Here is a 56,292-nt window from a genome sequence, read left to right as displayed (position 1 = left end):
CAGAACGAATAAAAGGTTTACTCGGTGCTCAGGTTTTTCTGTAAAAGAACAGCCCTCTTTTATTCTGAGAAAACTCATTCCTACTTTGTTTACTCCATCTTCCGGGCGTGCGTGCGGCAAAGCGATTTTTGGAGCAATGACTATATAAGGTCCGAGTTTTTCTACATTGGTGATCATTGCCTCGATATAGCTTTCCTTAATCGACTTATTTGCTAAAAGAGGCTTTGCACCAAGCTTTATCGCTTCCTTCCAGCTGTCAATCCGATCTGCAAACTGAATGGTGTCTTTGGTTAAGATGTCATTTAACATTGGTTTCTTCCTCCCCTCATTATCTGATGATCGATTTGCTATAAAGTATTGGGAGAGTTCTTGCTGCAGTCCTTTTTCATCCGTAATCACACCATGTTTTTTCATTATGGTCATTAATGCTTCAATTTCCCCCGGCAGTGAAGAATTAGGAGAAGCTTCTATTTGTGAAAGCAGATTGGCCTTTTCAGTATGGGTTAAAATGGGATGAACAATGAAAACAGGAACATCTCGTTTCTGAATAGGAGTTGTCGAGATGACATAATCAATCTGTCCGAGCTCGCTTTCATGATATTCTCGTTTTGTCATTACCTTAACCACATCTAATGTTGGAATTAAATCTTCCAGCTGTTTTTGCACAATTCGAGAGGTTCCAATCCCGCTTCCGCATACAACTGCCGCTTTCTTCCGGGCTTTTACTGAAACTCCTTCTTTCTCGATCCAGCCCCCAAAATGCAGGGCTACATAGGCAATTTCATCTTTAGAAACCTTTTTTCCAAGCACATCTTCAAAATGATAAATCACTTTTTCTGTTAACAAGTAAATATCCTGATATTTATCTTTTACAGATGAAGTCAGTGGGTTTTCCAGGTCAATTCCATATTTAATTCGATAGTATGCAGGCCTTAAATGCAAAAATAGGTTTTTCTCCAGAGCCTGTCTTTCTGTAAATACTACGCATGCATACGTTTGAAAGGAATCTACCATCCTGGTGATGATTTTCTTCATGTTTAAAGCATCTTGATCATCAATCGGTTCCCGTTTATATTCGCTGATTTTGGCTCCCAGAAGATAGGTTGTTAGATAATAAACTTCATCTTCCGGAACAGAAATATGGTAAACGTTTTCAATTTTTAAGCAAATGGATGTAGCTGCCTGAAATTCTTTTGTTTGTTTAATAACCTGTTTTTCTACATCATTCATTGTTACAAATTTTGATTGAGCAAAACGTTTAATGAATGAAGCAAGGTGGACACTCATTTGATTGATAATGTCATCAGTAAACCTGACACCTATTACCTGCTCCGCCTCATTTAATAGAGTATGAATCTCATGGATTGTGAGTCTATTAAAGTCTTGTAGAGGAGTTGGTCCGCATGCTGTTAAGCTGTGCTGGACTTCAGCTAAAAGCTGATCTAATCCATGTCCGTCAATCAGCTCTGTGATATATGAAACCAATGCACTTCGTTTGTCTTGCTCAGATCCTGATAGATAGTACCCTTTTTCTTTTTTGAAATGAAGAATTAGGTTGTAGCTGCTTAGCTCTTGTTTTATCTGTTTAATATCCATAAGCATGGTGCTTCGGCTAACAAGAAAACGGTCAAGAAACGTTTTAAGAAAAACAGGTTTTTCCCTTGTAAGAATCATCATCACGGCCCAGGCTTTTCTTTCCCTGGGAGAATCTTCATACACATGAGCTTGCCGGGTTTGTGCGATTTTTTGTTTGATTTGTTCACGTGTCACATCGGATACATAAAAACCGGCAGAGCGGATATAATTTAATGCTTCAAGCCCGTGATTCTTCAGCCAATCATTTATCTTATCGACATCATAATAGACAGTCCGCTTCGAAATGTTCATCTCTTCCATAATCTCTGAAGTCGGCACATAACGGGGAGTTTGCACAATTTTGTTTAATATCCCCACACATCGCTGATCTAATGTCACAGGAATCCTCCTTCCTTAATAGTGAAAAGAGATTTTGTTTTCATTCTATGTGAAGTTTGCAAATATCAAACTTCAATAAGTATTTCTTACTTTCATTATACTGCACTGACACTGGATGATAAGTCCAAATGTTTACTGTGGAAGTTTGCAAAGATTGAACTTTTATTAAGCAACATCTCAGCAGGCTTGCAGATAAAGAGTATGAAGTATTGAAATTGAAACAAAGGGATAAAGGCCTCACGCAAAGAATACATACCAATAGAAACAAATCTGAGGCAGCAGCAAACTGTCTCATTTTGGAGTGTGAAAAAATGAGTGCTCAGGAACAGATTATCAGTGTGAATGGCTTGGTCAAAACATATGGGGATTTTACAGCGGTTAATGGCATCGCTTTTGACGTATTTAAAGGCGAAGTGTTTGGAGTGCTTGGTCCGAATGGTGCGGGGAAGACGACCACTTTGGAGATGCTGGTGGGACTGCGGAAGCCGGATGGCGGTTCGGCTGATATTGGCGGGTTTGATGTGGTGAGGGATTTAAAGAAGGTGAAGGAAGTCATTGGTGTCCAGCTGCAGTCGACAACTCTTTTTGAGCTTTTGACGGTGGAGGAGATCCTCCATTTGTATGCGAGTTTTTACAAGAAGCAGATTCCGATTCATCCGCTGATCGAGGATATGCTGCTCACGGATAAAACGAAGAGCCGGATCAAAAGCCTGTCAGGCGGACAGAAGCAGAGACTTGCAATTGCGCTCGCTCTTGTGCATGATCCGCTGATTATTTTTCTGGATGAGCCGACAACAGGACTTGATCCCCAGGCCAGAAGAACACTGTGGGATATTATTTTTAATCTGAAGGAAAAGGGAGTTACGGTTGTTTTGACTACTCATTACATGGATGAGGCCCATGTTCTTTGCGACAGAATTGCCATTATGGATCAGGGGAATCTTATTGCACTCGATACCCCGGCCGAGCTTGTGCGCAGTCTTCACTCTGAAAATGCGGTGGAATTCCGGTTTGAGGAAGAAGCAGCTGAGATGGATCTCACTCAAATTGAGGGCGTCAAGCAGGTTGGAAAGCAGAAGGATGCAACCATTCTGTATACGGATAATCTTCAGGCAACCTTAACGAGCCTCATTCAAACGGCTGCAGACCTGGGCTTGAAATTGGCAGATTTACAAATTCGAACGGCAACACTTGAGGACGTCTTTATCCATATGACGGGAAGGAGGCTGCGGGAAGCATGAAGGCATATTGGCAATTAACGTTAACCCAGCTGCGTATTTTCCTCCGCAATCGCCAGGTATTATTTTGGACGCTTGCGTTTCCGATTTTTCTTATGATCATGCTCGGGTCGTTTCTCGGGAATGGCAGCAGCATGTCGGTTACGGTTGGAGTCGTCGATCAAGATCAATCAGGTGAATCGAATGCTTTTGTTGCGGCATTAAAGAAAAACAAGGCGATGGAGCTTGAAATGGAGCCGAAGGAGGACAAAGCCTTCAATGAGGTGAAAAAGGGAAATCTGCAAATCTTGATTGTGATTCCAAAAGGGTATAGTGAAGAGCTTGGTCAAGAGTCTCCTTTCAAACTCCCCGTCTATTATGACGAAACAGATACGGCGGTCTCGCAGGTTGGTCTGCAGCTTGTAAACGGAGCGGTTGATCAGATCAGCAAAGAAAAAGCAGATTACAAGCCTGTGGTCGTCACTGAGGCAAAAGGAATAGAAACGCTGAACCTGCAGTATATTGACTTTTTGGTACCCGGAATTGTGGCGATGATGATTATGAGCAACAACATGAACGGGGTAGCCGGGCAAATTGCTGCGTGGAGAGAGCGGGGCATTTTGAGAAGAATGCAGGGAACGACGCTTAAGGCATCCACCTTCATTGCGGCGCAGATAACGGCTCGTCTAATGCTTAATGGCTTGCAGGCACTGCTTGTGCTCATCATTGCCCAGCTGATTTTCGGAGTGGATGTGCGCGGATCCTGGCTGACACTGATCGCATTCGTGATTTTAGGTACTCTTGCCTTTATGGCGACCGGATTTATCATTGCCGGAATTGCAAAAACACCGGAAAGCGCTGCGCCGATCGCAGGATTCCTTTCCTTCCCTATGCTCTTCTTAGGAGGCGTCTTTTTCCCGATTAAAAATATGCCCGACTTTTTGCAGCCGATTGTCTATGTGCTCCCGATTTCCCACTTAAGCCATGCATTAAGGGAAGTCATGAACGTCGGAGCATCCTTTTTGGAACTTGGAACTGAAACCTTAATTTTAGGATGCTGGGTTGTGGGAGCATTTATCGTGGCGAGCTTTACGTTTAAGTGGGAATAAAATTGAGAGCAAGGCTTGAGATTGGGATCTTGCTCTTTTGTTTTTTCCTGCTCTTACATTTAGTCTTTAAGATGAGTATTTAGCAGTTGATTTCATCCTTGAAACTGCATCATTACTTGGTGGTTCCCCCATGTACTATTCATTTGTATCGCCAGTCCAGCCATTCAATTCAGAGTGATGCTCCTCCGCATTAAAAATCCTGCTTTTTTTAAACCAGCCGAGAACAGGTCCGTTGCCATCCAAACTTTTGTATAATAGATAAATAGCGAGGATCACCGAGGTGAATCAAATGAAAAAAGGAAAATGGAGCCTGCAAGTTACAATCACCATTTTTGTCTGTACCGTTGTGGCTTTTTCGCTTTTGGTCACCAATTTGCTGATTAGCGATACGGTAACGCAAAGTGTGGAAGACAGTCAGGCTGAAAAAGCAGGAAATGTGGCGCGCATGATGGCGCATTCTCCCCTTGTAATTGCTGCTTTAAGTGGAAGGGGAAGTAAACAAGAAGTACAAAGATTTGCAAATGAGATTAAATCGTCTACAAATGTTCAATTCGTTGTCATCATGGATATGGAAGGAATAAGGCTGTCTCATCCGGATTCTGAGATGGTAGGGAAGAAGTTTGTAGGCGGAGATGAACGAGCTGTTCTGCAGGGAAAAGAGTATGTAAGCATTTCCGAGGGCACACTGGGCCGTTCTTTGCGCTCCTTTACTCCAATCTTTGATTCCAACGGAAAGGAAGTAGGAGCAGCAGCAGTTGGTATATCCCTTGATAATGTAAACGAAGCCGTCGGAAAAAGCCGGTCCAATCTATACATAGGAACAATCTTTGGCGTGCTGGCAGGAATTGCGGGAGCGGTATTTTTGGCCAGATACATTAAAAAGATCTTATTTGGGCTTGAACCCTTTGCTATTGCAAAGCTCCTTCAAGAGAGAAGTGCCGTCCTGCAATCTGTCCGTGAAGGAGTAATTGCTGTTGACCAGGATGCTAGAATTACGCTTGTCAATAAAGCGGCGGAAAAGCTTGTTCATAAAGCCGGGCTTGGAAGCGAGTATCCGATTGGCAAAGATATTAATGAATACATGCCCACTTCGACTTTGCGCAGAGTGCTAGAGACCGGAGAGGCAGAGCTTGATGAAGTACAGGAATTAAAAGGAATCACGTTGTTAATCAATCGTGTGCCGGTGATTGTGGATCAAAACATAGTGGGGGCCGTAGCTACTTTTCGGGATAAAACGGAAATCAGCAAGCTTGCAGAGCAGCTGACAGGCGTTCGTTTATATGCCGAAGCGCTGCGGGCTCAATCCCATGAATTCATGAATAAGCTGCATGTTATTCTTGGCATGATTCATATGCGACACTATGATGAACTTGCTGCTTATATAAGCGAAATTGTCGGTCACAGCAAAGATGAGATCGGTTTTATCTCGAGAAAAGTAAAGGACCCAGTATTGGCCGGTTTTTTAATTGGAAAGTTAAGCCATGCAAGAGAAGAAGGGGCAGAGCTTTTCTTTACTTCCGACCTGTATGTGCCTGAACCGGAAGATGCAGATATTACACATAATCTTATTACGATTATCGGAAATTTAATTGATAACTCTCTTGCAGCCATTGAAAGAAGTTCCTCTAAGCAAATCAGCATTGATTTTGATTATGGTGATGAAATTCTGACGGTTGAAGTGAAAGATTCTGGTGCAGGAATGAGTGATGTCGTGCAAAGTCGTATTTTCAAAAAAGGATTTTCAACCAAAGGAGAGAATCGTGGAATTGGTCTCTTTTTAGTAAAGGAAAGTCTAGAAAAGCTAAGCGGCGAAATGGAAATATCTTCAGAAGAAGGACGTGGAACAAAAGTAGTCGTTTATATTCCATATAAAAGCAAAGGTGGCATATCATGACCCGGGTAATGATTGTAGAAGATGATCCGATGGTTGCCGAATTCAACAAACGCTATTTGGAGCAGGTAGGCGGTTTTATATTGGCGGCTGTATGTTCAACTGTGGATCAGGCAATGGAGGAATTGGAAAAGAACGAAGTCGAACTCATGCTCCTCGACATTTTTATGCCAGGGAAAAATGGCCTGGATTTATTATCGTATATAAGAGAGAAGAAAAAAGAGATCGATGTTATTGTCATTTCGGCTGCATCCGATATGGAACGAGTCCAAAAAGCATTAAGGCTTGGTGCAGTGGATTATTTAATCAAGCCTTTCGAATATGAGCGATTTAATAATGCGCTGTCTGCCTATCAAGAAAAAGCGGCCTTTATTCAAAAGCAGCATACACTCAATCAAAAAGATTTGGATCAGCAGCTGCTGCGCAAAGAAGAGAAGCATCTTCCAGAGGAACTTCCAAAAGGATTGACACAGGAGACGCTAAAAATCATCTGGAATGCCATTCTCCAATTAAAAACAGGAACCTTTTCCATTGAAGATGTCGTAATCCATGTCGGGATATCCAGGGTTTCTGTCCGAAAGTACCTGAAGTTCTTAATAGACATCGGTGTCCTGGATGTAAAAGTGAGCTATGGAACGATAGGAAGACCGGTATACCAGCATGAATTGAATCATTTTAAAAGGCATGTTATCAGCCAATACTTGTAAGCGGACCGCCATCCGCTTACTTTTTTTAATTTATTTAACGCTTTCATAAGTTTCATAAACTATGATTTTCCTCACAAGCCCACTATCCTAAAGGCAGAAGAGATAGGAGGTCATATCTGTGAAACAAGCTCAAAAATTGCAAACGCTTCCTTTTCCTGAGAGAAAGGAAGAGAAGAAAAGTTTATGGTTTAAGATCAATCAAATAAAGATCGGGGTTATCCCGTTACCTATTTACGTAGTGTTAGCCCTTATCATTTATGCAGCTTCTGTTAATCATCAGCTGCCGCCGGATATGATTGGAGGATTTGCAGTCATTATGGTTATGGGCATACTTCTTGGCGACTTGGGCATGAAAATTCCAATTTTAAAAAGCATCGGAGGGCCAGCTATTCTCTCACTGTTAGTGCCTTCGGTTCTCGTTTTTTATAATGTACTCAATCCTGCTTCAATGGAAGCTGTCACGACGTTAATGAAAACGTCGAACTTCCTATATCTCTATATCTCTATTTTAGTAGCTGGGAGTATTCTTGGAATGACCCGCAGTTTATTAATACAAGGCTTTATGAGGATGTTCATTCCTCTTACACTCGGAACGATTGCTGCGGTTGCAGCAGCGTTATTAACAGGATCTCTGTTTGGATATGATATGAAACATACTTTCTTTTATATTGTTGTTCCGATTATTGGAGGCGGAATCGGAGAGGGAATTTTGCCGCTCTCCCTCGGCTATTCGCAAATTCTCGGAGGATCACCTGAATCCTATGTATCACAAATGATTCCAGCAGCCGTAATCGGAAATATTATCGCCATCGTTTGTGCAGGATTAATGAAAAATTTAGGGGAGCGAAGACCGGAGCTTACGGGGAATGGAGTATTGGTTAAAACAAAGGGCGGAGATCAAATCAAGGAAGAATCGAACTTTTCAAAGACGATTGACTTTCCTCTTATGGGAGCGGGTCTTCTGGTTGCATGCAGTTTCTTTATCTTCGGAGGACTTGCGCATGAATTTCTAGGAATCCCGGGCCCTGTACTGATGATTGTTGCCGCAACCCTGGTTAAATGCTTTCAGCTGCTCCCGGCTAAAATGGAGCAGGGATCATTCCATCTATATAAATTCATTTCGACCAGTTTAACATGGCCTCTTATGGTTGGATTAGGGATTCTTTTCATCCCGCTTGAAGATGTAGTGAAAATTGTAACACCTGGTTATATTGCGGTTTGCGCAAGCGTTGTCATTGCCATGGTAGGAACCGGCTACATCACCGGAAAATTCATGAAGATGTACCCTGTTGACTCAGCGATCGTGACAGGCTGTCACAGCGGCTTAGGCGGAACAGGGGATGTAGCCATCCTTTCTGCTTCCAACCGGATGTCACTAATGCCATTTGCTCAAGTAGCGACAAGACTAGGCGGCGCATCAACGGTTATATTGGCAACGATTTTAATGAAGCTGCTGAGTTAACGATGAAGTAAAGGAGTAATGGATAAATGAATGAATTAAAAATAAGAGAAAAAGCACTGAAGCTCCACCAAGAGCTTACTGGAAAAATTGAAATTACCGGAAAAGTAGAAATCAAATCGGCTTATGATTTAAGTCTTGCTTATACACCCGGAGTGGCAGAGTCATGCAGAGTCATTGCAGAAGACCGGGAAGAAGGCTACAACCTGACAGCTCGAAGCAACATGGTGGCGATCGTGACGGATGGAACGGCTGTATTAGGAATGGGCGACATTGGTCCGGCTGCTGCGATGCCTGTTATGGAAGGAAAGTCTGTGCTGTTTAAGCAGTTTGGCGGAGTTGATGCATTTCCCCTATGCCTCGCTGAAAAAGACCCGGATGAAATCGTGAAGATTGTTAAGGCGCTAGAACCAACCTTTGGCGGAATAAACCTGGAAGATATTGCTGCACCACGCTGCTTTGAAATTGAAGAACGGCTTAAAAAGGAATTGAATATACCGGTCTTTCACGATGATCAGCATGGAACGGCGATTGTAGTATTTGCAGCACTCATAAACGCTTTACGATTGGTGAAAAAGGAGAAACAGGATATCAAGCTTGTTCTCAACGGAGCGGGTTCAGCTGGAATCGCGATAGCCAAGCTGCTTCTTGAAGCTGGTGTAAAGGACATCACGCTTGTCAGCTTGGAAGGGATCCTTTGCCCAGGTGAACAATGGATGAATAACATTCAAGCAAAAATCGCGGAAGTCACCAATTTGGAAAGAAAGCGCGGAACCCTGAACGATGCCATCAAAGACGCAGATGTGTTCATTGGCGTGTCTGGTCCGGCAGCATTAACCGGGAGCATGGTTAAAAAGATGAACAGCGATGCCATCGTACTGGCACTTGCGAACCCTACTCCGGAAATTTACCCGGAAGAAGCTCTTGCAGCAGGAGCCGCAGTCGTAGGAACTGGCCGCTCAGATTTCCCTAACCAGGTAAATAACGTACTCGCATTCCCGGGGATTTTCCGCGGAGCCCTTGATGTCCGGGCTGCGGATATCACAATGGATATGAATCTGGCTGCTGCGTATGCTATAGCTGAACTTGTCTCCGATCCCGAATTGAACCCAAATTACATCATTCCACATGTCTTGGATATGAGGGTCGCATCAAGCGTTGCGAATGCTGTGGGAAGAGCAGCTGTTGCAGCGGGAGCAGCAAAAGCTAAGAAACTTCAGATTGTGAAATGAAAGTAAGCCAGCTCTGGTAATTGCTGGAGATGGCTTTTTTGTTTATGGAATAGGTGGCTGATTCCCCGTTAATAAAGCTGGGATCAGGCACCTTTACTTCGGTTCTTAGAAGAAGCGGGGCTGCCTGAGATTGATGTGGCACCTAATCAAGGCAAGCACCTTTACTTGCTGGCGAAGCTGATTGGTGCGAAAAAGATTCTTGAAATAGGAACGCTTGGCGGCTACAGCAGTATTTGGCAGGCACGGGTTTTGCCGGAAGACGATGACGGATTTGTTCTTGGTGTTGTAAAATGAATGAGGCGGAGCTGCTGAACATCTGCAGCTTTTTTGATTGTTTCGCTGAAAAAAAGCGTAAAGAAAAAGGAACTGGCATCTTTAAAAAGAATTATTAAGTAACATAAAAATTAGACAGGGAGACAGCATATGAAATACTGCATTATAAAAGAAGATAATCCGTACAGCAAAAATATCGTCAATCAGAAGCTCTATGAGTACAATTCCTTGCACTTTCCGGAGGATTTAAACGGCAGATATGAAGAAATCAATTTGTACCTCAAAGATGAAAACGGCATGGTCCGCGGAGGCATTTTAGGAGAAATCTGCTGGAACTGGCTTGAGATCCATACCCTTATGATCGATGAGGACCTGCGCCATTCGGGGCATGGATCAAAGCTTCTGGCAGAAGCGGAGAACCTTGCCGCGCTCAAAAAATGCGACTTTGTTAAAGTAGACACCCTCAGCTTTCAGGCAGTTGATTTTTACAAAAAGCATGGGTACGAGGTATATGGCACTCTTGATGGAGTTGGGAGAGACTTTAAGCATCACTACTTGAAAAAAGACCTGTAAAGGAGCAATTCTTTGGCGTACGAATTGAAAACGAAGCAGACTGACAACAGTGTGATTGAATTTATTGAAGCCGTTGATTCACCGAAGAAGCGGGAGGATGCTTACCAGCTGCTTGATATTTTTACAGAAACGGCCGGCTATGAAGCTAAGATGTGGGGGCCAAGCATTATTGGATTCGGTTCTTATCATTATAAATATGCGTCAGGTCATGAAGGGGATGCTCCGCTTGTCGGCTTTTCACCCCGGAAGGCAAAAATCAGTTTATACTTTGCGCCTGGTGAAACGAAGCGGGAAGAGCTTTTAAAGGAGTTTGGAAAGCATACGAACGGGAAGGCATGCGTCTACATAAACAAAGTGGCTGATATTGATGTTGAGGTGCTTAAGAAGCTGATTCAGGAGTCAATTACGTTTTTGCAGAAAACGTATCCGGCTGAATAAAAGGAGGTTCTTTATGGCAGATTCTATGTTTGTAAATGAAGAGATCCTTATCGACGCCAGCACAGAAACAATTTGGAGGGTGCTGACAGAAACAAAATATGTAGCACAATGGGATGAACTCCCTGAGGGTTATCCTGAAGGAGCCATGAGGAAGGGAAGCAAGGTGGTCTGGGAGCTTCCTGACGGAGGGCAATCTATCACCACGATCATAAATGCAGAGCCTCAAAAGGAGTTAAAGATTTCACTTTTCGTCTCAAAGTGGGAAGAAAAGGTAAAAGAAGGGGATATAGCTTATCTATATCAGCTTGAGGAGCGGGGCAGGAGCACTCGGCTAAAAATCAGGATCGGTGATTTTTCTTTGATTAAAAACGGCCGGAACTATCATGAGGCTTCTGTTGAATTTGCAGGTAAAGCTAAAACGGTGATTAAGGAATTGGCAGAGAGCCAATCAGAGAGGCCCAATATAAGGTTCTCTCCAAATGAATAAAAGAAATAAAGGTGTGAATGAAAAGTAGTACTTCATCCATTCACTATTTTAAAAAATTTGAGGAAAGCGGACAAAGAGTCCCTTTCCTTTTTTTTGTTTACAAAGAAATTTAAGAGAGTCATTTTCTAATAAACATTATAACGTTATATATTTTTATTTTAAACATTATAACGTTATATTTACTTTATTGGTTTTCTATGATATCCTTCAGGTGTGAAAAGAAATACTAGTTATAAATGTAAGCGCGTTCCGAAAGGATCATGGAAAAGGGTGACAGGTATGAGGGAACGGTTTGTATTGCGTAATGTAAAGCTTGTGAATGAAGAGGAAATGGATATTGTGGTTGAAGACGGTAAAATTGCCGAGCTGACAAAGGCTGGGAGCGGATGTGGAGAGGAAGTATTCGATTACTCAGGTGTCTATGTTTCAAGCGGCTGGATTGATTTACATGTCCATGCCTTTCCTGAATTTGATCCGTACGGCGATGAAATCGATGAAATAGGAGTAAAACAAGGTGTTACCACCATCGTAGATGCGGGAAGCTGCGGGGCGGACCGGATTGCGGATCTTGCTGCGAGCAGGGCACGGGCCAAAACGAATTTGTTTGCTTTTTTAAACATTTCCCGGATTGGTTTAAAACGAGTGGATGAATTATCTAAGTTAGAATGGATCGATACAGAGAAAGCTGTACAGGCGGTACAAGAGCATAAAGATTTCATTGTTGGATTAAAGGCGCGAATTAGTAAAAGTGTCGTTCGTGACAGCGGCATTGATCCTTTGCGTATTGCCCGGGCCCTTTCAAGGGAAACATCTCTGCCCTTAATGGTGCACATCGGCTCCGGACCGCCAAACATTGAAGAGGTCATTCCGCTCTTGGAAAAAAGAGATGTGATTACTCATTATCTCAACGGGAAAGAAAATAACCTTTTTGATGATAAAAATAAACCGCTTCAAGTGTTTACGGATGCGATTAATCGCGGCGTGCATTTGGATGTCGGTCACGGAACGGCAAGTTTTTCATTTAAGGCTGCGGAAGCAGCAAAGGCTAATCTCATAGGTTTAAATACAATCAGCACAGATATCTACCGCGGGAACCGAGAAAACGGTCCCGTCTATAGCATGGCAAATGTTTTAACGAAATTCCTTTATTTAGGATACGCACTTGAAGAGGTGATCGCAGCTGTCACAACCCATGCTGCAGGCTGGCTTGAAAAACCGGAACTTGGACGAATCAAGGTTGGTGACTCTGCGAACTTAACCCTATTTACCGTTCAAAGCAATCCAATTACTCTCATCGATTCCGAAGGGGATGAACGGGTAGCGGAAAAAAGGATTGAAACAAAAGGAGTGGTAGCAAATGGCGAATTCATTAAATGCTAAATATGGACTGAAGCGAGTGATTAATGCAAGCGGCCGAATGAGTATCCTGGGAGTATCAGCTCCGGCGGATACCGTGATGGATGCGATGAAACAAGGCGGTCAAAGGTATGTAGAGATCGCAGATTTAGTGGATAAAGCCGGTGATTATGCAGCGGATATCCTTGGTTCAGAGGCAGCCGTTATCGTAAACTCTGCATCAAGCGGGATTGCGCTTTCGGTTGCGGCGCTGGTAACAAAAGGGAATCGCCGGAAGAGCGAGCGCCTTCATCAAGAACTCATTCCTCAAAATGAAATCATCATGCTGAAGGGCCACAATGTCCAATACGGAGCACCGGTTGAAACGATGATCTATTTAGGCGGAGGAAAGCTCGTTGAAGTTGGCTATGCCAATGAAGGGAAGGCAGAACATGTTGAAGAGGCCATTTCAGAAAACACAGCAGCCATTCTTTATGTCAAATCGCATCATGCTGTTCAAAAAAACATGATTTCTGTTGAGGAAGCATGGGAGGTTGCCAAGCAAAACGGCGTACCGCTTATTGTGGATGCTGCTGCGGAAGAAGATCTTCAGAAATATGTGAAATACTCGGATCTTGCGATTTACAGCGGTTCAAAGGCGATTGAAGGACCGACTTCCGGAATCGTTGGCGGGAAGAGAACCTACATTGAATGGCTGAAAGTGCAGCTTCATTGTATTGGAAGAAGCATGAAAGTCGGCAAAGAAACGACGTTTGGCCTCCTTCAGGCACTTGATGAGTACGGCGTAAAGGAAGATAAAAGCGAACAAGAAAAAGATGCCTTGCAAGTGTTAATGCCGTTGAAGGAGATTCAAGGAGTCAATGTAACGATTGTACAGGATGAAGCGGGCCGGGCCATTTTCCGAGCACGCATTCAAATAGATCCAGAGAAGTTAAATACTACTGCAAAAGATGTCGCAGCGGGACTGCGTGAAGGGGACATTGCCATCTACACACGTGATTATGGTGTGAGACAAGGCTATTTCGATATCGATCCGCGTCCGCTGCAAGGCGATGATATCCATGTCATTGAAGCAAAAATACGCGAATTAGCAGAAGGGGGAAAATAAAATGTCAACTATAACAAAACGGTTTTACAAAGATCGTGTTGCATTAAATGTTCTGGCCAGCAGCATAGAAAATGCAAAAGAAGTATTTGAAGCGGCAGAAGGGCATGTTTTAGTCGGTGTTCTTTCAAAAGATTATCCAACAGCTGAAGAAGCGGTTGAGGCGATGAAAGAATACGGAAAAGCAATTGAGGAGGCCGTATCGATTGGACTGGGTGCAGGTGACAATCGCCAGGCTGCTGTAGTGGCGGAGATTGCGAAACACTACCCTGGCAGTCATATTAACCAAGTTTTCCCTTCTGTAGGAGCAACACGTGCCAACCTTGGGGAGAAAGACAGCTGGATCAACAGCCTGGTATCTCCGACAGGACGCCCAGGTTATGTGAATATCTCAACAGGACCAGTTAGCGCTGCACAGGACGAGCATGCGATTGTGCCGGTAAAAACGGCTATTGCCCTTGTGCGCGATATGGGAGGCAATGCATTGAAATACTTCCCAATGCAAGGATTAAGCCGTGAAGACGAGTTCCGTGCTGTTGCAGAAGCATGCGGCGAAGAAGGATTTGCGCTTGAGCCGACTGGCGGAATCGACAAAGAGAATTTTGAAGCCATCTTGCGCATTGCCCTGGAAGCGAACGTACCGCAAGTTATTCCTCATGTGTATTCATCGATCATTGATAAAGAAACCGGAAAAACAAATGTCAGCGATGTGCGGGAATTACTTGAAACGATGAAGAACTTGGCTGATCAAAATGGCTAAAAAAATTGCGGCTTTTGGTGAGATCATGATGCGCTTGCAAGTACCGGGATATGAACTCTTGTCACAAGCCGGCACATTAAACTATTCCTTCTCAGGGACAGGCGTGAATGTCGCATCAGCGCTTGCACGTTTTGGGCATACTGGGTATCTTGTATCCGCATTGCCGGATAATACAATTGGTGAAGCTGCCCTTTCGTACCTTCGAAAACTGGGAGTTGCTCAATCATTCATTGTCCGGGATGGGAAATATGTTGGCATGTACTTTTTAGAAAATGGATTCGGAGCGCGGCCGAGCCGCGTAACCTATTCAAATCGTCAGGAAAGCAGCTTCAATACAGCCCCTGAAGGAACGTATGAGTTTGAGGAGATAGCCAGAAAAATCGATATTGTTCATTTTTGCGGTATAACACTTGCGATGAATGATTTGGTCCGCCTTCATATGAAAACGTTCGCAGCAGCGGTCAAAGAAAATGGCGGCACAGTTGTCTTCGATTGCAACTACCGCCCGTCTCTTTGGGGGAATGACGGGTATGAAAAAGCGAAGCCGGAATATGAAGAAATGCTGCATCTGTCAGATCTTGTCATGATGAATGAAAAAGATGCGATGTTGGTTCTTGGTATGGAAACAGAGAAGGAAGAACGGACTGAACAGCTTATGGATCTGATTCCAGCGGTTGCAAAAAAGTACAATATCTCCGTCATAGCGGGTACGCATCGTTCAATCAATGGCGACAATACTCATTCCTTGCAGGGCTTTATGTTTAAGAATCAAGCATTCACCTTTTCAAAAGAACTCACGTTTTCCGTCTATGATAGAATAGGTGCTGGAGATGCCTATACGAGCGGTATCGTACATGGTGAGGCAGAAGGGTTTTCACCGGAAAAAACGGTCGCGTTTGCGGCAGCAGCAGCAATGCTTGCGCATACGGTTGCCGGCGATACCCCGATGTCACCTGAGAGTGATATCCTCCGCGCGATGACGGAATCAGTGGGCGATGTAGAAAGGTAGTGGATGTAACAGTGAACGTATCTCGAAAAAAAGGACCCTTATATTTACAAATAAAGAAAATCTTAAAAGATCGGATTTTGCATGGTGTGTATCCTCTTGAAGCAAATATCCCTTCAGAACCGCAATTGGAAAATGAATTCGCGGTCAGCAAAATTACTGTCCGCAATGCGATAAATGAGCTTGTTCTAGAAGGATATCTTGAAAAGAAGAGCGGCAAAGGCACGAAGGTTATCCGAAATACTTCTGCGTCAAAGCTTTCCAAAGGGAAACGTTTTACGGAGGTATTAGTAGAAGAAGGGCATAAAATTCAAAAACAATTGCTTCAAGCTGAAATTATAAGCAATCAAGAGGGATCAGAACCATATCGATTATTCGGGGAGCATTGTTTTAGAATCGAACGGCTTTATCGTCTTGATGGGGTACCCTATATTCATTTCACGCATTATTTAGATAAAAGGTGTATAAAAGGGACTGATCCATCAGATTTAAGCGTGCAATCCTTATATGATTTGATTGAAGAACAAGATATTTCTTTAGAAAAGTTTCGGGATGGGTTTGCTGTTGCCATTGCACCTTCGTCTGTGGCGGAAATATTGCGTGTGAAAGAGAAAACATCTTTATTAAAGAGGTCGCGTTATTCCTATGATGAAATGGGCGATGTGATCGAATACAGTGAAGGTTACTATAACACGGACATGCAGCATTATATAGTTAATTTTGATAGATAGGAAACGCGGGAAAAAAGGGATGCAGCACCTTTTCCTGACGGGCTTTTGAAAGCGTTTTCTGTATAGGGGAGGGGGAATTTAATATGGAAATGTATCTATTAATGGTTACTTTTTTATCTATTGTGATTGTTATTTTAGGAGTAGCATGGTGGAAATGGCATGCGTTTATTAGTTTAACGGTTGCAAGCTTGTTCTTGGCCATTATGTCTGGATTATCAATGGATAAAATCATTGGAGCTTATGAAACTGGTGTTGGAAGCGTTTTAGGTCACCTAGTTGGGATTTTGGCGCTAGGCACAATTCTAGGAAAGCTGATGTCAGATTCAGGTGCCGGAATGCAAGTAGCAGATTTTTTCATTCGGTTCTTTGGTGTAAAGAGATTGCCGTGGGCAATGCTTTTCTCAGGCTTTATTATTGGAATCCCGGTATTTTTTGAAGTGGGAATTGTGATCTTATTGCCTCTGGTCATTTCAATTTATAAAACTACGAAACAAAACATTTTATTAATCGCACTGCCTGTTATTGCAGGATTATCCATTGTACATGGTCTTGTTCCGCCGCATCCGGGGGCAATGACCGCAATCGGCATCTATGATGCGGATATGGGAAAAGTCCTGATTTATTCTCTTGTTATAGCGCTGCCTGCAGCCATCATTGCAGGACCATTATTTGCGAAATGGGTGCACAAACGCGTGATTCCTGAAGGAGAGCCGGAGCTGATCCGTATTAATACGGCATCAAAAAAATTACCGGGTACAGGAATTTCATTCGTTATCATCTTATTACCTGTAATCTTAATGATTCTGTCGGTTGTTGCGCCTTATATGGCACTGCCTGATGGCGCCGTGAAATTCTGCCTATTCATCGGCAGTCCAGTAATGGCCCTTCTAATTGCTTGTTTTGCAGCCTACTACTTCCTTGGATTTCGCCAAGGTTTCGATAAAAACTTATTGAAGAAGTTAACGGACGAATGCCTGCTTCCGGTTGGTTCAATCATTCTGATCATCGGTGCAGGAGGCGGGTTTAAGCAAATTCTTATTGATAGCGGTGTAGGCACTTCAATTGCTCAAATGTCTGAGCAGGCATCCTTATCTCCCATTGTTTTAGCATTTATGGTAGCAGGATTAATTCGAATTGCGACAGGTTCTGCAACGGTTGCATTAACAACCGCTGCCGGCATCGTTTCACCAATTATTGAGCACATGTCCGGTGTGAACTTGGAATTATTGGTCATTGCGACTGGAGCAGGTTCGCTTATGTTCTCCCATGTAAACGATGCCGGTTTCTGGCTGGTAAAAGAATACCTGGGGTTAACTGTAAAAGAAACCTTTAAAACATGGACTGTATTAGAAACATTGCTGTCATTTATCGCTTTTGGAACGGTATTGCTGTTTGATCTGTTCGTATAAAACCAATGCTCCCTCTGCATGCCTGCAGAGGGAGTTTTTATTTAAAAGGAATATTTTTTAAGAAGGTATGAGAGCAAAAGTATAAAGTACAATCAAATCCTGAAGAAACAAGTAAGCATGGTCTATATGATGATCGTGCTCTTATTGTTGTTATTTATCAGTTTTCAATAGAGAGATTCTTCTAAATCTGTGTTTTATCCGCATATAGCAAAATAGCAATCTGACTGATTGAAGGTAATAGAATCAAAAAATACGCATTCAGTTGAAAGGGTTAATAATCTTTGAATGTTAATCATGTTAGGATTTATTTACATAAAATTAATAAAAATTGCTTATTGAATTAATATAGTATTCTTAAAATGCAATTAAACACACATAAATAAAACTAAAACAATATTTTTTGTGTGTTTTTATATGGTATAAAAGGAGGGTATCATTTTGGCATACAGGAAGCCTTGCAGGTGATCAAACCGTCCTCTCAAATAAAAACTGAGCAGCGGCGGAAATCAAGGATGGTATATTGGACCAGCCGTTACAAACAGCATGACACTTAATGTAAGTGACGGCATAAACAGATCTGATATTCGGGCAACTTCGGTTGGAAACGAGTGGCATTTGTTCACAATCACTGCAGACAGGACGAATCATGCTGGAAAAGTGTATGTTGACGGTGTCCGAAAAAGCTGCTCTGGATCTCTCTAAGCTAGGGGAAAACAGCTTAGATACCGCCTTTAATATCATAATTGGCGCAGACGGCAATAAAGGGTATGGCGGAGCGACTGTAACGATCGATGATCTTAAAATATGGAAAAGATCACTTTCGAACACTGAAGTTAGGGCACTTTCAGATTCATATAAATAAATTATTAGAAAACTGGAGAGGCGGCCCTTATATGAGGTGCCGCCTTCTTTCATTCATGCCCTCCATAGATGGTCTGAGGGCAGCCGCCGCATGTTTCATAAGGGACATCGCTCCTTATTTATGGCATGATAAAAATAGCTTCAATAACATTTTGAAACTTTCCGCTGTGATCTTTCGTAAATAGTAATATAAAGGAGCGGATGAAAATGAGTCCTGAAAAAAAGAACCGAACAGGTTTGGCCATTGGGATCGCACTTGGAGCCGGAATTGGCATTGCCCTTGATAACCTTGCTATGGGAATTGCAATCGGGATTGTTTTTGGAATAGCATTCGGATCTTCAAAAAATAAATCGTAAGGCGGGATCGCATGAAAAATTGGACGGTTGTGTTTCTTTGTCTCTTTTCAGCCTCTATTGCAGGAGGTATGGCGCTGAATTCCATCATTGATTACGCCATGCTTGCAGGTACGGGGCTTGGGATTTTCTTTTTGCTGACGGCTTCTTTTTTTCAGGGCGGAAAAATGCAAGCTGAAATGGAGGGGAAGCAATGAAGGAAAACATGAAAAAGGAAATTTGGAGCTGGACGAAATCGCTCCTGCTTGCCGTCGTTCTTGCTTTTATTTGCAGGGAATTCCTTTTCGCGCCGGTCTTGGTGGAAGGAAAGTCCATGCAGCCGACGTTTGAAGATCAAAACCGGCTGATTATCTCCAAAACGAGCGAAATCGGGCGTTTTGACAAGGTAGTCTTTCACTCGCCGGAGCCAGGAAAAGATTACATCAAGCGTGTCATCGGACTTCCAGGTGATACGGTAGAAATGAATCAGGATACTTTATACATTAACGGAAAGAAATACGATGAACCTTATCTGGCTGCATCCAAGCAGAAACTCCCTGAGGGTGAACTGCTGACTGAAGACTTTCAGGAAATCGTTCCTGAAGACGCCTACTTTGTCATGGGAGATAACCGGAGACAAAGCAGGGACAGCCGTGAGATAGGCGCGGTTTCTGCGAAGGAAATGATTGGTGAAGTAAAGCTGCGGTTTTTCCCATTAAATAAAGCAGGCATACCTGAATAAGTGTTAACTTGCACCGCTATGGTGATAACTTGTCTGCAGGGTGTAGGCGGCGAGGGTCAACTGATTGATGAAGGTGCTGTCTTTAATTGATGACAGCATCTTTTTTATGATGCTTTTTCTTTTTCCACGGCTTCCAGACTGAAATGATCATGATAAAAATGGTAATGGCAATCTGAAGAATGACGGCGTACTGTCTGATGGAATGATTCTGAATGAAACCGGCATTGCTTAAAGCTGCGCTGCCTTTAGCCTCAAGAAGAACCATGTTTGTCATCATCAGTTTGTCGATGATAAAAATTCCAATGAGAGTCTGCAGGATGAAAAGAACCCATTTCACTGTAAGCCAGCGGTGCCTGAAAAATCCCCAATTTGTAAAAAAACCATAAATAAATGCAAGAAGCATCGTTCCAATGGCACCGGTCCGAACAATCAAATCGCTGATTTCAACAAGGTGCTTGTACGTTGAAAGCGTATCTGTATAAACGGCCAGTGACATGCCATAATTCAGCGCTAATGAGCTCATGATTCCGCCAAAGAATAGGGAGATGAGCAGAATGTGAGCAATTTTGAGCCATTTCAATCCGGCGGGTCCAGCTTTTTTCATAAAGATCCTCCTTTCACTATTTTTATGAAGCCTATTCAGTCTATCAATCGAAAAGAAAGGCTGGGATGGCCCGCAGATGCATTTGCAGATAGGGCGGAGGGCTGATTTTATAAAAGGATACATGCATCAGAGAGGATTTCAGTTTTGTGCTTTTATATGATATCTCAGTCCATTTCAATATAGATGTTTATGTCCGATATTTAATGGGGAATTTTAGTAGTAAACATTTGGAATGGAGGCACCTCGTTATGGATCCTGCACAATCGGCTCAAAGGGAGGCATATTCTTCCCGGAATCTGCTTTCAGGCATTTTGTTTGGCCTGGGTCTTGTGGCATTTATTGATGAAACCATTTTTCATCAGCTGCTGCACTGGCATCATTTTTATGATAAATCCACAACGGATATCGGATTAGTCTCGGATGGTCTGTTTCATGCGTTCAGCTGGCTTGCGACAATTGGCGGTTTATTTCTGTTTGCGGATCTAAGACGCCGGAATGCCTTGTGGATCAAGAGGTGGTGGGGCGGTGTCTTGTCTGGGGCCGGGGCTTTTCAATTGTATGACGGCACAGTTCAGCATAAGCTGATGGGGCTTCATCAGATTCGGTACGTGGATCATGTGTACATATATGATTGGATCTGGAATATCATCGCAGCGTTGATGCTGATTGCCGGGATCATTTTCATCGTCCGGACAAAAAAGCGGAAAGCTGATTAGTATGCATCATTCACATCATTTGATCGGAATCGGACCTCAATTACTATTGGCCCTGCCGTTTGTCGCTGCTTTGGTTTTGTACGGTATGGCTGTATCGATCTCTAACCGCAGCCGAAGAAAATGGCCTGTTTCCCGGTCCGTTTTTTGGTTTATTGGGATTTTTTGCGCTTTTTCTGCGGTGAGCGGTCCTTTAGCCAACCGTGCCCACATGGATTTTACCGCGCACATGCTCGGACATTTGCTCCTCGGCATGCTGGCGCCGCTTCTCATGGTGCTTGCCGCACCAATGACTCTCTTCCTGCGAACCTTGAAGGTGAATCAGGCAAGAAGGCTCACTAGTGTTCTGAAAAGCTTGCCAATACGGATATTAAGTGATCCTCTCACTGCTTCCTTGCTGAATGTGGGAGGACTTTGGCTCCTTTATACGACGGATTTATACCCGGCCATGCATCAGCATTCCATTCTCCATATCGTTATACATCTTCATGTTTTCTTAGCGGGGTATTTGTTCACCGTCTCTATGATTTATATTGATCCTGCACCGCATAGGACGAGCTTTGCTTATCGTATGATTGTGCTGGTGCTGGCGTTCGGAGGCCACGGAATTTTGTCTAAGTTCATTTATGCTTATCCGCCAAATGAAGTGTCCCTTGAGCAGGCCGAGGCTTCTGGAATGCTAATGTACTACGGCGGAGACGTCATAGATATTGTGATTATTTTCATTCTCTGCCTTCAATGGTACCGTGCTGCCCGTCCGCGTGTTGGGGAGCTATCCGCAAATTAGAAATGAGGTAACCTAAATGACAGCTCATCCATTTTGGACAGAGGAAAACGTAAGAACGACCCTTCCGAAAAGAGAGGCTTCAGGTCACAAAGGAACCTACGGAACTGGTCTTCTTTTAGCGGGAAGCAGAGATATGCCAGGAGCAGCGCTGCTTTCAGGACTTGGAGCGATGCGCAGCGGGATTGGCAAACTGGAAATTGGGTAAGGAATCTTGCAGTCGCCATTACAGAAACAGCAACTCCTGAATTGAGAGCTGCCTTAAGACAACAATTAAAAGCTGCTGTAGAAACACATGAAAGAATCTCTCACTATATGGTTTCAAAGGGGTATTATCATCCTTATGATTTAAGCGAACAAATAAAGGTTGACCTTGAAACCTCAAAGACAGCAAGAAACCTTGAATAGTCCTAAAATATGTGGATAGAAATAACTATTATTCATGTTCATTTAATGAGAGCGTTAATCCAAGAAGGATTTACGCTCTTCTTGTTGAATTCTTCCTAATGCGCAGAATAGTTCAACAAAAAGTATGACTGATTGAAAAAGGGTGGATGAAATGATATTGGAAGCTGTTATGCTGCAAGTTAAGGATGGAATGGAAGCTGAATATGAAGAAGCTTTTCTTAGAGCATCAGAAATTATTTCTTCAATGAAAGGTTACGTATCTCACGAATTACAGCGTTGTATGGAAGCCAAGGGGAAATATTTATTACTGGTGCAATGGGAAACATTAGAAGATCATACAGTTGGATTTAGACAATCAAACGAGTATCAAGAATGGAAAAAGCAATTACATCATTTTTATGATCCCTTCCCGACAGTTGAACATTTTGAGAAGGTTAATCTTTAATTGGCTGTTATTGAACGAACAGGGGCGAATCCTTAATCGGATAGCTCCCTTTTTAATGATATTAAGGTATTTGCTATTCCTTCAACAATCGGGCCATTTAATTGAACAAGGCTTATTGAACTGATATGAACAAAAAGCAATGTAGCTCTAATATGGAACGACTTTAAGCCCAAAACATTATATATCCCTAATAGCTACACCTGATTTTATAAGGTGTTGTTATTTTTCGTCATATATATTTTAAAAAAATAAATCGGGCCAGATTGTGTAGTAAAAGGATAGAGTAATTGTTTAAGTTACCTGAACCGTTAAAAATGTAAGCACATAGTTTTTATTTTTATGAAGCGTAAAGTATAACTCAATGTCTTTGAACGCTTCTTTTTTCTGACAAAAATTTGATTTATGAATTGATAAAGTAATCAGACTCAATCAAGACATGAGGCGGTTTTCTTAAAAGTGAAATAACATTGATTGTACTATTTCTTTGTTATAGTGATAAAAAAATTGATCTTTATATATTAAGTGTTTTGAAATATAACAAAATACTCCGCTTTGAATGGGGGATATCCTATGGCTAAAGTCTAGTTAACGTTTTACAGCAAGCAACCAGCAACAATTCATATTTTCGTTTTTCAACAAAGGGGCGCGATTGCTGAACAATGAGCAGTCGCTTTTTTACAAAACCGATCATGATTGTTCTATAAATGAATGGATGTAAATAATTAAGAGACCCAGCTACCTTCACAAGAGAAGATTAGCTGGGTTTTTAAAGTTGGATGTGCAAAATAACACTTAATATAAGCGCAAATTATCAAACAAAGTGACATTATTTGGTGATAAAAGATCATGAACTGATTAAAGGGAAATTTGATTTTGACTATCTAGAGTGCTAAATGAATCCTTAGTTCTTTAATAGCATTAATAGATAATTTAGACTAAAAAAGTAAAATTATAAGGTATTGAATTAAAGATTATAGCTAATGATTTAAAACTACAACAAAAATCGAAGAAAGGGGTAAAACGGGATTACAGTTATATAACTTTAAAGTAATTTTACTTTATTGTTCTAAAAAAAATTTTTCAATATCATCTAACATTAAGTTAGCTGCTTTTACTCCACCAGCAGTATTCCAAATCGTATCACTTACTTTATGCGCATTGTCTGCTTTAACGACTTCTAAGTTTTGCCATAGTGGATCTTTTTTCCAATCTTCTGCCCACTTTTCAGCATCTGCTTTCGCTGCTTCGTCTGCATAAGTGAAATAGAACATAATGTCTCCATCCATTTCAGGGATAATTTCTTTGTTCTCAGACATAAAAGCAAATTGATCGTCAGGTTGTGTGGAAAATAATTCCTCTAAGTGTGAAGGGCGTTTAAATCCTAATTCTCCTAGGATTACTCCAGAAAAGGAGTCAGTGTAGTAAATACGTGTTTGACCTGCCAAGAAACGAACGACAGACACTTCTTGATTTGTTTTATCACCGAGTTTTTCTTTTAACAGAGCTACACGGTTATTATACTCTTCAATGACTTTTTGCCCATCTTCTTCTTTATTTAATGCTTTTGCGTAGAATTCGAAGTTCTCTTTCCATTCACCTTTAAGTGTTTCAGAATAAACAGTTGGTGCAATGGCTTCTAATTTGTTATAGATTTTTTCGTGGCGCAGTTTATTACCGATGATAAGATCGGGCTCTAGGGAAGCGATTTTTTCTAAGCTTGGTTCAGTTTCAAGTCCTACATTTTCTACGCCTTTCATATCAGCTGAAATGTGCTCGTACCATGGATCTCCCAACCAAGACTGAACAGCTCCAACAGGCTTCACATCGATTGCTAATAGAGCTTCAGTTCCTTCATTAGTTAAGATGACAACTTTCTCAGGATTTTCTGGAACTTCCGTAGTACCCATAGCATGTTCAACAGTATAGGATGATTCTTTATTGCCTTCCGCAGACTCTGTATTTTTTTCACCATTATTATTACCGCATGCAACGAAACCAGCAAACGTTAACAGTAAAACGAAATATAAAAGCCAACTCTTAGCTTTCACTTGTGTAACCCCCATATGATAATAATTTTTATTAATAAAAGGATTCATATTATTAAAACGCTCCATATGTTGTTTCTCTCGCATTATTTATAAACCCTTGATGATTCCCATTTTTATATAATCTATGAGATTAGTAAAAAGGAGGAAACTGACACTCGCTGATAAAGCAAAAATTGGATGAGTCCCTTTTTTCAGCTAATATAAACGAAAGCTTTAAAAGACTCTCAAATCCCAAACCTATTTTATTAGAATCCAACATGTGACCTATTACATTCTCTCTTTCCATTCATAATATAAAGTATTGCAAGGTAATTGAGGTTATAGAAGTGAGTTTCAGTAACGTAAGTCATGATAGAAAAGCTTTGCATGTATTTGTGTTTCAGAACATCATAAACAACTTGATAACTGCAAATAAGAGTATTTTTACAGTTGGGAACCTGGTGTTAGTTGGTGTTTTTAAATGCATTTTATTATGCTGTAACTGCTAGACTATATTGGGATTTACTTACAGATAAAATAGAACACTTATTTACCAAATAAGATCTGGGCGAATATGATAGGTTTTGAGATTATAGTTGTTAAAGGCTTGAAAGGTGGGTATGGATCCTATACATGGAAATTGAGAAGTTATGAACAAATAAAGTTAATTGAAAATGATTTTCAGAGTATTTGATATTTAGTTCAATGAACTTAGTTTAGTTGAAAAGTAGTTATAAGGAGCAGGAATTATATTGTTGAAATCAAGCATTGCTAAGATTTTTACATTATTTTTAAGTGTCCTACTATTATTGTTTGGGGTCTGTGCAAGCATTGTTTATGGATATACAGATACCTCGTGGCAGATGGCCTATGAAGCATTTACATCTTTTGATGGTACAAATGAACATGTTATTTTGCAAAGTGTCCGATTGCCCAGAGCAGTCATTGCGGCAGTTGTAGGAGCATGTCTTGCAGTGGCGGGAGCACTCATGCAAGCGTTAACGAAAAACCCATTAGCTTCACCAAGTGTTTTCGGTATTAATGCGGGTGCTGGTTTTTTTGTTGTCGCGGCAGTTGCTATCTTTAAAAATAATTCATTGCAATCATTTACTTGGATTGCTTTTCTGGGAGCTGCGGTGGCGGCCTTTACCGTCTATTTTGTAGGGGCAGTCGGAAGGGAAGGATTGACACCCGTAAAACTAACATTAGCAGGTGCTGCAATGGCCGCGTTATTTTCATCACTGACACAAGGATTATTAGCAGTGAATGAAGCAGCGCTTGAACAAGTCTTATTCTGGTTAGCAGGATCTGTTCAAGGAAGAAAGATGGAGATGCTGTATGCCGTTCTACCATACGTTACTGTTGGTCTTATCGGGAGCTTGTTATTGGCTCCAAAGATTAACGTATTAACTATGGGAGAGGATATTGCCAAAGGTCTTGGTCAACGAACGGGCAGTGTGAAGATTTTGGCAGCACTAATGATCATTCTTCTTGCAGGAAGTGCCGTTTCTATTGCTGGACCAATCGGTTTTATTGGAATTGTGGTTCCTCACTTTGCCAGATATTTAGTAGGAACAGATCATAGATGGATTTTACCTTATAGTGCCGTTTTAGGCGGAATTTTATTGTTATCTGGAGATATTGGAGCCCGTTATATCATCATGCCTAATGAAGTCCCTGTTGGAGTGATGACAGCCTTTATCGGAACACCATTCTTTATTTACCTCGCACGCAGGGGGTTTCAAAAGTCATGAAAAAATATCAGTCTTTTAGACTCGGAAAAAACTTTGTTTCTTTGCTGCTTAATAAAAAGGCAGCAATTGTTATTACTACCCTTGCCGTTTTGACAGTGATCGTTTTACTCACGAGTGTCTGTATTGGTGAAGTGATGCTAAATCCTTTTCAAGTGTTTAGGGCCTTATTAGGTTATGGGGAGAAAATGGATTTACTTGTAGTTCAATCGTTTAGGATGCCAAGGATATTAATTGCCCTATTAGCAGGAATTTGTCTAGCCAGTGCTGGAGGAATCCTCCAAGGTTTAATTAGAAATCCTCTGGCCTCACCTGATATTATCGGATTTACAAGCGGAGCATCTACCGCGATTGTTGGATTCTTTGCTTTATTCAGTGATAAAAGCAACTCACTGACTATTAGTATTCATTGGCTTCCTGTAGCTGCTTTTGCGGGCGCTACGTTAATTGGTTTAATTGTTTATTTTCTTTCATGGAAAAAGGGTGCATCTTCGTTTCGGCTTGTTTTAATTGGAATCGGAATGAGTATGCTGGCCCAATCTGTAACGACTCTTCTTATGATTCAAGGGCCGATCTATCGCGCTTCTGAAGCAAATGTATGGATTACGGGATCTGTTTATGGAGCGACTTGGGAACAAGTTCGCATTTTAGCACCAATTACGCTGGTTTTTGTTTTAATCAGTATTGTATCCTCACGAAGTATTAACATTCTGGAACTTGGTGACGAGATAGCAACAGGTGTAGGAAGTAATGTTCAAAAAAACCGTTTTTTATTACTTCTTCTTAGTACAGCTTTAACAGGCAGTGCTGTTGCTTTTGCAGGGGGCATAGGATTTGTAGGTTTAATAGCTCCTCACATTGCAAGAAGGTTGGTCGGTTCATCTTTTGGAGCGTTGCTGCCTGTAGCAGCATTTATCGGCGGGTTACTTGTCATGTTGGCAGATTTGATAGGCAGAACGTTATTCGCACCATTGGAAGTTCCAGCTGGTGTATTTACAGCGGCGATTGGAGCACCATACTTTATTTACCTATTGTATAAAACTAGAAGTTTTTAAAAGGGGCGACATCCTATGAGCGCAATCGAAACTCAAGCATTAACATTGTCATATGGGGAAACGATTATCATAGATGAACTTGATTTAGAGATACCTAACGGGGAAATAAGTGTTTTTATCGGCAGTAACGGTTGTGGGAAATCTACACTACTTAAATCATTAGCTCGATTATTAAAGCCGGAAAAAGGATCTGTATTGCTTGAAGGGAAATCTATCGCCAAACAGTCGACGAAAGATGTTGCAAAACAGCTGGCGATTTTACCTCAAGGTCCAGCCGCACCGGAAGGCTTGACTGTTTTACAGCTTATAAAGCAAGGCAGATACCCTCATCAAAATTGGTTGAAACAATGGTCTCCTGCCGATGAAAAAGCCGTACAGGATGCTCTTGATGCAACAGATATGATTGAATTTAAAGAAAGACCAGTCGATTCTCTTTCTGGTGGTCAACGTCAAAGAGCGTGGATTGCGATGACTTTAGCTCAGGAGACAGAGATTATTTTACTCGATGAGCCAACGACTTATCTTGACATGGCTCACCAAATTGAAATTCTTGACCTGCTTTTTGATTTGAATAAAAGAAAAAACCGGACAATTGTAATGGTTCTCCATGATTTAAATCTAACTTGTCGATATGCTCATCATATAGTCGCCATTAAAGATAAAAAAGTATTCGCTCAAGGTCCCCCTGAAGAAGTCATTAACTGCTCACTAGTACAAAATGTATTTCATATGAACTGTGAAATAATAACAGACCCACTGTTTGGAACGCCACTTTGTATCCCGCACGGTAATGGCAGATGTATATTAAAGCAGCAGGGATAAATCATGCATAGACTTACAACAGAAGAAGTGTCAGACCTATTAAATTTATCGACTTTAATTGTGATTAGACAAAATCCAATAAAAAAACCAGCATCTCTAAAGGGAGTCCGGAAACGATTCGCAGATTGAGAGGTCAAATATGTAATAATTTTCAATTGTTATGAATTATCTTTTTCCATTTCCTTTGGCTTGCGATAAAACGCAGCCTGACTAACTCCTGTAATCGTGCATATCTCCTTTACGGTTTTATCGGTAGTTTTACGTATCAGTAATCAATGTTTCTATTCAAACAGTTGATTTAGTAAACAATCTGCCTCTTTTTAGAAATCATAGAATAAAAATCAGAAAGCTTGATGACGGTTTAACCGTTTATCAAGCTTTTTCTTTTTCTATCATCTCTTTTTTAATAGAAAAATCGTATTCCGTGCAAGACCGACTTCTCGGTGAATATCCATCGCGGACTTGCCTTTCTGAAGTAATTCGACGGCACGGTCATAGATGATTTTATCCTTCCTTTTAGCTTCGAAAGAAACCGTATTCAATTAGGAACGTGTTTCTTGATTAATTTTTTATGTAATAAAAGTTAGACTCTATAGACACATCTATCTATCAAAAACCAAGGTTTTTGGGGACCTGAATGTCACTTTTCATTTGTTTTGTCGTATGTTTTTTCAACAAAATTGGCATTAAAATTTAAAACAAAGTTTAACAGTTTGTAATTAGATGTACCGTTTAAAAAAAGATAAACCGTTTATTATGTAGGATTTTATCTTATTAAACAAACGGGCCATTTTCTTGAATAAGAAGTTGCATAAAAAAAGTGGGATTTTATGCATTTGACCTAACGTTACCCATTTCCTTTTCTTCTCGTTCGAAAAAGAACCTTTACAAATTTAACTGCTAATATTAAAATTATACTTAATATTCGGAATATTCAGTATAAACTTTGCGATCTTTCAAATGCTTTCAGGAAAATTTAAGTTTGCTGAAACGGTAAAGACTGACAGTAAAGCGAAATATCAACAGAGTGAGAGTATACTGAAGCGTTTCTAAATAGTGGCGGATATAGGATTACACTCAACAACCCTACATAAAAAGATGGCTTCATTATCCGTGAAATTGAAAAAAAGGAGGAACGTTCATGGCAAAAATTTCGAATTGACCATAGCCAGAAACGGGAGGATTAGCATTTTACTTTTTTAGGGGGAGTGTTAAGCAATGAAGAACAGAGTAAAGGGTTCAGTCATGACCATGATTTTAAGTTTGCTTCTCTTTTCAACAATTAGTACAGCATCTGCTGGACAAGCAATGCCTGTTAAAAAAGCAGAAAATAATAGACACAAATATGTTCAAGTGCTGGATGAAGGAAAATGGGCGCCACATACGTACAAAGCTGTTCAGAGTTTAATAGATAAGTACGGTAAAAACAATCCAAAATATAACCCGAAAAAGAAACCTTATGCTGTCTTTGATTGGGATAACACAAACATTATGAATGACACAGAAGAAGCTCTTTTTGTTTATCTAATTGATCATTTGGCATATAAGTTAACCCCAGAAGAGTTTTCAAAAATTATTCGAAAGGACGTTCCACCAGGCGAATTTTTAGAGGATTATAAAAACTTGGAAGGCAATCCTGTTACGATAGAGGAGATCGCTGCAGATGTAGATAGGGATTATCAATTCCTGTATCAAGAGCTGCAGAGGGGAAAATCATTAGAAGAAGTGACAGCAACAGACGATTTTAAGGATTTTAAAACAAAGCTGTTGTACATGTATGAAGCCATTAATGATACACATGGAGCAAATATTGGTTGGAAATGGATTCTCTACTTTTTTACAAATATGACGCGTGAGGAGCTTCAAAGCTTGGGGGAAGCGTCCAATGATGCCAATCTTGGAAGAGAATTATCTAAAGTGACATTGAAAAGTCCAGAATCTTTAAAAGGAGAAGCTGGCGTTGTTAGCAGTTCTTATTATACTGGAATCCGGCTGACACCTGAAATGTCAAACTTAATGCATACATTGCAAGCGAACGGTATTGATGTGTATGTTGTTACCGCGTCATTAGGAGACCTCGTCGAAGTGTTCGCCAATAATCCAAAATACGGCTACAATGTGCCAAAGAATAATATCCTTGGCATGCGATTAGAAATGAAAGACGGCAAGTATGAACCTTACTATAAAGAGGATTGGCCGTTTACTGGAATGCATGGTAAAACGGAAGTGATCCAAAAAGAGATCGCAAGTAAAAAAAGGGGACGTGGTCCAATATTGGTGGCAGGCGACAGCAATGGGGATTATGAAATGATGACAGAGTTCTCGGATACGGAGCTTGTGTTGATTGTAAACCGTGTCAGTGGTGGAAATATAGGAAAGCTATCAGCCATTGCCGCTTCTCAAATCGGAGAAAAGAATCCAAACTATGTGCTTCAAGGCAGGGACGAAAATACGGGTTTATGGATACCGACAGAGTACACCATTAAATTAGGAACAAATGAAAAGGTTTTATTGACTGATGTGGCTTTGAAATAAAGTCACGATGTTTATAAAAAAGACGCGCTGTTTATAATAAAGTTGCACCGTTTTACCCCTTTGGATAATATCCTCTAAAGGGGTGTTTTTATGTCCAAAAGAAAAAGTACATCTAAATTAAAAATTGGATCAAGGGAGTTGTTGAGTGGTAATAGAGTTGTTCCGTTAAGGGGCGCATTTCTCTAACAAGAGATGCGTCCATTTAATTAAAGGATCAATCCTAATAAAAAAGCTGTTGTCATAAATAATCTATCATTTATTATACAAATTAAAGCCCCCCTGATTATCGGGAGGCATATGCTCACTGCTACATTCTTTATTTACCTTTCCTCACGAATAGTGAACAGCACCCCACTTGTCCAGAGTGTATGTGGCAACACTAAAAAGATGCTGGTAAGTTTATTTTTTCTCTACTGGAAGTTCAACAGTAAATGGTTGTAAGTCCTTAGCTGGGACAAAGCTTGAAAAATCAAATTGCAAAATTGTATTTTTCAGCTTAAAGTTCATGATTTTTTCTTCCCCGTTTAAATCGAATGTAGATTGGAAGTGTGCTGTCTTTTTATCGATAGTTTTCACTTTATTCAGGCGGATGCTATGATTTTTAGGAGGCACTGGATGTTCAGGATTATTTTGCCTATAAATTCCTCATCCACTAATAATAATTCATATTTCAAATTATTTTTAAACAACTCAAGTTGGTGTTTACTCAAAGCGTAAACCTGTTGAATTTATGTAACTATCTGCATATTGACTTTCAGCAGCTTGAGAGAGATTTTCTTTCATAATAAAGACAGCATCATAGCGTTGTAATTGCGTTCTTCCTGATCGTACCTATTCGACTAGTCTTCTTACTATAATGGATAAACGGCGCAGACCATCTTCTAAACTTGAAAGAGATGCAAAGGAATAGGAAATACGCAGATACTGGTCAGCCTGATTGTCATAGACGTTTCCCGGGTTTAGTAATATGCCTTCTGCAAGTGCATGTTCAAATAGTTTTCTTATAGAGATTGACGGTAATAAACGTACCCAAACATAAAATCCTCCACTTGGCTTTTCCCATGTTGCAATACTGGAAAAATACTGATTTAAAGTATTTAGTGTAAAATCTCTTCGTATTTTAAGCTGTTTTCTTATTTCTTTAAGATGCTGATCATAAAGTCCGCTGGAAAACCATTCTGCTGCTGCCCACTGTGATAAAGAACTTGAACCATAATCGGTTTGCATTTTAATATCTGCTAAGTGCTCAATAACTGGTTCTGGACCAACGATCCAGCCAATTCGAAGACCTGGACTTAAAGATTTAGATAAACTTCCTATATATAGGTCAAGTCCATTTTTGTCAAAAGCCTTAAGCGGTTTTGGCGGTTTTTCATCAAACCATAATTCCCGGTAAACATCATCCTCAATTATAGGTAATTGTTCTTGTTGACAGATGTTTAACAATTGATCACGTCTTTCAGCAGTCATTAAAGTTCCAGTCGGGTTGTGAAAAGAAGGAATTGTATAAAGTAAAGCAGCTTTATGCTGTTTTTTATATTGTGGAATATGATTGGCTTTAATTCCTTCTTTATCTAACGGGATGCCAACTAATTGCATACCTGCTGACTGGAAGACATGCAGTGAATTTAGATACGATGGCTTTTCCGTTAATACAGTAGATCCTTTATGTAATAAACCAACACTAATAAGCTGCAGGGCTTGTAAAGCACCTGAAACGATTAAAATGGAAGAGGGTGAAGCTTGAATTCCAATTGTTTTTAAATAGCTGCTTATTTGCTCTCTGAGTGCCAACAGCCCCTTCGGTTCTTCATAGCCATAAGATATTTCTCCAGTAGACAATTTTTCGAAAACTTGTTTCATTGAAGAGCAAGGCATGAGTTCTGGTGATAATTCTCCGGTTCCTAAACGGATTATGTCAGGAATAAATTCAGCTTGATTTATTTCTTGAATCGTTGGCAAGTTGGGCTCGTGAATGCCAGAATTTACGTAGGAACTCCAATCCGGGGGAGGGGCGGTTGCTAAAAGGTTCCATGTATTATTAACCACTCTTGTTCCACTGCCGGTTTTTCCTTCAATAAGTCCTTCCGCTGTTAATTCATCATAAGCCGTTACAACTGTACTTCTATTTACTTCAAAAGCTTTTGCTAACGTGCGTTGAGGAGGGAGCTTATATCCTATCGTCCATTCACCATTGGCTATTTTTTCTTTCATAAGTTCAGTTATTTGTTTATGTAATGGTACAGGTGAAGACTTATTCGGCTTCCAATCGATTGAAGACATCCAAAGGTTCTCCTTTTTATTTACTTTACTATATATTATATGATTTGGTTGGAATGAAATCCATCCAATTGGTTGGAGACATGGTGAATCTCTTCAACTAAACTAAGACTAGTTTCATAAATTGGAAGAAAGGGAGAACATTGAATGTTAGAACCATTTATTCATGGATTTATTCTTGCACTGGGATTGATTCTGCCTCTTGGTGTCCAAAATATTTTTGTTTTTAATCAAGGGGCACTGCAGCCACGATTTATTAAAGCATTACCAGTTGTGATTACAGCCTCTTTGTGTGATACGCTTTTGATTTTAGTGTCTGTTTTAGGGGTTTCATTACTAATTCTAGGTTCATTTTGGATTAAAACGATCCTTATTGGGGGAGGTTTTATCTTTTTAATTTATATGGGATGGACCACTTGGAATAGTAAACCGAGTAATGAAAGAGAAGAAATGGCAAAGAAATTTTCTTTGAAGAAACAAGTGTTGTTTGCGGCATCTGTTTCCTTACTTAACCCTCATGCAATAATGGACACGATGGGTGTAATAGGACCAGGTTCGTTAAGATACCAGGGGGAAGAAAAAATAATATTTGTTTTTTCATGTATGCTGGTTTCGTGGAGTTGGTTTTTAGGACTTGCGCTAATTGGGCGTATGAGTGGAAAACTCGATAAATCAGGAAACTTTATGCTTGTATTGAATAAAATATCAGCCTTAATAATGTGGGGGGCAGCCGTTTACCTTGGACTATCTTTAATTAATAATTAAGTTAAGTAAGTAAATATTAAATCAACTTAGCCTTTAACTTATCTTCAACAATCGGGGCTTTCATTTGAATAAGCCCAAAAAAGGAAATGCCCAGACTGCTAAAAATCTGAGCATTACGTTACTTTTTACTGAGCTGGGTTTTTCATCTGATGGCAGAAGCAACTTTCTTGTTATGGCTGTAGTATTTTTGATCGGAAAGAGCCCTGTATATGAAAGATAAGCGGGTTATGAATCAGGAAGCTGTTAGAGAGTGGCCCATGTGAACTGCACCCCAAATGTTAGACACGACCTAACATTTGGAGGTGCAGTTTTTTTATGGCTAAATTTACAGAACAGGAAAAGGTAAATGCCGTTAAGCGATATCTTAATGGCATTGAAGGACACAAAGCGATCGCAAAATCCATAGGAGTAGCTCATGGGGTTTTTCACAGGTGGATCCAGCAGTATCAATATAACGGAGAAAATGCGTTTAAAAAACGATATACAACCTATTCTTTGGACGATAAACTAAAGGTACTTACCTATATGAACGAACACGGGACGTCCCTCAGTGAGACAGCTGCGATCTTTAAAATTCAATCTCCCTCTACGATTAATCGATGGAAGAGGTTATTCGACACACAAGGAGTGGACGGCCTTATTCCAAGGGAAAAGGGGCGGTCATCGATGAAAAAAGAAAACCCTAAAGTAAGCGAGATAAAAGAACCAGTGACAGGTTCTATTGAAGCTCTTCAGGCTGAAAATGAACGTTTACGTATGGAGCTTGCTTATGTAAAAAAGTTGAATGCCTTAGTTCAGAACAAAGAAAAATCACCAAACAAGACAAAGCGAAAGTAGTCTATGAATTGAGGCAGGAATTCCCGGTGAAATCACTCTTAAAGCTTGCGGGTATTCCTCGCAGTACCTATTACCATTTGACGAAGCAGCTTGAACGCCCAGATAAAGATGCTGAATTAAAAACGGCGATTAAAGACATTTTTCATGAACATAAAGGCCGATACGGGTACCGGCGTATTCGTGCTGAGCTAGCCAACCGAGGACTGCATGTTAATCATAAGAAAGTTTATCGACTTATGAGAGAACTAGGATTGAAGTGCCTAGTCCGCATAAAGAAATATCGGTCGTACAAAGGTGAAGCAGGCAAGGTTGCCGAAAATGTGCTAAATCGGAACTTCAAGGCGTCCAAGCCGAATGAGAAATGGGTAACCGATATTACCGAGTTCAAATTATTTGGAGAAAAACTGTATCTTTCACCTATGCTAGATTTATACAATGGCGAAATTCTCACCTATACGATTGGCTCTAGACCGACCTATTCCCTTGTATCGAGTATGTTAAATAAAGCCCTAAGAAAAATGCGCAAAGAAGATACGTTACTCATTCACTCGGATCAAGGATGGCACTATCAAATGAAGAAATACCGTCTGGCTTTGAAGAAAAAGGACATCACTCAAAGCATGTCTCGTAAAGGGAACTGTTACGACAATGCGGTCATTGAAAATTTCTTTTGGCATTCTAAAATCAGAATTCCTTTTTTACCAAGACTTTAAAAATGTGGAACATTTTAAAGAAGAACTAAGGAAGTACATCCATTACTATAACCACAAACGAATTAAGACAAAATTAAAAGGCAAGAGCCCGGTACAATACCGGACTCTTGCCCAACAAGTAGCTTAACGAAATTATGTGTCTAACTTTTAGGGGTCACTTCAATGGGGGCACTTTTTTTATTTAATACTTTCCATTTTTCAGCAGAATACTTTCTTTTCCACTATTTTTACTTTCCAAATTTCCCATTTTACTTGCCAAAACAGCTCAAATACTTTATTTTGTCCAATTGTCACCTAATCCCCTCGAGGCGGCCGCCTGGCCAAATATCCGCAAATCCCCCGATTACAGCCGATTATTCCCGTTTAAACGAATTCACTCATAGGTAATCCCTTAATGTTAACGCTTCCCTTCACTATCTCGGTCTATTCCTTATAATTGTCCTGTATTCCCTTGAAACTATCTCTCAGCATGTTACGATAATAAACGTTGAAAAAAGACGAACGGACACGAACATAGATCTTGAGGGGGCTCATTATGTTAAGAGAAAAAACAGTTGCATTTTTAGGTGCAGGTTCGATGGCAGAGTCAATGATTTCAGGGATTATACAGGTCGGCATCATTCCGGCAGAAAACATATATGTCACAAATAGAAGTACTCAATTGCGGCTTGAAGAATTGAATCATGTGTACGGAGTGAATGCCGTCGATCAGAATGCCTTGCCTTATGAAGAAATTGATTTGTTTATTTTAGCCATGAAACCTCAGGGCGCAGCGGATGCACTTCAGGCACTAAAGGATAAAGTTAGAGCGGACCAGGTTGTGATTTCTGTTTTAGCGGGCATTTCAACAACTTTTATGGAAGATCATTTAAATAGTGATCAGCAGGTTGTGCGCGTGATGCCGAATACGTCCAGCATGATCCAGGAATCAGCTACAGCGCTTAGCCCAGGAAGATATACGGTGATGGACAATGTGCTTGCTGTGAAAGAGCTGCTCAGCTGTATGGGCAAAGTCTTTTTAATTGAAGAAGAGCAGATGGATATTTTTACAGGCATTGCAGGAAGCGGTCCGGCTTACTTTTATTATTTAATGGAGCATATGGAGCAGGCGGGCGTTGAAAAAGGAATGGACGAAGAGATGGTCCGCGAGATTATTGCTCAAACCATTCTTGGCGCAGCGAAAATGATTATGGCAAACGACGAAGCACCGGCGAGTTTAAGAAAAAAAGTCACTTCACCAAATGGAACGACAGCATCAGGCCTTGAGGCATTGCGGAAAAATAATGGCGGAAAAGCCATTTCACAGGCGATTCATCATGCGGCGAAACGTTCGCAAGAGCTGAATGAAGAGATGTCAGGAGCATTGGTGACGTCTTAAGCCGAATGTACCAGAAAAGGATGACAGATATTCTCAGAGAGGGATAGGATGTTGAAAGAAGAGAAGCAGATAAAAAGAGTTGTTATTAGAAAAGCATGCATGCACGCGGACCGATGGGTTGCCTGCGCTGACAACGATTAAATATATGATGACAGGGAAGGGGCAAGTAAAATAAGCATTCCTATTATCAGAAAAAAACCAGATGTAGTTTCGTCTGGTTTTTTTGACTATCATTTTATTACTCTTATCCGTATCAACATAGTAAGTTCCCACGCCTTGCTGTGCATTGAAGTTCCAGTTAACCTGCAGCTTTTCGCATTAGAATAAATAATGATCGATAAATTCGAAAATAGCTCTATACCTATTACACAGTAACAGAACAGTATGAAAAAGCGAAAAGAAAAGGTGAGGTGCCTGCGCAGCTCACTTTTTTAATACCATAAAGTTTTTTGGGGAAGAAAAAAGTGAAACCGAATGAACCTTCCATTTCGTTATATATTATGTACAAACCAAAAGGGGGGCCTCCCAATTGAAGAAAGAGGATGAGCTTATAAAGAGAATCAGAAAAGGGGACAAGGATGCATTTGGCGATTTAGTCAAAGATCTGCTTCCTTCAGCCTATCAAACCGCTTTCTTGATTCTCCGGTCAAAAGAGCATGCAGAGGATGCCCTTCAGAATGCTTTAGAAGGCGCGTATATCAGCATTATGAAAAACAGTGATATGACTCATTTTAAACCTTGGTTTTACCGGGTTGTCTATTCAAAATCAATTGATTTATACAGAAAAAACAATAGGCATGGGGTAACGGAACTGGATGATTACCATCAGCAGGAAGGGAACGGCGGCTCTAATTCAGCCCAGCAGCTCATCATCCAAAAGGAGAACAAACAGGAAATGCTGGCCCGTATCCTGGAACTGAAAAAAGAACAAAGCCTCCCAATTTATCTTCATTATTATGAAGAGATGAGCATGAAAGAGATTTCGCTTGTTCTGGGAGAAAATATAAACACTGTAAAAACAAGAATGAAACGGGGAAAACAAATGCTCGCCCGCGTTCTGAAAGACTCAAACAGGTACACTGAGGGGGTTAAAGCAAATGGGCTCTAAAAGGGAAAATAACATCAACGATTTCAGTGATTGGCAGGTGCCGAACTCAATCGAAACGTTCATCGGAAAACTGCCGGAACGTTATTCGGAAGGACAAATTGAGAAAGAGGCGGAAGATCAGATGGACCTGGAATGGCGTGCTTTTCAGGCAGACCTTAAAAAGAACAGCTTCTTTAAGAAAAAACCGGTTCTTGCTGTACTGGCTTTAGCTGCTGCCTTCATGCTTTTTATTGGCACTGCCTTTGCGTCGCCTAGTGTAGCGCAGGTTGCTGCAAAAATTCCGATCTTAAATCTTTTATTTGAAACAGAAAAACAGCCGCTTATGGAAGAACTGCAAAAAGCGCTGGACGATAAAGGGTACAAATGGGACGGCTTGGGGGTTGGGGTGCAGCCGAGGGAAATCAGTGTAAGAATCGTCGGCACCGATGAATATTATGATGATGTGAAGCAGGATGTGGAAGAACTGATTCAAGGAATCTTAATGAAAAGAAACGATAATGCTTATACCATCGTCATCTCTAAATCAGAACCAGTGGAAGAACCTTCACAAGCTGAATTAGAACAAGCGAGAGAGCAGCACAAAATAAGTGAGCATGTGCTTGAAATCCTGGCGGGATACGGATATACACAAATAGGCTTTGGCATTCAAGAAGGCGTGATTGAATTTGACCTGCCAAAGGATGAACCGCGAATCGAAGAAATCAAAACAGCTGTCTCGGGTCGTCTTAAAGAGGAACAGTTTGGTAACTATTCAGTTAAAGTGCATACATTCGACAGAGCCAAAAAAGAGCGTGAAGACAGATGGATGCCGATCTTTAACACCATTGCAGACGGCCTTACTGCCAAAGCTGAATATAAAGTAAAAGGTATCGGCTACACGAATAAATATGATTATTTTGCCATTTATATCACGACAAGCGTTTCTTATAAAGACGATAGTGCCAAGGAACTTGCGGGTGCTATAGAAAAAACAATTGAGGTTTATTTAACTTCTGAAAAAGTAAAGAATACCATTAAAGGTGATAACTATAAAATCGTCATAAACAGCAAGGAAGATAAACAACTGAATTAATGATGAAGAAGCTTGGAGAATTCCAGGCTTTTTGTTTTTCTGGAAATTGTTATAAAAATAGGTTTATCTATTTATGGGCAGGTGGTATTAGATAATTGGGATATTTTTCTTCTTTCATATCATTACTAAGTCCTAATGTTTTTCCGATTTGAACATTTGTCTATTCAAAAGCATTACTTTCCCCGCATGAAAGTCTGAACACTCGGTCTTAGAAAATGTTACTGGAGACTTATGGAAATTGGAAATTAAATCTAGTAATATTTTCTTATATGTGCAAAACGGGATGATTCTGTAGAAACTTGAAGGATATACATAGAAAAATGTAAGAATTGGTGAGGTGACATAATGAATTCTGAACACGTCAGAGCCCTTGCAAGGGTTTTTCAGGAAGCATCAGATTCCGTTAAAGACCAGGAAGCAAAATTGCTTCAAGATATAAACAACAATGCAGCTACATGGAGCGGTAAAAGCCGCAGCAAATTTGATTCCGCCATGGACGAAGCCCAGATCCTGTTCCAAAGACACTCAGACAACCTCTACGACATCAGCCGTGAACTCGAAGCTGCTGCCGACTCCGTTGACCGAGTGCGTGAAGAGATTGAAAGACAGGAAGAATTAGAGAGACTTGAGAGAATTCTCCGCCTGAAGAAATTAGATGTGCAGTAAGAAGTTAGGGGTGCAGCATGAACCATCGTTCAAGCAAAAAGAAAAAGAAAGTGGACGAAAGACAGGGAATGAATGACGGCTGTGTGCCAGGGTGTAATGATTTTTTAGGGATTTAACGTTAACAATTTTTACATTTATTATAATGACTAAATTCAACTTTTATGAGGTGCACAATGAGCCATCGTAATGATCATGATCCGAATTATAATCGGAAGAAGAAAAAAGAAGAGAAAAAAGGAATGGATGACGGCTGTGTTCCAGGTTGCATTGATTTCTTCTTGCTTCCGTTTCAAATCGCTATTTTAGGCTATCAATTCTATCATTTAGTATAAGTATTAATGAAATAAGGAAGGAGTTCATATAGTGGCTAATAAAATTTCAGTAGATCCGGATAAGCTGGATCAGCTTTCCAATTCATTTGTTCACAAGTTATCAGATATTGAAGAAGAATATAGCCGGCTGCATATTGAGCTTGCAAACTTGATTATGAGTGCTCCTCCGGAATACAGCCATTGTTTTTATGGAGTGGGTGATCCATGGAATACAGGCAAGGCACTTGTAAGTCATCTAAGCGATATGGAGCAGGATGCCAGAAATACAGGGAATAAATTTGCAGAAGCTGATAACTTAATCGGCCAGCTTTACAAACTTCATGAGAAGTATGGGGCTTTAACTGCCATGGGGGCGTTAGTAGGGAGACAGGCTACATTTTATGGTCTTGGATTAACGCAATTTATTAGAAATACAGATAATTTATATTCATTTAGACATATGAAAGCCTTGCAGACTTTATCAGATGTAATTGATGATTCAAAGTACCGCAAAGTAGCCAGAGGGTTTTTGAAAGTCAGTTTCCTTTCTTCGAGATACAATTCTTCGTCATTTGCAGACCTGGTTCATAAAAAATATACAAAATATCTTCCAGATGATGTAGTGAATTATACAAATAACGCTAAAACATTTGTAAAGGGTATAAAAAACAACACTTTAAATGCTTCAAAAGTGTCATCTTTTGCAAAGTCAGGACTTAAATTTGCAAAAACCAATGCATTGACAACCGTTGCTATTACAGGTGTTATGGAAATAGGCGGAATGGGCCTCAAGATATCAGAGAACTATTCCAAATATGGAAATGATCCGGACGTCTTAAAACGTGAAAATGCAAAGGCCGTTGGGAATGCCGTGAACAATACTGCTGCTATAAGCGGAGGAGCAATTGCAGGTGCAGTAGTTGGAGGGGCAGCACTAAGCATCTTTGGCCCTGTAGGAACAGTTGTTGGAGCATCTGCAGGTTCTTTTGTCGGCGGACTAATCGGTGAAAAAGTTGCAAAATATACAGCTGGATTTAGTGAAAAAGCAGCCATGGTATTTGATGACCAAATTCAAGGCGGTATAAATATGTTTAAAAGCGGGTTTGAAAAAGCCGGAAAGGTAGTGGATACTTTTAACAGCGGCGTAGATTTTGCCAACAAACAAATAAAAGAAACACTTGCAGATCCTGTAGGTAAGGTAAAAGATATCGGCAAAGGGCTTTCAAAGGCTAAAGATACCGCTGAATCCCTTGTAAACGGGGCTGGAAACTTTCTAAAAGGAAAATTCTCATTTGGTTAAGGAGGTTGGGAATAAATTATGAATTCCATACAGTTAAGTATCGAAGAACTTATATTTTCTTTTTACAGTGAAGGGTTATATGAGCAAGGGATGGGGTTAAAAGATACGTATTTTCCTAATTTAACAGAAGAAGATTTAAAGTTTATGCTTGAGATAGCATCGCGATCCCTCTTGGCTAAAGACTTGGTTAAAGAAGTAGACAATCAGTATTATTTGAAAGAAGAATACGCAGAATACATTCATGTTCTGAACTCTGCTGACAGCACACTAAAAGCTTCTAAATTTTCACCTGATCTTGCTCATGAAGAATCCGTTACGTACCACCAAAAACAAGGAAGAATGTACTCGCATCAAATGCTTCATGATCATCAGGTGCATGCAATAATGGAAGTAGAAGAAGAGGGTGCGGTTAAAGACCTTAATACCTTTTTTCAATTGACTTCATTAGCATCAGACAAAGGCGATGTTTCGTTTTCTTTGACTGATGCTGAGTTTGAGGGTCTGCTTGAAGAAGCAAGTCAACAGATTAACGAACCTCAAAAAATCGTAATGAAATTTTCTGCTCTGGAAACATCCCCTGATTTTGAACAGCTTGTTTCAGATTTAATCAGAAGAAAAGGGAAGATGGACAGTTTCCTGCATCTAAAATATGATGTAAATAATAACCCTGATCTTGTTGATATTACTTTTTTTGTCCCTGGACAACTCAATGTCTGGGTACTGACCAGATCTCATCTTCAGGGACTTGATGTCAAAAAAGCTGATAAGTGCTTTATTCCTGACCTTCTAGAAAAATTAAAGACTGTATCTGTATAAAGAGGAGGATTTCTTTGCTAAACCTGCAAAAAGAAAACAACAGCCTCAAAATGAAAGGCTCCAAGTTTATGTATGTCTGGATGCTGCTTGCTACCTTTGGAGGACTTGCAGCGTGCATCTTTCTTATCGTAAATGGTTTTAAATTCGATTCAAAGTACTCGTTTTTTTACCTTGGAGGAGGTTTTTTGCTTTTTCCAATCTTTCTTTATCTAACATTATGGTCACTTCCGGGGTTCGTACCGGGAAAAACGCTGCTTGTTGTGATTGAAGGGGCAAACGGCTCCATTATTGCCAAGAAAGACACTATTCCCTTTACAAGTATAAAGAGCATCCGTTTTGTAAGAAACCCGCTCAACCTGATAAATGACATTGTCATCGAAACGTTTCAGGGAGAAGTAAGAAAAATAAGGACTTATAACCTAATTGACGATACAGACTTTGCCATTTTAATAGATCAATATGTTTATCCTAATATGAGAGAAGATGCAAAGGCAGTCTGGGACCGTCATGTGAATTTGAGTGAATTGTTTGAACATGCAAAGTATGAGAGAAAGACAGACATTTAGTTTTTATTGTGAGGCCAGCTTAATTAAGCTGGCCTTGATTTAGATTATGTTCTTCATCCTTTTAGGGTTAGAGATGAAAGATAGAAAGAAACTGTTATAAATGGGCAAGTATTTTTTAGAAAATGTAATGCAAAGGAGCTGAGTAACTTGCCTAATACACATGAAGAACCCAGCTTTATAAAAGTAAGAGGTCCATTGTTAATGTATCTATGGATGGGACTTTTTATATTTGGAGGTTTAACAGCTTGTTATATATTGATTACTTATGGCTTGAAATTTGAGTCGGATTATTCATTAATCTATTTGGGTGGCGGCTTGATTTTATCTCCCTTTTTTATATATGAAGCTCTTTGGGCACTTCCAGGATTTATTCCAGGAAAAGTTTTATTTATTCTATATAAGGGAGAGAACGGCAGTATTGTTTCTAAGAAAAAAACTGTACAGTTTAAAAATATCCGAAATATTAATTTTAAGAGAAACCCCTTAAACTTATTTAATGAGGTTATAGTAGAGACCTATGATAACAAGAGCGTTAAATTCAAAACATACAATTTACTTCATGAAGTAAACTTCTATGACATAGTAGATGAACACATTTTTCCGAATATGACAGATGAAGTTAAAATAGCCTGGAACCGAAAAATATCTGATGATCAATTTCTTAAAAGCATGAATTATGAGAGGAAAAATCATAATGCAGATTAGCATCCAAGTAGATCTGTGACTCCCTTTTTGAAATTATCTATCGTTTTGGAGGGAACAAATGCTTAATACAATATCAAAAAACTCAAAACTATATATCAAAGGAAATAAGTTTTATTACGGAGTTTTGGCAGCTTTTATTTTAGGAGGCTTATTTGGGTCAAGTTATGCAATCTCAGAAGGGTTTGGGTTTGTTGGCGGCTTTCTATTCTTTCCAATCTTCCTCTATTTGTTTTTCTGGTTTCTGCCGGGGCTTATTCCTGGAAAAGTCTTAATTTCAATGTTACAAGGAGAAGGTGGATTTCTGCGTACTAAGAAAGGCGATATACCATTCCAAAATATTAAGCAAATTAATTTAGCGCGTAATCCTGTAAATTTGGTCAACCGTATTGTTATTAAAACCTTTGATGAAATAGTTTATGAAATTCCTACATACGACCTTATTGATGAAACAGACTTCGCTGTTATTGTAGATAAGTACATCTTTCCCCATATGTGCAGTGAGACTCAGCTTGCATGGGACCGTAATGTAAATCTTGATAAGTTATTTAGAGAAGTGAATTATGAGAGGAAAGCAGATGTAAAAGATTAATAGGTAAACAACGAAGTTTGAGAAGAAGAATGCCGATTCAAATTATTGAATGATTAGACTTCCTCAATTATGAAAAAACCCCGTATTCCAACCGAATACGGGGTTTTTTCATCCCCATAACGAAGAAAAACCCCCTTTTGAATCACTTTGTAACCATCCTGTAATAAATTTAACTTTTTTGTCTTGATTTCTTTAATAATCCACAAAAATGCTTTGCTTACAGCGTTTATCCATTACAAAATTTAAAACCAAAACGAAAATATTGGAAAATCATGGAATGTTATTTCTTGTTTTATCCAACGGATGTTTTAAGCGTGTTTCTAAAAGGTATAACCCCAATAACAAAGCGATAAGGGCTTGCCCAAATTTACATCGTCAATGAAGGGAGCTAATAGAGAGATGAGTATTCAAAAAAGTGCGGATAGTTCGAGTTTAGCGGAAGTTATTGACCGGATTCTTGACAAAGGAATTGTAATTGATGCATTTGCCAGGGTGTCGCTTGTAGGAATTGAGATTTTAACGATTGAAGCAAGGGTTGTAATTGCAAGCGTCGACACTTGGCTGCGATATGCAGAGGCTGTCGGATTGCTGCGTGATGAGGTGCAGGAGGAAGGTCTTGCAAATCGTCAAAAGAATGAACGAAGCACACAATCAGCTTTTAACTTTTAATAGATGAATCACTATTATATGAAGAAATGGGGATAAATCATGGCGAGCAAAGATAAGAAAGAAAAAATGGAAAATCAGGAAGAATCGAATCAAAAAGAAGAACAGAATCAAGATGAGAAGCAGCACAATTCCTTAAATTATGCCATTTTAGGAGGAGTTGTTGGAGCAGGTATCGGATTGCTTTCAAGTCCTGAGACAAGCAAAAAAGTGTTTAACAGTCTTGGGCAATCAGAAGTAGTAAGAGTGGCCGGCAAGGAATTAAGAAGAACGGCACAGGAAATCATTACTGAGCAGGCAATGGTTGCGCTCAGGCAGACAGCAACAGGCTACCTTGATAAAGGAAACTTAAGCAGCCTGCTTGCACCGAAGAAAAAGAAAGAATCTTCTCCGGGAAATGAGAAAAGTGAAGAAAAGGAATTAGACTCTTCACAATATGATGAGTTGAAAGAGGAAAACAAAAACATGAATGACCAGCTTCAGCGCATTGAAGAAATGCTGAATCAGCTCATTGAAGCAAAGAAATAATTGATCTGCCCTGAAGGGGTGATTAGATGGATAAAATGAAAAAAGCCGCTTTAAAAGCTGGAAAAAAAATCATTGAAAATACGCCTGAACCTATTAAAGAAAAGGTTGAGGATAAGGTTAAAGAAAAGGCGAAGGAAAAATTCGTCGAGAAGACAGAAGAAAAGCTGCAGGACAAAGTAAATGCAGCTGCCGAAAAGCTTGGCCATGCAAAAGACGAGAACGCGGATAAAGTTCACGGCAAAGCAGAAGAAGCGAAAGAAAAGGTTCAGGATATTCTGCTGTCTGTCAGAGACAAGCTGGGAAATGTGAAAGAAGCAGGAGAAGATTTTCAAGAAAAAATCTCTTCTAAAGATGATAAGAAAAAAGTAAAAGGCTATAAAGGCATCAAAGGCGTTAATCAAATTAAAAGCTCCACAGATCTAAAAAGCTCTACGAAGATCAAAAGTTCCAATGATATGAAATCTTCTACAGATATAAAATCAATTGGATCTTAACCTGAGAGGAGAATACAGAAATGTCGATTCAAAAAAGCAACAACAGTTCGAGTTTAGCAGAAGTTATTGACCGGATTTTGGACAAAGGGATCGTAATAGACGCATTTGCAAGAGTATCAGTAGTCGGAATTGAGATTTTAACGGTTGAAGCACGTGTCGTTATTGCAAGTGTCGATACTTGGTTGCGTTATGCAGAGGCTGTAGGTCTTCTTCGTGATGAAGTTGAGGAAAAAGGTCTTCCAGAGCAATCAAATGAAAGAAGTTCACGGTTTAGTATTTAAGTAATACAAATGACCGGGGCCGTTCTATGAATGGCTCCTGCTTCTTAACTTGAAACGGCTGAAGGAACAATCGGAGGCGACACTATGGCTATTAAAGAAATCATGAAAAACGTAAATGACTTTTTCAGTGAACATGTAGCACCGCCGCACAAAATTACTTCGGTGGAAGCAGTGGAAGAGGGCTGGAGAGTGACGGTTGAAGTGATTGAAGAAAAAGAATATATGAAGAAATATGCAAAAGATGAAATGCTCGGAACCTATGATTGTCAATTAAACAAAGATAAGGAAGTCACGTCTTTTAAAAGACTGGACATTCGGTACCGAAGCGCAATCGGTATGGAACAGTAAGGGATGAGCGGGCAGGAGGCAAGAAAAGATGACGGTCTTAAAAGAAAAGGTAAAGAAAGATGCAAGAGCATTGATACAGGACGATGAGACGAAGGATATTCTCAAGCGTTCGCTGCAATACTTGAAAGCCGGATATTCCGTTCATTTTACAGGCCCCTCAGGTGCAGGAAAAACCTCCCTTGCGCTTGCTCTTGCCAAAAAAAGAAAACGGCCGGTCATGCTTATGCACGGAAATCACGAATTAAACAACAAAGATTTAATTGGAGATTTTACAGGGTATACGAGTAAAAAGGTCGTTGATCAGTATGTCAGATCTGTTTATAAAAAAGATGAAAGTGTCAGTGAAATGTGGAAAGACGGACGGCTGCTTGAAGCAGTTAAAAATGGATATACGTTAATTTACGATGAGTTCACAAGGTCACGCCCTACTACCAATAATATTTTTCTATCGATTTTAGAAGAGGGTGTCCTGCCGTTATATGGCTCTAAATTAACAGAACCATTTGTCCGGGTTCATCCCGATTTCGCAGTCATATTCACCAGTAATCCTGCTGAATATGCAGGAGTTTACGATACGCAGGATGCCCTGCTTGATCGCTTGATTACAATGTTCATCGATTATAAAGATGTTGAACGTGAGACGAGAATCGTAGCCGAAAAAACAGATGCAGAAGAAAACGAAGCAAGAGCTATTACCACTCTCGTTACGAATTTACGGGATGCTTGCTCAAACGATAAGAATAATGGTCCTAGTTTGAGAGCTTCGATTATGATAGCGAAGCTTGCAGCAGAACAGGATATTCCAATAGATGGTGAAGATCCGGATTTTCAAAGCTTATGCCTTGATATTTTATGTCATCCTATCAGCCGATGCCTTGATTCGGATCATGCAAAAGCAGATGCAGAGCAATTAATAATAGATGAATGCAGGAAAATGGACGTCTTGGATTAGAGGAGTGTTTGATGATGAGTGAACAAGAAATGGGTATATATATTTTCAGCGGGATTCAAACGACGGAAGATGAAGATTTTGGAACAGTGGAAATTGAAGGCGAAGAGAGGGAAACCTTTACGATTCGCTACAAAGATGCAGCGATGGTTGCAGCCGAGGTCCCAATGAAAATCTATCATCCGAATCGTCAAAATTTAATGATGCATCAGCACGCAGTTGCTGCAATTATGAGCAAAAATGATACAGTTATTCCGATCAGCTTCGGGAATGTTTTTACATCCAAAGAAGATGTAAAAGTCTTTCTGGAAAATCTGTATCCTCAGTTTGAAAAGCTGTTCCCTGCGATTAAAGGGAAGATTGAAGTCGGGTTAAAAGTCATCGGCAAAAAAGAATGGCTTGAAGCAAAAGTAAATGAGCATTCAGAGGTTGGAAAAATGTCAGCTTCAGTAAAAGGAAAGTCTGAAGCGGCCGGATATTATGAACGCATTCAGCTTGGAGGCATTGCCCAGAAACTGTTTGCTGATCTTCAAAGCGAAGTGAAGGCCGAGGTATTCGCGCCTCTTGAAGAAGCGGCTGAAGCCGCAAAAGCAAATGAACCGACTGGCGAAACAATGCTTTTAAATGCCGCATTCTTAATTGACCGTGATTCTGAGGAGCTTTTTGATCAGAAGGTTAATGATGCACATGAAAAATGGAAAGATAAAGTCGATTTTAACTACAGCGGTCCATGGCCTGCATACAACTTTGTGAACATCAGGTTAAAAGTAGAGGAAAGCTGATATGCTTCATAAATTGGTTACCGCACCAATGAATCTTGTAGTTAAAATCGGACAAAAGGTACAGGAAGAAGCAGAGAAAGAGTTATATGACCTTCCTACTATTCAGCAAAAGCTCATTCAGCTCCAAATGATGTTTGAGCTCGGCGAGATTCCTGAGAAAGCTTTTCAAGAAAAAGAAGAAGAGCTTTTGACAAGGTATGAAATTGCCAAGCGCAGGGAAATGGAAGAGTGGGATAAGCTGACGAAACCAAGAAACGAGGGATAAGCAGATGGGTGACTTGATTTATTTATATGGATTGATACCAACTAAAGAAGCGGCAGCACATCAATCGTTTCCATCTTTCACAGGCTTTGATGGTGAACGCAAGCTATACACCATTCCGATCAACAATGTCACCGCAGTTGTTTGCAAACTGGATTCTGATCATTATTCAGAAGAAGCCATTAAAGACAAGGTCGACAGTGATATGGACTGGCTGCAGGAAAAAGCGTTCCATCATCATGAAACGGTTGCCGCCCTTTATAAGAGCTTCACAATCATTCCGCTTAAATTTTGCACGATTTATAAGAATGAAGATAGCCTGAAGCAAACCATTCAATCCAATGATACGAGGATTGAAGAGACACTTTCCATGCTACAGGGAAACGAAGAATGGAATGTGAAAATCTATTCTGACGATCTTGAACTGAAAAAGCAGGTAATTGAAAACAATTCCGCAATCGAAGCGAAGAAACAGGAAATAAGCGAGCTGCCTCACGGAAGACAATTTTTCGAAAAGAAAAAGATTGATAAGCTGATCGAGGATGAGCTTGAAAATGAGAAGAATCGAGTTTGTGAACTAGTGCATGAGAAGCTGAAGGAGCATTCGCTTCACGCAGCTATTAAGCAAAATTGGAGCAAAGATGTCACAGGTCTAAAAGAAAACATGGCCTGGAACAGCGTGTTTCTTCTTCCAATTCCGAAAGTGGAAAGCTTCTTGGAAGAAATGAAGCAGTTTGAACAGGAACTTGGCGGCACTGGCTGGAGATTCGAAGCTACAGGTCCATGGCCGGCGTACCATTTCTCCAGTTTTTCATAAAAAGTGAGGGATCTGACAGATGTCTCTTAGAGAATCAGTTGAAAATAAGGATATAGCTCTTATTGATATTTTAGATGTCATCCTCGATAAGGGTGTGGCAATTAAAGGTGATTTGATCATTTCGATTGCAGGTGTAGATCTAGTGTATTTGGATCTAAGGGTTCTGATTGCTTCAGTTGAAACGCTTGTCCAATCAAAAGCAGGCAACCGAAAGCCCGTTACATCTGATCAATTCGATAAACAGAGGGAGGAGTTAGTCGATGCAGCAGGCCAGCCGAACAAATGGTAGGATTCAGCTTGATCCTGACAATGCCGAACACGGACTTGCGCAGCTAGTCCTGACCGTCGTTGAGCTTCTCAGGCAAATTGTCGAACGTCATGCGATGAGGCGGGTGGAGGGTGGAACGCTGACGGACGAGCAAATTGAAAATCTTGGTGTTGCCTTGATGAACCTGGAAGAAAAAATGGAAGAATTGAAAGAGGTCTTTGGCCTTGATGCCGAAGATTTGAATATAGATCTCGGTCCTTTAGGCAGCTTGTTATAACCTAACGCGGCCACTTGGAGGGACATGTAATGGCAGTCCAAAGCAATATGCAATCAAGTACGATTGTCGATGTACTGGAAAAGATTCTGGATAAAGGAGTTGTCATCGCAGGTGATATCACGGTAGGAATTGCCGATATCGAACTGCTGACAATTAAAATTCGGCTCATTGTCGCTTCTGTTGATAAAGCAAAAGAAATCGGCATGGACTGGTGGGAGAATGATCCTTATCTAAGCTCCAAAGCGGAGAATAACAATACAAAGGCACTTGAAGAAGAAAACAGGAAATTGAATGAACGACTGGAGCTGCTTGAAAATCAGCTTGGCACAAATCGTTTGAATACAGCTAACCAACTAAAATAATGGAGGGATTTACAATGGCGGAACAAACAAAATTAGACAACTCTCAGGTGGAAAATTCAAAGGAAAATACGAAAGCAGAGAACTCGAAAAAAGAGCAATCAACTCAGAAAAATTCATCTAGAAGAAGCGCGCCAATTAAACGCACGGTCGCAGGCAGTATCCTGGGCGCTACAGTCGGCTACCTGGCTACACCTGAAAACGGAAAGAAGCTTCTTGCCCGTATTGATACAGATGAATTAAAAAGCAAAGCTGCAGACTTTGGAAAAGCAGCTAAAGAAAAATCGTTCCAAGGTGCTTCAAGCTTAAAATCATCAGCTACTAATCTATTTAAAAAAGATAAAAATCAGTCAGATGATTCTGATCAAGATGGTTCAGTGAACAATTCATCAGAAGAAGAAACTTCATCTTCAAATTCAAATGAAGATTTCGAGGCATTAAAGCAGGAAAACCAGACTCTTCAAGAACGTCTTCAGCAGCTTGAGGAAAAAATGAACCAATTAAGCGGCCAAAGCAATTCTGAAGAAGATGAAGAAGACGATGAGGAAGAAGAAGAAACTCCAAGCAAGAAAAAAACAAGCAAATCAAAAGAAGAATCTGATGACTCAGATGAAGGCGAAGATGATGATGAGATAGAAGAAGAAGAAGAAGAAGAAACGATGTACGATGGCAAAGATGAAGACAAAAAGCCGAAAAAATCAACACGCGGAAGAAAACCAAAGACTTCAAAATCATCAAAAGCTAAAGATGAAAAAGCCAAGGATGAAAAAGATGAAGAAGAATCAGAAGATACTTCTCTAAGCAGCGATGATGACACATCATCTTAACTGAGACTAAAAAAAGGAGGAGACATGGAGATGAGTACAGCAGCAGCCTCATCAAAAGACAGTGTACTTGAATTCTTTGTACAGGCTTCAAATAAACATGACTTTACATTAGACATTACGTTAAACGTTAATGGTGCAGTCATTTCCGGCACAATGGTTTCTGCTAAGGAATACTTTGATGCCCTAAGTGAAACGTTTGAAGATGGAAGTGAAGTCGCCCAGAAATTAAGTGAACAATTATCACGTGCAAGCGAATCCGTTGAATCAAACGGAGATGCTGAAGCTCATTTCATTCACTTGAAAAATACGAAAGTGTATATTGGCGACAGTAAATCCACCCCTTCTAAAGGACAAATCCTTTGGAGAGGCAAGTTGAGTGAAATTAATGGATTTTTCCTCGGGAAAATCTCAGATGCCAGACCAGCAAGCAAAAAATCAGAATAGAGTTAGGCTAAAGCCGGGACCAGAGTTTCCCGGCTGTTTTTTTTGTCTGAAGAAAACTCTGCTTAATTGGCTGACGCGCAAAATTTGAGCTCTGGATCAGAGAATAATCTGTGCACCTCTCTACGTCTCAAGTCCTACATCTCCTACTATTGCCGACCAATAGAAAAATCGGCGGCGATGCTGTATATTAATGATAAAGAACTATTTTCCATTTTTATTCCACCAGGACTGAAACCCTTCACTATATACATACGTATTAAAATAGAGACTTTATGTAAGGAGTCGATTAATAATGAATCCGTTTATGGCATTCAGTGTCCGGATGATGGCCGCAATACCGGCTGCAGGGACAGTTGGGACTGTTAGTTTAATCGGTTTTGATCAGCCTTTTTTAGCGGCAGCCGCGTATTCCATTGCTGGGGGAGCATCTGTCTATTCCATCGCATCGGTGAGTATGAACTCCAGATTTTTAAAGAAAAATTCTCTTACCCGCAAAGATTATAAATACATTAAAAAACAGCTGGACGAAGCGAAGTCTAAGATGGCACGCCTGCAGAAGACGCTTTTAACCATCCGTCATCTTCCTTCTTTAAAGGAGAGAATTGAGCTTGTGCGTGTTGCCCGCAGAATTTACAGCCTGACGATAAGAGAGCCGAGGCGTTTTTACAAAGCCGAGAAGTTTTTCTTTTCTCATTTGGATTCTGCTGTGCTTCTCACTGAGAAATACGTCTTTTTATCCTCTCAGCCAAAGAGGAATTGGGAGCTTGAGAAATCATTAAATGAGACGAGAAAAACATTAAACGAACTGACGCGTCTGATTGAACAGGAGTTGTACTCAATGGTACAGGATGATGTCGATGAGCTTAATCTTGAAATTGATGTAGCAAAGCATTCCATTAAAACAAATAATGATACGAAACATCTCGATGAAAGCCGGAAATTTAAATGAACGAGATCGATTTATTTCAGCAAGTTAACACGTCACGGCTTATCGACGTGCTATCTGAAGAAGAAAAAATCAGGGCACACAAGCTGGCCGAACAAATTAATCCGAAAAACCATGCTCTATTGGTATCATACGGACTGCCGGCGCAATCCAAGCTCCTCGCTTTCTCAAATGTGATGCTTGAGCAGGTACAGCGAAAGGATATAGGGCAGGTTGGTGAAATTCTCGACGAATTCATGAAAAACCTGAATGAGGTTCATCCTGAGGATTTACAGCAGGAAGAAACCTCTTTTTTAGCGCGTCTGTTTGGAAAACGAAAGAAATCCATTCAAGAGGTTCTCTCCCGATTTCATAAAACAGGGGCACAGATCGACAGAATCAGTGTAAAGCTTGAGCGCAGCAAAAATACGCTTTTATCAGATAATGTGATGCTCGACAGGCTCTATGAAAATAACAAAGACTATTTTCACTCATTGAATGTGTACATTGCAGCAGGAGAAATGAAGCTCGAAGAACTTCACGATAAAACAATTCCTGATCTGAAAAAAGCGAGTCTTGGTTCGAATGATCCAATGAAGCAGCAGGAAGTCGAGGATCTTCTTCAATTTGCTGATCAATTGGATCAGAGACTGTATGACTTAAAAATCAGCAGGGAAATTACGATACAAAGTGCACCTCAAATCCGCATGATTCAAAAAACAAATCATAAGCTTGCTGAAAAAATCCAATCCTCCCTTGTAACAGCGATCCCGCTTTGGAAGAATCAGGTGTCCATTGCGCTGACTCTGATTAGACAAAGAACTGCAGCAGATGCTGGAAGAAAGATTTCAGAGCCTGCAAATGAACTTTATCAAAAGCAGGCCGCCGTTATTGGAGGAGCTCGGCGCAGCATATTTGATTTAGAGACTTTAAAAGAAATACAGGAAAATCTTCAAGCATCCATACAAGAAACGATGAGAATTCATGATGACGGAAAAAGAAACCGCGAGGAAACACAGGCTGAGCTGATGGCAAGAGAAAGAGAACTAAAGCAGAAGCTTCAGGCATGAAAAAAGCAGGAACCATAATCGGTACCTGCTTTTTTACGTAAGGATCACAACAAGTGTTCCGCCTGCGATCACCAAACTTCCTGCAATTTTTAAGAGCAAAGGCGCACAATCTTTGCCCTTGCGATTTAGCTTTTCTTCTTCCTCATTAACCGTTTGCCGATAATTCGGACTGCAGCAGCCCATTACGATACCTGCTTCCAGCCCGAAACGTCATCTTCAAGAGGAAGGTTATTGGCTCTTGCTTTCTTAGCTGCAATGTAGAAAGTAACGATAACAGCAATGGTAGCAATAGCCGCTCCAATATAAGAAGTACTCATAGATAACCCGAATCCAATTGGAGCATTCAAGATGTAAGTCACTGTCACCATCGTCATGAAAATTCCCGGAATCATCGCAATCCAGTAGTTTTTCTTGGCAATGAAGAGGTACATGGCGCCAACCCACAGTGCTATAACTGCTGTCGATTGGTTTGCCCATGAGAAGTATCTCCATAGAATCGTGAAATCAATTTTTGTCAGTACAAAAGAGATGACGAACAATGGAAGTGCAATCCATAAGCGGCTTGTGATTTTCTTTTGAGAAATATTGAAGTAATCAGCAATAATCATACGTGCACTTCGGAAAGCTGTGTCTCCTGAAGTAATAGGCAGGATAATAACGCCAAGAACGGCAAGTGTTCCTCCGATTGCTCCAAGCATAAGAGTAGAAGCTTCGCTGACTACTGCACCAGGACCGCCTTCTGCAAGCAGCGCGTTCAAGCCTGTGCCGCCGTCAAATAAGCTCATTGCTGCAGCAGCCCAGATCATCGCAATAACCCCTTCAGCAATCATCATGCCGTAGAAAATCTTGCGTCCCTGTTTTTCATTTTGAGTCGTTCTTGAGATAATCGGCGTTTGCGTAGCATGAAATCCAGACAGCGCCCCGCAGGAAATCGTCAAGAACAGCAATGGAAAGATTGGAATATTATCAGGGTGAAGATTAGCAAGGGTAAGCTCTGGAATTGGAGCGCCTGTAATCACCAATCCTCCGCCAACACCAATCGCACTGATTAAAAGCAATGCGCCAAAGATCGGATAGAATCTGCCGATGATTTTATCGATAGGAAGCAATGTCGCCAAGATATAGTAAATGAAGATAGCTCCAAGTATAAGTCCCATTGTTGCCCAGCCATTCATTAAGCTGTAAAGCAGGCCGGCTGGTGCTGTAACAAAAACGGTTCCTACTAATAAAAGCAGAAGAATCGCGAATGCGTTTACAACATGCTTCATCACTTTTCCTAAAAACTTTCCGGCAAGCTCGGGTAAGTGAGCACCGCGGTTGCGGATTGAGATCATGCCTGTTAGATAGTCATGCACGGCTCCTGCAAAAATACAGCCGAACACGATCCAAAGGAAGGCAACGGGTCCATAAAGCGCTCCCATAATTGGGCCAAAGATCGGACCGACACCCGCAATATTCAATAACTGAATCAATGAATTTTTCTTCGTGTTCATCGGCAGGTAGTCAACACCGTCCTGATGAGTAAAGGCAGGAGTCGTTCTGCCCTCGTTCACACCGAACACTTTTTCAACAAATTTACCGTACGTAAAATAACCAACAATTAAAAGGATAACACCGGCTAGAAATGTATACATGGAAACCCTCCTTGAATAATCAGTAATGTATGCGTTTACATAAGTATAAAGGACTATAGCAAGTTATGGACGATTTGTGTCCAAGATGCAGAAAAGGAGGAGTAACATGCAGAAAAAAGGGATTTAGATGCAAAAAAAGAAAGCATAGAATTTCCTTGCTTTCTAAAAGACAATTATATTTCAAGCCTCTCCCGCAGTGACTTCACATAATTCCTGCTGACAGACAGCATCTCCTCAGTTCCTTCTAGTTCAAGCTGATAGGCGCCATTGAACCATGGACTCAGCTTTGCCACATAATCCAAATTGACAAGGTAGCTTTTGTGTATACGGAAGAAACTATATGGACCTAAACGGGATTCTAAGTCTTTTAAGGGTGTTTTTGTATCATAGCTTTTTGTTTTTGTTATGATTTTAGATACTTTATCATCTCGGTACATATATAAAATATCCTTTGGTTCAAGGTAGACAATTTCTCCTTCAGCGTCTACTGCAAGCTTTCCTGGTGCGGAACTTTTCTCAGGACTTTTCGACTGGTGCAGCAGTTTTTCAATTCGCTGGACGGTTTGCTTCAGCTGCTCTTCATCATAGGGCTTCAGCAAGTAATCGATTGCTTCGTATCTGAAGGCTTCTGCCGCAAATTGAGGATAGGCTGTCGCAAATACAATCAACGGGACCTTCTTTAATTCCCTCAGTGATTTCGCGGCTTCCATTCCGTTCATTTTGGGCATTTCCACGTCTAGAAAAACGACATCAGGCTGAAGCTGCAGAGTTTTCATGACGGCAGCTTCACCTGTATCGGCTTCTCCAATGACCTGGAGAGAAGAAAATTCACTTAATAAATGTTTTAATTCATCGCGGCTGTATCGTTCATCATCCACAATGACGATTTTAATTGGCTCCATTCGTTTTTCCCTCCGTATGCGGAATCGTAAAACAGATCTCAGTCCCGTGACCTAACACACTTTTAACTTGAAGAGCAGAAGTACTGCCGAACATCATCGTTAATCTGCGGTTGACGTTATACAGACCAAGACCAGTTCCTTGTGCAGATTGCACGGTTTCTTTCCCGATATGGCCGGCCCGATCTGTACTCATTCCATGGCCGTTATCTACTACTTTTACGCAGGTTTTTCCGTCTTTTCTATGTACGGAAATGGTGATCACACAGTTTTCTTCTTTATCTTTAATCCCGTGCTTTACCGCATTTTCGACAATGGGCTGCAGGCTTAAAGGTGGAAGTCTGACAAAAAGTGCATCTTCATCAATTTCATAATGAACAGACAGCTTGTCAACAAACCGGGTTTCCTCAATCGCCAGGTATGCTTTTATATGCTTTAGCTCCTGCTCAAGTGTGGTCATATCGACTGTCGTTGCGTTAAGGTTGGATCTTAAAAAGTGTGACAGAGAGACAAGAAGTTTTCTTGCTTTTGCAGGATCAATCCGAATCA

64 protein-coding genes and 4 pseudogenes (2 of these 68 running past the window's edge) are annotated in these 56,292 nt (G+C 40.5%); 58 read left to right on the top strand and 10 right to left on the bottom strand.

Features of this window, described 5'->3' with window-relative positions:
- A protein-coding gene (locus QFZ72_RS26705; RefSeq protein WP_307439335.1) for a BglG family transcription antiterminator crosses the window boundary here: on the bottom strand, window positions 1-1,974 show its 5' portion. Its footprint begins 144 nt before the window's first position; 1,974 of the gene's 2,118 nt are visible here — the first part of the coding sequence; it begins with the start codon at window positions 1,972-1,974; its stop codon lies off the left edge, out of view.
- A 311-nt stretch (window positions 1,975-2,285) separates the two neighbouring features.
- On the opposite strand from QFZ72_RS26705, the gene QFZ72_RS26700 reads away from it, so the two are divergent.
- The 20 genes and pseudogenes from QFZ72_RS26700 (at window position 2,286) to lepB (ending at window position 19,663) form a co-directional block, all read left to right on the top strand.
- Window positions 2,286-3,215 (top strand): ABC transporter ATP-binding protein, encoded by a 930-nt coding sequence (locus QFZ72_RS26700; RefSeq protein WP_307439333.1) that lies wholly within the window; start codon window positions 2,286-2,288, stop codon window positions 3,213-3,215.
- Entirely contained in the window at window positions 3,212-4,300 is a 1,089-nt protein-coding gene (locus QFZ72_RS26695) for an ABC transporter permease (RefSeq protein ID WP_307439331.1), read from the top strand. The genes QFZ72_RS26700 and QFZ72_RS26695 overlap by 4 nt, the downstream gene beginning before the upstream one ends.
- Before the next feature lie 289 nt (window positions 4,301-4,589).
- On the top strand, window positions 4,590-6,194 hold the full coding sequence (gene dcuS / locus QFZ72_RS26690; RefSeq protein ID WP_307439330.1) for a DcuS/MalK family sensor histidine kinase: 1,605 nt from the start codon (window positions 4,590-4,592) through the stop codon (window positions 6,192-6,194).
- The gene (locus tag QFZ72_RS26685; protein WP_307439328.1) at window positions 6,191-6,898 is read left to right on the top strand and encodes a response regulator; all 708 of its coding nucleotides are present in this window, start codon (window positions 6,191-6,193) and stop codon (window positions 6,896-6,898) included. The genes dcuS and QFZ72_RS26685 overlap by 4 nt, the downstream gene beginning before the upstream one ends.
- A gap of 136 nt (window positions 6,899-7,034) precedes the next feature.
- Entirely contained in the window at window positions 7,035-8,360 is a 1,326-nt protein-coding gene (locus tag QFZ72_RS26680; protein ID WP_373464725.1) for a 2-hydroxycarboxylate transporter family protein, read from the top strand.
- Window positions 8,361-8,386: 26 nt separating this feature from the next.
- A complete protein-coding gene (locus tag QFZ72_RS26675; protein ID WP_307439324.1) occupies window positions 8,387-9,589 on the top strand; it encodes an NAD(P)-dependent malic enzyme in 1,203 nt (400 codons plus the stop codon).
- A 108-nt stretch (window positions 9,590-9,697) separates the two neighbouring features.
- Window positions 9,698-9,850, top strand: a pseudogene (locus QFZ72_RS26670) (O-methyltransferase); the annotation flags it as partial.
- 162 nt (window positions 9,851-10,012) lie between these two features.
- The gene (locus tag QFZ72_RS26665) at window positions 10,013-10,435 is read left to right on the top strand and encodes a GNAT family N-acetyltransferase (RefSeq protein WP_223439241.1); all 423 of its coding nucleotides are present in this window, start codon (window positions 10,013-10,015) and stop codon (window positions 10,433-10,435) included.
- 12 nt (window positions 10,436-10,447) lie between these two features.
- Complete coding sequence (locus QFZ72_RS26660) at window positions 10,448-10,873, top strand: DUF1801 domain-containing protein (RefSeq protein WP_307439320.1); 426 nt, start codon at window positions 10,448-10,450, stop codon at window positions 10,871-10,873.
- A gap of 13 nt (window positions 10,874-10,886) precedes the next feature.
- Window positions 10,887-11,360 carry an SRPBCC domain-containing protein gene (locus QFZ72_RS26655; RefSeq protein ID WP_307439319.1) on the top strand — a complete coding sequence of 158 codons (474 nt, stop codon included), beginning with the start codon at window positions 10,887-10,889 and terminating at the stop codon, window positions 11,358-11,360.
- Window positions 11,361-11,639: 279 nt separating this feature from the next.
- Complete coding sequence (locus QFZ72_RS26650) at window positions 11,640-12,740, top strand: amidohydrolase/deacetylase family metallohydrolase (RefSeq protein WP_307439317.1); 1,101 nt, start codon at window positions 11,640-11,642, stop codon at window positions 12,738-12,740.
- On the top strand, window positions 12,718-13,824 hold the full coding sequence (locus tag QFZ72_RS26645; RefSeq protein ID WP_307439315.1) for a DgaE family pyridoxal phosphate-dependent ammonia lyase: 1,107 nt from the start codon (window positions 12,718-12,720) through the stop codon (window positions 13,822-13,824). Before QFZ72_RS26650 ends, QFZ72_RS26645 begins: the two co-directional genes overlap by 23 nt.
- Before the next feature lies 1 nt (window position 13,825).
- Window positions 13,826-14,581, top strand: coding sequence for a 2-dehydro-3-deoxy-phosphogluconate aldolase (gene dagF, locus QFZ72_RS26640; RefSeq protein WP_307439313.1), 756 nt, complete (start codon window positions 13,826-13,828; stop codon window positions 14,579-14,581).
- Complete coding sequence (locus tag QFZ72_RS26635) at window positions 14,574-15,590, top strand: sugar kinase (RefSeq protein WP_307439311.1); 1,017 nt, start codon at window positions 14,574-14,576, stop codon at window positions 15,588-15,590. Before dagF ends, QFZ72_RS26635 begins: the two co-directional genes overlap by 8 nt.
- Window positions 15,590-16,318, top strand: coding sequence for a GntR family transcriptional regulator (locus tag QFZ72_RS26630; RefSeq protein WP_307439309.1), 729 nt, complete (start codon window positions 15,590-15,592; stop codon window positions 16,316-16,318). Before QFZ72_RS26635 ends, QFZ72_RS26630 begins: the two co-directional genes overlap by 1 nt.
- An 83-nt stretch (window positions 16,319-16,401) precedes the next feature.
- Window positions 16,402-17,727: a GntP family permease gene (locus QFZ72_RS26625; protein ID WP_307439307.1), complete on the top strand. Its 1,326-nt coding sequence runs from the start codon at window positions 16,402-16,404 to the stop codon at window positions 17,725-17,727.
- Between the two features lie 646 nt (window positions 17,728-18,373).
- Window positions 18,374-18,589, top strand: coding sequence for a LamG domain-containing protein (locus QFZ72_RS26620; RefSeq protein WP_307439305.1), 216 nt, complete (start codon window positions 18,374-18,376; stop codon window positions 18,587-18,589).
- 206 nt (window positions 18,590-18,795) lie between these two features.
- A complete protein-coding gene (locus QFZ72_RS26615; protein ID WP_307439303.1) occupies window positions 18,796-18,945 on the top strand; it encodes a glycine zipper domain-containing protein in 150 nt (49 codons plus the stop codon).
- A gap of 11 nt (window positions 18,946-18,956) precedes the next feature.
- A complete protein-coding gene (locus QFZ72_RS26610; protein ID WP_307439302.1) occupies window positions 18,957-19,139 on the top strand; it encodes a hypothetical protein in 183 nt (60 codons plus the stop codon).
- A complete protein-coding gene (gene lepB, locus QFZ72_RS26605; protein WP_307439301.1) occupies window positions 19,136-19,663 on the top strand; it encodes a signal peptidase I in 528 nt (175 codons plus the stop codon). Before QFZ72_RS26610 ends, lepB begins: the two co-directional genes overlap by 4 nt.
- 82 nt (window positions 19,664-19,745) lie before the next feature.
- Here lepB and QFZ72_RS26600 read toward each other — a convergent pair whose 3' ends face one another.
- Window positions 19,746-20,267, bottom strand: coding sequence for a DUF2269 domain-containing protein (locus QFZ72_RS26600; RefSeq protein WP_307439299.1), 522 nt, complete (start codon window positions 20,265-20,267; stop codon window positions 19,746-19,748).
- Between the two features lie 248 nt (window positions 20,268-20,515).
- Between QFZ72_RS26600 and QFZ72_RS26595 the strand changes: the two genes are divergently transcribed.
- The 5 genes and pseudogenes from QFZ72_RS26595 to QFZ72_RS26575 all read left to right on the top strand — a co-directional run bounded on the left by QFZ72_RS26595 (window position 20,516) and on the right by QFZ72_RS26575 (window position 22,617).
- A complete protein-coding gene (locus QFZ72_RS26595) occupies window positions 20,516-20,983 on the top strand; it encodes a DUF2243 domain-containing protein (protein WP_307439297.1) in 468 nt (155 codons plus the stop codon).
- The gene (locus QFZ72_RS26590) at window positions 20,979-21,767 is read left to right on the top strand and encodes a cytochrome c oxidase assembly protein (protein WP_373464724.1); all 789 of its coding nucleotides are present in this window, start codon (window positions 20,979-20,981) and stop codon (window positions 21,765-21,767) included. The genes QFZ72_RS26595 and QFZ72_RS26590 overlap by 5 nt, the downstream gene beginning before the upstream one ends.
- A 16-nt stretch (window positions 21,768-21,783) precedes the next feature.
- A pseudogene (locus QFZ72_RS26585) lies at window positions 21,784-21,969 on the top strand (NAD(P)H-hydrate dehydratase); the annotation flags it as partial.
- Window positions 21,970-22,013: 44 nt separating this feature from the next.
- Window positions 22,014-22,172 carry a spore coat protein gene (locus tag QFZ72_RS26580; RefSeq protein WP_307439292.1) on the top strand — a complete coding sequence of 53 codons (159 nt, stop codon included), beginning with the start codon at window positions 22,014-22,016 and terminating at the stop codon, window positions 22,170-22,172.
- Between the two features lie 151 nt (window positions 22,173-22,323).
- Window positions 22,324-22,617, top strand: a complete 294-nt coding sequence (locus tag QFZ72_RS26575; RefSeq protein ID WP_252200976.1) for an antibiotic biosynthesis monooxygenase family protein — start codon at window positions 22,324-22,326, stop codon at window positions 22,615-22,617.
- 1,058 nt (window positions 22,618-23,675) lie between these two features.
- Here QFZ72_RS26575 and QFZ72_RS26570 read toward each other — a convergent pair.
- Window positions 23,676-24,680, bottom strand: a complete 1,005-nt coding sequence (locus tag QFZ72_RS26570) for an ABC transporter substrate-binding protein (protein WP_373464723.1) — start codon at window positions 24,678-24,680, stop codon at window positions 23,676-23,678.
- A 713-nt stretch (window positions 24,681-25,393) separates the two neighbouring features.
- Here QFZ72_RS26570 and QFZ72_RS26565 point away from each other — a divergent pair.
- From QFZ72_RS26565 to QFZ72_RS26550, 4 genes are read left to right on the top strand one after another with little or no spacing between them, the layout of a single operon-like run.
- On the top strand, window positions 25,394-26,398 hold the full coding sequence (locus QFZ72_RS26565) for a FecCD family ABC transporter permease (protein WP_307440027.1): 1,005 nt from the start codon (window positions 25,394-25,396) through the stop codon (window positions 26,396-26,398).
- Window positions 26,395-27,450: a FecCD family ABC transporter permease gene (locus QFZ72_RS26560; protein ID WP_307439285.1), complete on the top strand. Its 1,056-nt coding sequence runs from the start codon at window positions 26,395-26,397 to the stop codon at window positions 27,448-27,450. Before QFZ72_RS26565 ends, QFZ72_RS26560 begins: the two co-directional genes overlap by 4 nt.
- Window positions 27,451-27,465: 15 nt before the next feature.
- The gene (locus QFZ72_RS26555) at window positions 27,466-28,272 is read left to right on the top strand and encodes an ABC transporter ATP-binding protein (protein WP_307439283.1); all 807 of its coding nucleotides are present in this window, start codon (window positions 27,466-27,468) and stop codon (window positions 28,270-28,272) included.
- 3 nt (window positions 28,273-28,275) lie between these two features.
- Window positions 28,276-28,401: a hypothetical protein gene (locus QFZ72_RS26550; RefSeq protein ID WP_307439281.1), complete on the top strand. Its 126-nt coding sequence runs from the start codon at window positions 28,276-28,278 to the stop codon at window positions 28,399-28,401.
- 29 nt (window positions 28,402-28,430) lie between these two features.
- Here the strand turns inward: QFZ72_RS26550 and QFZ72_RS29680 are convergent.
- Together QFZ72_RS29680 and QFZ72_RS29675 are read right to left on the bottom strand one after the other, a co-directional pair.
- A pseudogene (locus QFZ72_RS29680) lies at window positions 28,431-28,538 on the bottom strand (recombinase family protein); the annotation flags it as partial.
- A gap of 126 nt (window positions 28,539-28,664) precedes the next feature.
- Window positions 28,665-28,814, bottom strand: a complete 150-nt coding sequence (locus tag QFZ72_RS29675) for a helix-turn-helix domain-containing protein (RefSeq protein ID WP_373464644.1) — start codon at window positions 28,812-28,814, stop codon at window positions 28,665-28,667.
- A gap of 676 nt (window positions 28,815-29,490) precedes the next feature.
- Here QFZ72_RS29675 and QFZ72_RS26545 point away from each other — a divergent pair.
- Window positions 29,491-30,807: a haloacid dehalogenase-like hydrolase gene (locus QFZ72_RS26545; protein ID WP_307439280.1), complete on the top strand. Its 1,317-nt coding sequence runs from the start codon at window positions 29,491-29,493 to the stop codon at window positions 30,805-30,807.
- Between the two features lie 831 nt (window positions 30,808-31,638).
- On the opposite strand, the gene pdxR is transcribed toward QFZ72_RS26545, so the two are convergent.
- Window positions 31,639-33,090, bottom strand: a complete 1,452-nt coding sequence (pdxR, locus tag QFZ72_RS26540) for a MocR-like pyridoxine biosynthesis transcription factor PdxR (protein ID WP_307439276.1) — start codon at window positions 33,088-33,090, stop codon at window positions 31,639-31,641.
- Between the two features lie 144 nt (window positions 33,091-33,234).
- Between pdxR and QFZ72_RS26535 the strand changes: the two genes are divergently transcribed.
- The 28 genes and pseudogenes from QFZ72_RS26535 to QFZ72_RS26400 all read left to right on the top strand — a co-directional run bounded on the left by QFZ72_RS26535 (window position 33,235) and on the right by QFZ72_RS26400 (window position 53,210).
- Window positions 33,235-33,852, top strand: coding sequence for a LysE/ArgO family amino acid transporter (locus QFZ72_RS26535; protein WP_307439274.1), 618 nt, complete (start codon window positions 33,235-33,237; stop codon window positions 33,850-33,852).
- Between the two features lie 315 nt (window positions 33,853-34,167).
- A pseudogene (locus QFZ72_RS26530) lies at window positions 34,168-35,529 on the top strand (IS3 family transposase).
- Window positions 35,530-35,937: 408 nt separating this feature from the next.
- Window positions 35,938-36,780, top strand: a complete 843-nt coding sequence (proC, locus tag QFZ72_RS26525; protein ID WP_307439273.1) for a pyrroline-5-carboxylate reductase — start codon at window positions 35,938-35,940, stop codon at window positions 36,778-36,780.
- Window positions 36,781-37,309: 529 nt separating this feature from the next.
- Window positions 37,310-37,888, top strand: a complete 579-nt coding sequence (locus QFZ72_RS26520; RefSeq protein ID WP_307439271.1) for an RNA polymerase sigma factor — start codon at window positions 37,310-37,312, stop codon at window positions 37,886-37,888.
- Window positions 37,878-38,960 (top strand): DUF4030 domain-containing protein, encoded by a 1,083-nt coding sequence (locus QFZ72_RS26515; RefSeq protein WP_307439269.1) that lies wholly within the window; start codon window positions 37,878-37,880, stop codon window positions 38,958-38,960. The genes QFZ72_RS26520 and QFZ72_RS26515 overlap by 11 nt, the downstream gene beginning before the upstream one ends.
- A gap of 345 nt (window positions 38,961-39,305) precedes the next feature.
- On the top strand, window positions 39,306-39,626 hold the full coding sequence (locus QFZ72_RS26510; RefSeq protein ID WP_223439313.1) for a WXG100 family type VII secretion target: 321 nt from the start codon (window positions 39,306-39,308) through the stop codon (window positions 39,624-39,626).
- A 173-nt stretch (window positions 39,627-39,799) separates the two neighbouring features.
- Window positions 39,800-39,958, top strand: coding sequence for a hypothetical protein (locus QFZ72_RS26505; RefSeq protein WP_307439267.1), 159 nt, complete (start codon window positions 39,800-39,802; stop codon window positions 39,956-39,958).
- Window positions 39,959-39,989: 31 nt separating this feature from the next.
- The gene (locus tag QFZ72_RS26500; protein WP_307439266.1) at window positions 39,990-41,237 is read left to right on the top strand and encodes a hypothetical protein; all 1,248 of its coding nucleotides are present in this window, start codon (window positions 39,990-39,992) and stop codon (window positions 41,235-41,237) included.
- Window positions 41,238-41,255: 18 nt separating this feature from the next.
- Window positions 41,256-42,053 carry a hypothetical protein gene (locus QFZ72_RS26495; RefSeq protein WP_307439264.1) on the top strand — a complete coding sequence of 266 codons (798 nt, stop codon included), beginning with the start codon at window positions 41,256-41,258 and terminating at the stop codon, window positions 42,051-42,053.
- 14 nt (window positions 42,054-42,067) lie between these two features.
- On the top strand, window positions 42,068-42,619 hold the full coding sequence (locus QFZ72_RS26490; RefSeq protein ID WP_307439262.1) for a DUF5381 family protein: 552 nt from the start codon (window positions 42,068-42,070) through the stop codon (window positions 42,617-42,619).
- A gap of 147 nt (window positions 42,620-42,766) precedes the next feature.
- Window positions 42,767-43,324 carry a DUF5381 family protein gene (locus tag QFZ72_RS26485; protein ID WP_307439260.1) on the top strand — a complete coding sequence of 186 codons (558 nt, stop codon included), beginning with the start codon at window positions 42,767-42,769 and terminating at the stop codon, window positions 43,322-43,324.
- Window positions 43,325-43,382: 58 nt separating this feature from the next.
- Window positions 43,383-43,913 carry a DUF5381 family protein gene (locus QFZ72_RS26480; protein ID WP_307439257.1) on the top strand — a complete coding sequence of 177 codons (531 nt, stop codon included), beginning with the start codon at window positions 43,383-43,385 and terminating at the stop codon, window positions 43,911-43,913.
- A 399-nt stretch (window positions 43,914-44,312) separates the two neighbouring features.
- A complete protein-coding gene (gvpJ, locus tag QFZ72_RS26475; RefSeq protein WP_307439255.1) occupies window positions 44,313-44,582 on the top strand; it encodes a gas vesicle protein GvpJ in 270 nt (89 codons plus the stop codon).
- A 39-nt stretch (window positions 44,583-44,621) separates the two neighbouring features.
- Window positions 44,622-45,107: a GvpT/GvpP family gas vesicle accessory protein gene (gvpT, locus tag QFZ72_RS26470; protein WP_307439253.1), complete on the top strand. Its 486-nt coding sequence runs from the start codon at window positions 44,622-44,624 to the stop codon at window positions 45,105-45,107.
- A 26-nt stretch (window positions 45,108-45,133) separates the two neighbouring features.
- Window positions 45,134-45,601: a gas vesicle protein GvpQ gene (gvpQ, locus tag QFZ72_RS26465; protein WP_307439252.1), complete on the top strand. Its 468-nt coding sequence runs from the start codon at window positions 45,134-45,136 to the stop codon at window positions 45,599-45,601.
- A 20-nt stretch (window positions 45,602-45,621) separates the two neighbouring features.
- Entirely contained in the window at window positions 45,622-45,882 is a 261-nt protein-coding gene (gvpJ, locus tag QFZ72_RS26460) for a gas vesicle protein GvpJ (RefSeq protein WP_307439250.1), read from the top strand.
- An 84-nt stretch (window positions 45,883-45,966) separates the two neighbouring features.
- On the top strand, window positions 45,967-46,230 hold the full coding sequence (gvpO, locus tag QFZ72_RS26455; protein WP_307439248.1) for a gas vesicle protein GvpO: 264 nt from the start codon (window positions 45,967-45,969) through the stop codon (window positions 46,228-46,230).
- Between the two features lie 28 nt (window positions 46,231-46,258).
- Entirely contained in the window at window positions 46,259-47,182 is a 924-nt protein-coding gene (gene gvpN / locus QFZ72_RS26450) for a gas vesicle protein GvpN (RefSeq protein ID WP_307439246.1), read from the top strand.
- Window positions 47,183-47,193: 11 nt separating this feature from the next.
- Window positions 47,194-47,961, top strand: coding sequence for a GvpL/GvpF family gas vesicle protein (locus QFZ72_RS26445; protein WP_307439244.1), 768 nt, complete (start codon window positions 47,194-47,196; stop codon window positions 47,959-47,961).
- A 1-nt stretch (window position 47,962) separates the two neighbouring features.
- Window positions 47,963-48,226, top strand: a complete 264-nt coding sequence (locus tag QFZ72_RS26440; RefSeq protein ID WP_252207982.1) for a gas vesicle protein GvpG — start codon at window positions 47,963-47,965, stop codon at window positions 48,224-48,226.
- A gap of 4 nt (window positions 48,227-48,230) precedes the next feature.
- On the top strand, window positions 48,231-49,040 hold the full coding sequence (locus QFZ72_RS26435; protein ID WP_307439240.1) for a GvpL/GvpF family gas vesicle protein: 810 nt from the start codon (window positions 48,231-48,233) through the stop codon (window positions 49,038-49,040).
- 19 nt (window positions 49,041-49,059) lie between these two features.
- Window positions 49,060-49,329: a gas vesicle protein gene (locus QFZ72_RS26430; protein WP_307439238.1), complete on the top strand. Its 270-nt coding sequence runs from the start codon at window positions 49,060-49,062 to the stop codon at window positions 49,327-49,329.
- Window positions 49,301-49,585, top strand: coding sequence for a gas vesicle protein K (locus QFZ72_RS26425; protein ID WP_223439400.1), 285 nt, complete (start codon window positions 49,301-49,303; stop codon window positions 49,583-49,585). The genes QFZ72_RS26430 and QFZ72_RS26425 overlap by 29 nt, the downstream gene beginning before the upstream one ends.
- Before the next feature lie 29 nt (window positions 49,586-49,614).
- Window positions 49,615-49,947 carry a gas vesicle protein gene (locus QFZ72_RS26420; RefSeq protein ID WP_307439235.1) on the top strand — a complete coding sequence of 111 codons (333 nt, stop codon included), beginning with the start codon at window positions 49,615-49,617 and terminating at the stop codon, window positions 49,945-49,947.
- Between the two features lie 14 nt (window positions 49,948-49,961).
- Complete coding sequence (gvpT, locus tag QFZ72_RS26415) at window positions 49,962-50,771, top strand: YtxH domain-containing protein (protein WP_307439234.1); 810 nt, start codon at window positions 49,962-49,964, stop codon at window positions 50,769-50,771.
- Window positions 50,772-50,801: 30 nt separating this feature from the next.
- Complete coding sequence (gvpU, locus tag QFZ72_RS26410) at window positions 50,802-51,215, top strand: gas vesicle accessory protein GvpU (RefSeq protein WP_307439232.1); 414 nt, start codon at window positions 50,802-50,804, stop codon at window positions 51,213-51,215.
- Between the two features lie 292 nt (window positions 51,216-51,507).
- Window positions 51,508-52,164, top strand: a complete 657-nt coding sequence (locus QFZ72_RS26405) for a 5-bromo-4-chloroindolyl phosphate hydrolysis family protein (RefSeq protein WP_307439230.1) — start codon at window positions 51,508-51,510, stop codon at window positions 52,162-52,164.
- Entirely contained in the window at window positions 52,161-53,210 is a 1,050-nt protein-coding gene (locus QFZ72_RS26400; RefSeq protein WP_307439228.1) for a toxic anion resistance protein, read from the top strand. Before QFZ72_RS26405 ends, QFZ72_RS26400 begins: the two co-directional genes overlap by 4 nt.
- A 33-nt stretch (window positions 53,211-53,243) precedes the next feature.
- Here the strand turns inward: QFZ72_RS26400 and QFZ72_RS26395 are convergent, their stop codons facing one another.
- From QFZ72_RS26395 to QFZ72_RS26380, 4 genes are all read right to left on the bottom strand, one after another.
- Window positions 53,244-53,393: a hypothetical protein gene (locus tag QFZ72_RS26395; RefSeq protein WP_307439226.1), complete on the bottom strand. Its 150-nt coding sequence runs from the start codon at window positions 53,391-53,393 to the stop codon at window positions 53,244-53,246.
- Window positions 53,393-54,844 (bottom strand): carbon starvation CstA family protein, encoded by a 1,452-nt coding sequence (locus tag QFZ72_RS26390; RefSeq protein ID WP_307439224.1) that lies wholly within the window; start codon window positions 54,842-54,844, stop codon window positions 53,393-53,395. Before QFZ72_RS26390 ends, QFZ72_RS26395 begins: the two co-directional genes overlap by 1 nt.
- 173 nt (window positions 54,845-55,017) lie before the next feature.
- Complete coding sequence (locus tag QFZ72_RS26385; RefSeq protein ID WP_307439221.1) at window positions 55,018-55,746, bottom strand: LytR/AlgR family response regulator transcription factor; 729 nt, start codon at window positions 55,744-55,746, stop codon at window positions 55,018-55,020.
- Window positions 55,733-56,292: the 3' portion of a sensor histidine kinase gene (locus QFZ72_RS26380; RefSeq protein ID WP_307439219.1), read on the bottom strand. It continues 1,192 nt past the right edge of the window; the window shows 560 of its 1,752 coding nt (coding positions 1,193-1,752); its start codon lies beyond the right edge, outside the window; it ends in the stop codon at window positions 55,733-55,735. Before QFZ72_RS26380 ends, QFZ72_RS26385 begins: the two co-directional genes overlap by 14 nt.

This window comes from Bacillus sp. V2I10 (genome assembly GCF_030817055.1).
Classification (GTDB): Bacteria; Bacillota; Bacilli; order Bacillales; family Bacillaceae; genus Bacillus_P.
This window is presented reverse-complemented; position numbering and strand designations above follow the sequence as displayed.

Coding starts and splice junctions, on each gene's coding strand:
- QFZ72_RS26555 (WP_307439283.1), top strand. CDS start 27,466: ATGAGCGCAATCGAAACTCAAGCATTAACATTGTCATATGGGGAAACG.
- QFZ72_RS26495 (WP_307439264.1), top strand. CDS start 41,256: ATGAATTCCATACAGTTAAGTATCGAAGAACTTATATTTTCTTTTTAC.
- QFZ72_RS26515 (WP_307439269.1), top strand. CDS start 37,878: ATGGGCTCTAAAAGGGAAAATAACATCAACGATTTCAGTGATTGGCAG.
- QFZ72_RS26560 (WP_307439285.1), top strand. CDS start 26,395: ATGAAAAAATATCAGTCTTTTAGACTCGGAAAAAACTTTGTTTCTTTG.
- dagF (WP_307439313.1), top strand. CDS start 13,826: ATGTCAACTATAACAAAACGGTTTTACAAAGATCGTGTTGCATTAAAT.
- gvpT (WP_307439234.1), top strand. CDS start 49,962: ATGGCGGAACAAACAAAATTAGACAACTCTCAGGTGGAAAATTCAAAG.
- QFZ72_RS26440 (WP_252207982.1), top strand. CDS start 47,963: ATGCTTCATAAATTGGTTACCGCACCAATGAATCTTGTAGTTAAAATC.
- proC (WP_307439273.1), top strand. CDS start 35,938: ATGTTAAGAGAAAAAACAGTTGCATTTTTAGGTGCAGGTTCGATGGCA.
- pdxR (WP_307439276.1), bottom strand. CDS start 33,090: ATGTCTTCAATCGATTGGAAGCCGAATAAGTCTTCACCTGTACCATTA.
- QFZ72_RS26665 (WP_223439241.1), top strand. CDS start 10,013: ATGAAATACTGCATTATAAAAGAAGATAATCCGTACAGCAAAAATATC.
- QFZ72_RS26600 (WP_307439299.1), bottom strand. CDS start 20,267: ATGAAAAAAGCTGGACCCGCCGGATTGAAATGGCTCAAAATTGCTCAC.
- QFZ72_RS26445 (WP_307439244.1), top strand. CDS start 47,194: ATGATGAGTGAACAAGAAATGGGTATATATATTTTCAGCGGGATTCAA.
- QFZ72_RS26480 (WP_307439257.1), top strand. CDS start 43,383: ATGCTTAATACAATATCAAAAAACTCAAAACTATATATCAAAGGAAAT.
- gvpT (WP_307439253.1), top strand. CDS start 44,622: ATGGCGAGCAAAGATAAGAAAGAAAAAATGGAAAATCAGGAAGAATCG.
- QFZ72_RS26395 (WP_307439226.1), bottom strand. CDS start 53,393: ATGGGCTGCTGCAGTCCGAATTATCGGCAAACGGTTAATGAGGAAGAA.
- QFZ72_RS26655 (WP_307439319.1), top strand. CDS start 10,887: ATGGCAGATTCTATGTTTGTAAATGAAGAGATCCTTATCGACGCCAGC.
- QFZ72_RS26435 (WP_307439240.1), top strand. CDS start 48,231: ATGGGTGACTTGATTTATTTATATGGATTGATACCAACTAAAGAAGCG.
- QFZ72_RS26550 (WP_307439281.1), top strand. CDS start 28,276: ATGCATAGACTTACAACAGAAGAAGTGTCAGACCTATTAAATTTATCG.
- QFZ72_RS26570 (WP_373464723.1), bottom strand. CDS start 24,680: ATGGGGGTTACACAAGTGAAAGCTAAGAGTTGGCTTTTATATTTCGTT.
- QFZ72_RS26575 (WP_252200976.1), top strand. CDS start 22,324: ATGATATTGGAAGCTGTTATGCTGCAAGTTAAGGATGGAATGGAAGCT.
- QFZ72_RS26620 (WP_307439305.1), top strand. CDS start 18,374: ATGCTGGAAAAGTGTATGTTGACGGTGTCCGAAAAAGCTGCTCTGGAT.
- QFZ72_RS26535 (WP_307439274.1), top strand. CDS start 33,235: ATGTTAGAACCATTTATTCATGGATTTATTCTTGCACTGGGATTGATT.
- QFZ72_RS26610 (WP_307439302.1), top strand. CDS start 18,957: ATGAAAAATTGGACGGTTGTGTTTCTTTGTCTCTTTTCAGCCTCTATT.
- QFZ72_RS26645 (WP_307439315.1), top strand. CDS start 12,718: ATGGCGAATTCATTAAATGCTAAATATGGACTGAAGCGAGTGATTAAT.
- QFZ72_RS26510 (WP_223439313.1), top strand. CDS start 39,306: ATGAATTCTGAACACGTCAGAGCCCTTGCAAGGGTTTTTCAGGAAGCA.
- QFZ72_RS26505 (WP_307439267.1), top strand. CDS start 39,800: ATGAGCCATCGTAATGATCATGATCCGAATTATAATCGGAAGAAGAAA.
- QFZ72_RS26405 (WP_307439230.1), top strand. CDS start 51,508: ATGAATCCGTTTATGGCATTCAGTGTCCGGATGATGGCCGCAATACCG.
- QFZ72_RS26430 (WP_307439238.1), top strand. CDS start 49,060: ATGTCTCTTAGAGAATCAGTTGAAAATAAGGATATAGCTCTTATTGAT.
- gvpJ (WP_307439250.1), top strand. CDS start 45,622: ATGTCGATTCAAAAAAGCAACAACAGTTCGAGTTTAGCAGAAGTTATT.
- gvpO (WP_307439248.1), top strand. CDS start 45,967: ATGGCTATTAAAGAAATCATGAAAAACGTAAATGACTTTTTCAGTGAA.
- QFZ72_RS26420 (WP_307439235.1), top strand. CDS start 49,615: ATGGCAGTCCAAAGCAATATGCAATCAAGTACGATTGTCGATGTACTG.
- QFZ72_RS26545 (WP_307439280.1), top strand. CDS start 29,491: ATGAAGAACAGAGTAAAGGGTTCAGTCATGACCATGATTTTAAGTTTG.
- gvpU (WP_307439232.1), top strand. CDS start 50,802: ATGAGTACAGCAGCAGCCTCATCAAAAGACAGTGTACTTGAATTCTTT.
- QFZ72_RS26625 (WP_307439307.1), top strand. CDS start 16,402: ATGGAAATGTATCTATTAATGGTTACTTTTTTATCTATTGTGATTGTT.
- QFZ72_RS26425 (WP_223439400.1), top strand. CDS start 49,301: ATGCAGCAGGCCAGCCGAACAAATGGTAGGATTCAGCTTGATCCTGAC.
- QFZ72_RS26650 (WP_307439317.1), top strand. CDS start 11,640: ATGAGGGAACGGTTTGTATTGCGTAATGTAAAGCTTGTGAATGAAGAG.
- gvpN (WP_307439246.1), top strand. CDS start 46,259: ATGACGGTCTTAAAAGAAAAGGTAAAGAAAGATGCAAGAGCATTGATA.
- QFZ72_RS26595 (WP_307439297.1), top strand. CDS start 20,516: ATGGATCCTGCACAATCGGCTCAAAGGGAGGCATATTCTTCCCGGAAT.
- QFZ72_RS26615 (WP_307439303.1), top strand. CDS start 18,796: ATGAGTCCTGAAAAAAAGAACCGAACAGGTTTGGCCATTGGGATCGCA.
- QFZ72_RS26685 (WP_307439328.1), top strand. CDS start 6,191: ATGACCCGGGTAATGATTGTAGAAGATGATCCGATGGTTGCCGAATTC.
- gvpJ (WP_307439255.1), top strand. CDS start 44,313: ATGAGTATTCAAAAAAGTGCGGATAGTTCGAGTTTAGCGGAAGTTATT.
- lepB (WP_307439301.1), top strand. CDS start 19,136: ATGAAGGAAAACATGAAAAAGGAAATTTGGAGCTGGACGAAATCGCTC.
- QFZ72_RS26390 (WP_307439224.1), bottom strand. CDS start 54,844: ATGTATACATTTCTAGCCGGTGTTATCCTTTTAATTGTTGGTTATTTT.
- QFZ72_RS26635 (WP_307439311.1), top strand. CDS start 14,574: ATGGCTAAAAAAATTGCGGCTTTTGGTGAGATCATGATGCGCTTGCAA.
- QFZ72_RS26385 (WP_307439221.1), bottom strand. CDS start 55,746: ATGGAGCCAATTAAAATCGTCATTGTGGATGATGAACGATACAGCCGC.
- QFZ72_RS26700 (WP_307439333.1), top strand. CDS start 2,286: ATGAGTGCTCAGGAACAGATTATCAGTGTGAATGGCTTGGTCAAAACA.
- gvpQ (WP_307439252.1), top strand. CDS start 45,134: ATGGATAAAATGAAAAAAGCCGCTTTAAAAGCTGGAAAAAAAATCATT.
- QFZ72_RS26675 (WP_307439324.1), top strand. CDS start 8,387: ATGAATGAATTAAAAATAAGAGAAAAAGCACTGAAGCTCCACCAAGAG.
- QFZ72_RS26695 (WP_307439331.1), top strand. CDS start 3,212: ATGAAGGCATATTGGCAATTAACGTTAACCCAGCTGCGTATTTTCCTC.
- dcuS (WP_307439330.1), top strand. CDS start 4,590: ATGAAAAAAGGAAAATGGAGCCTGCAAGTTACAATCACCATTTTTGTC.
- QFZ72_RS26400 (WP_307439228.1), top strand. CDS start 52,161: ATGAACGAGATCGATTTATTTCAGCAAGTTAACACGTCACGGCTTATC.